At 71.4% G+C, this 57,671-nt stretch carries 40 protein-coding genes and 1 tRNA gene (2 of these 41 running past the window's edge); 25 read left to right on the top strand and 16 right to left on the bottom strand.

The window, feature by feature from the left end:
- Positions 1-995, top strand: the 3' portion of a protein-coding gene (locus ACQP09_RS15370) for a hypothetical protein (RefSeq protein ID WP_433406607.1). Its footprint begins 352 nt before the window's first position; 995 of the gene's 1,347 nt are visible here — the last part of the coding sequence; its start codon lies beyond the left edge, outside the window; it ends in the stop codon at positions 993-995.
- A 65-nt stretch (positions 996-1,060) separates the two neighbouring features.
- Here ACQP09_RS15370 and ACQP09_RS15365 read toward each other — a convergent pair whose 3' ends face one another.
- Positions 1,061-2,056 (bottom strand): ATP-binding protein, encoded by a 996-nt coding sequence (locus ACQP09_RS15365; RefSeq protein WP_433399736.1) that lies wholly within the window; start codon positions 2,054-2,056, stop codon positions 1,061-1,063.
- Positions 2,057-2,158: 102 nt separating this feature from the next.
- Between ACQP09_RS15365 and ACQP09_RS15360 the strand changes: the two genes are divergently transcribed.
- A complete protein-coding gene (locus tag ACQP09_RS15360; RefSeq protein WP_433399733.1) occupies positions 2,159-2,983 on the top strand; it encodes an oxidoreductase in 825 nt (274 codons plus the stop codon).
- A 558-nt stretch (positions 2,984-3,541) separates the two neighbouring features.
- On the opposite strand, the gene ACQP09_RS15355 is transcribed toward ACQP09_RS15360, so the two are convergent.
- Positions 3,542-4,387, bottom strand: a complete 846-nt coding sequence (locus ACQP09_RS15355; protein ID WP_432151415.1) for an HAD family hydrolase — start codon at positions 4,385-4,387, stop codon at positions 3,542-3,544.
- Positions 4,388-4,890: 503 nt separating this feature from the next.
- On the opposite strand from ACQP09_RS15355, the gene ssd reads away from it, so the two are divergent.
- The 7 genes from ssd (at position 4,891) to ACQP09_RS15320 (ending at position 10,343) form a co-directional block, all read left to right on the top strand.
- Positions 4,891-6,030 carry a septum site-determining protein Ssd gene (gene ssd / locus ACQP09_RS15350; protein WP_433399730.1) on the top strand — a complete coding sequence of 380 codons (1,140 nt, stop codon included), beginning with the start codon at positions 4,891-4,893 and terminating at the stop codon, positions 6,028-6,030.
- On the top strand, positions 6,027-7,175 hold the full coding sequence (locus tag ACQP09_RS15345) for a TadA family conjugal transfer-associated ATPase (protein WP_433399727.1): 1,149 nt from the start codon (positions 6,027-6,029) through the stop codon (positions 7,173-7,175). Before ssd ends, ACQP09_RS15345 begins: the two co-directional genes overlap by 4 nt.
- Positions 7,172-8,086: a type II secretion system F family protein gene (locus ACQP09_RS15340; RefSeq protein ID WP_433399724.1), complete on the top strand. Its 915-nt coding sequence runs from the start codon at positions 7,172-7,174 to the stop codon at positions 8,084-8,086. The genes ACQP09_RS15345 and ACQP09_RS15340 overlap by 4 nt, the downstream gene beginning before the upstream one ends.
- Entirely contained in the window at positions 8,083-8,973 is an 891-nt protein-coding gene (locus ACQP09_RS15335) for a type II secretion system F family protein (RefSeq protein ID WP_433399721.1), read from the top strand. Before ACQP09_RS15340 ends, ACQP09_RS15335 begins: the two co-directional genes overlap by 4 nt.
- 164 nt (positions 8,974-9,137) lie before the next feature.
- On the top strand, positions 9,138-9,308 hold the full coding sequence (locus ACQP09_RS15330) for a DUF4244 domain-containing protein (protein WP_433406605.1): 171 nt from the start codon (positions 9,138-9,140) through the stop codon (positions 9,306-9,308).
- On the top strand, positions 9,295-9,723 hold the full coding sequence (locus ACQP09_RS15325; RefSeq protein ID WP_433399718.1) for a TadE family type IV pilus minor pilin: 429 nt from the start codon (positions 9,295-9,297) through the stop codon (positions 9,721-9,723). Before ACQP09_RS15330 ends, ACQP09_RS15325 begins: the two co-directional genes overlap by 14 nt.
- Positions 9,720-10,343: an Rv3654c family TadE-like protein gene (locus ACQP09_RS15320; RefSeq protein WP_433399715.1), complete on the top strand. Its 624-nt coding sequence runs from the start codon at positions 9,720-9,722 to the stop codon at positions 10,341-10,343. The genes ACQP09_RS15325 and ACQP09_RS15320 overlap by 4 nt, the downstream gene beginning before the upstream one ends.
- A 432-nt stretch (positions 10,344-10,775) precedes the next feature.
- On the opposite strand, the gene ACQP09_RS15315 is transcribed toward ACQP09_RS15320, so the two are convergent.
- Complete coding sequence (locus ACQP09_RS15315; protein ID WP_433399712.1) at positions 10,776-11,207, bottom strand: DUF3515 family protein; 432 nt, start codon at positions 11,205-11,207, stop codon at positions 10,776-10,778.
- Positions 11,208-11,542: 335 nt separating this feature from the next.
- Positions 11,543-14,041, bottom strand: coding sequence for a DEAD/DEAH box helicase (locus ACQP09_RS15310; protein ID WP_433399709.1), 2,499 nt, complete (start codon positions 14,039-14,041; stop codon positions 11,543-11,545).
- A 79-nt stretch (positions 14,042-14,120) separates the two neighbouring features.
- On the opposite strand from ACQP09_RS15310, the gene bldG reads away from it, so the two are divergent.
- From bldG to ACQP09_RS15235, 15 genes are all read left to right on the top strand, one after another.
- The gene (gene bldG, locus ACQP09_RS15305; RefSeq protein ID WP_093690221.1) at positions 14,121-14,462 is read left to right on the top strand and encodes an anti-sigma factor antagonist BldG; all 342 of its coding nucleotides are present in this window, start codon (positions 14,121-14,123) and stop codon (positions 14,460-14,462) included.
- A gap of 235 nt (positions 14,463-14,697) precedes the next feature.
- Positions 14,698-15,159 (top strand): ATP-binding protein, encoded by a 462-nt coding sequence (locus ACQP09_RS15300; protein ID WP_433399704.1) that lies wholly within the window; start codon positions 14,698-14,700, stop codon positions 15,157-15,159.
- Between the two features lie 571 nt (positions 15,160-15,730).
- Positions 15,731-18,184: a sodium-translocating pyrophosphatase gene (locus ACQP09_RS15295; protein WP_404062226.1), complete on the top strand. Its 2,454-nt coding sequence runs from the start codon at positions 15,731-15,733 to the stop codon at positions 18,182-18,184.
- Between the two features lie 334 nt (positions 18,185-18,518).
- Positions 18,519-19,157 carry a small secreted protein gene (locus ACQP09_RS15290; RefSeq protein WP_433399700.1) on the top strand — a complete coding sequence of 213 codons (639 nt, stop codon included), beginning with the start codon at positions 18,519-18,521 and terminating at the stop codon, positions 19,155-19,157.
- A gap of 208 nt (positions 19,158-19,365) precedes the next feature.
- Positions 19,366-20,910, top strand: a complete 1,545-nt coding sequence (locus ACQP09_RS15285; RefSeq protein WP_433399698.1) for a DUF7059 domain-containing protein — start codon at positions 19,366-19,368, stop codon at positions 20,908-20,910.
- A 7-nt stretch (positions 20,911-20,917) separates the two neighbouring features.
- Positions 20,918-21,928, top strand: a complete 1,011-nt coding sequence (locus ACQP09_RS15280; RefSeq protein WP_433399695.1) for a helix-turn-helix domain-containing protein — start codon at positions 20,918-20,920, stop codon at positions 21,926-21,928.
- A gap of 144 nt (positions 21,929-22,072) precedes the next feature.
- Positions 22,073-23,173, top strand: coding sequence for an ATP-binding cassette domain-containing protein (locus ACQP09_RS15275; RefSeq protein ID WP_433399692.1), 1,101 nt, complete (start codon positions 22,073-22,075; stop codon positions 23,171-23,173).
- Positions 23,170-23,991 carry an ABC transporter permease gene (locus ACQP09_RS15270; RefSeq protein WP_433399689.1) on the top strand — a complete coding sequence of 274 codons (822 nt, stop codon included), beginning with the start codon at positions 23,170-23,172 and terminating at the stop codon, positions 23,989-23,991. The genes ACQP09_RS15275 and ACQP09_RS15270 overlap by 4 nt, the downstream gene beginning before the upstream one ends.
- 17 nt (positions 23,992-24,008) lie before the next feature.
- Positions 24,009-24,818, top strand: a complete 810-nt coding sequence (locus ACQP09_RS15265; RefSeq protein ID WP_433399686.1) for an ABC transporter permease — start codon at positions 24,009-24,011, stop codon at positions 24,816-24,818.
- A gap of 134 nt (positions 24,819-24,952) precedes the next feature.
- Entirely contained in the window at positions 24,953-25,150 is a 198-nt protein-coding gene (locus ACQP09_RS15260; RefSeq protein ID WP_356755658.1) for a hypothetical protein, read from the top strand.
- 281 nt (positions 25,151-25,431) lie between these two features.
- Positions 25,432-28,329: a type I DNA topoisomerase gene (gene topA, locus ACQP09_RS15255; protein ID WP_433399683.1), complete on the top strand. Its 2,898-nt coding sequence runs from the start codon at positions 25,432-25,434 to the stop codon at positions 28,327-28,329.
- A gap of 322 nt (positions 28,330-28,651) precedes the next feature.
- A complete protein-coding gene (gene tmk / locus ACQP09_RS15250) occupies positions 28,652-31,894 on the top strand; it encodes a dTMP kinase (protein ID WP_433399680.1) in 3,243 nt (1,080 codons plus the stop codon).
- Positions 31,895-32,016: 122 nt separating this feature from the next.
- Entirely contained in the window at positions 32,017-33,231 is a 1,215-nt protein-coding gene (locus tag ACQP09_RS15245; RefSeq protein ID WP_433399677.1) for a DNA polymerase III subunit delta', read from the top strand.
- A 79-nt stretch (positions 33,232-33,310) separates the two neighbouring features.
- Complete coding sequence (locus ACQP09_RS15240; RefSeq protein WP_433399674.1) at positions 33,311-34,843, top strand: alpha/beta hydrolase; 1,533 nt, start codon at positions 33,311-33,313, stop codon at positions 34,841-34,843.
- Between the two features lie 118 nt (positions 34,844-34,961).
- Positions 34,962-35,035 (top strand) — tRNA-Thr (locus ACQP09_RS15235).
- A 218-nt stretch (positions 35,036-35,253) separates the two neighbouring features.
- On the opposite strand, the gene ACQP09_RS15230 is transcribed toward ACQP09_RS15235, so the two are convergent.
- From ACQP09_RS15230 to ACQP09_RS15200, 7 genes are all read right to left on the bottom strand, one after another.
- Positions 35,254-35,868, bottom strand: a complete 615-nt coding sequence (locus ACQP09_RS15230; RefSeq protein WP_433399671.1) for a TOPRIM nucleotidyl transferase/hydrolase domain-containing protein — start codon at positions 35,866-35,868, stop codon at positions 35,254-35,256.
- Positions 35,861-37,720 (bottom strand): amino acid adenylation domain-containing protein, encoded by a 1,860-nt coding sequence (locus ACQP09_RS15225; RefSeq protein WP_433399669.1) that lies wholly within the window; start codon positions 37,718-37,720, stop codon positions 35,861-35,863. The genes ACQP09_RS15230 and ACQP09_RS15225 overlap by 8 nt, the downstream gene beginning before the upstream one ends.
- Positions 37,720-39,138, bottom strand: coding sequence for a lysine N(6)-hydroxylase/L-ornithine N(5)-oxygenase family protein (locus ACQP09_RS15220; RefSeq protein WP_433399666.1), 1,419 nt, complete (start codon positions 39,136-39,138; stop codon positions 37,720-37,722). Before ACQP09_RS15220 ends, ACQP09_RS15225 begins: the two co-directional genes overlap by 1 nt.
- Positions 39,139-39,156: 18 nt before the next feature.
- Positions 39,157-40,023: a hypothetical protein gene (locus ACQP09_RS15215; RefSeq protein ID WP_433399663.1), complete on the bottom strand. Its 867-nt coding sequence runs from the start codon at positions 40,021-40,023 to the stop codon at positions 39,157-39,159.
- A gap of 67 nt (positions 40,024-40,090) precedes the next feature.
- Positions 40,091-41,389: a trans-sulfuration enzyme family protein gene (locus tag ACQP09_RS15210; RefSeq protein ID WP_433399660.1), complete on the bottom strand. Its 1,299-nt coding sequence runs from the start codon at positions 41,387-41,389 to the stop codon at positions 40,091-40,093.
- A 175-nt stretch (positions 41,390-41,564) separates the two neighbouring features.
- Positions 41,565-43,280 carry a DUF885 domain-containing protein gene (locus tag ACQP09_RS15205; RefSeq protein WP_433399657.1) on the bottom strand — a complete coding sequence of 572 codons (1,716 nt, stop codon included), beginning with the start codon at positions 43,278-43,280 and terminating at the stop codon, positions 41,565-41,567.
- Between the two features lie 250 nt (positions 43,281-43,530).
- The gene (locus ACQP09_RS15200) at positions 43,531-44,553 is read right to left on the bottom strand and encodes an ornithine cyclodeaminase (protein WP_433399654.1); all 1,023 of its coding nucleotides are present in this window, start codon (positions 44,551-44,553) and stop codon (positions 43,531-43,533) included.
- Positions 44,554-44,632: 79 nt separating this feature from the next.
- On the opposite strand from ACQP09_RS15200, the gene ACQP09_RS15195 reads away from it, so the two are divergent.
- On the top strand, positions 44,633-45,415 hold the full coding sequence (locus tag ACQP09_RS15195) for a thioesterase II family protein (protein ID WP_433399651.1): 783 nt from the start codon (positions 44,633-44,635) through the stop codon (positions 45,413-45,415).
- Positions 45,416-45,470: 55 nt separating this feature from the next.
- Here the strand turns inward: ACQP09_RS15195 and ACQP09_RS15190 are convergent, their stop codons facing one another.
- The 5 genes in view from ACQP09_RS15190 to ACQP09_RS15170 are tightly spaced (at most 59 nt apart) and all read right to left on the bottom strand, a layout consistent with a single transcriptional unit that may run on beyond the window.
- Complete coding sequence (locus tag ACQP09_RS15190) at positions 45,471-47,717, bottom strand: penicillin acylase family protein (RefSeq protein ID WP_433399648.1); 2,247 nt, start codon at positions 47,715-47,717, stop codon at positions 45,471-45,473.
- A 59-nt stretch (positions 47,718-47,776) separates the two neighbouring features.
- Entirely contained in the window at positions 47,777-54,133 is a 6,357-nt protein-coding gene (locus tag ACQP09_RS15185; protein WP_433399645.1) for an amino acid adenylation domain-containing protein, read from the bottom strand.
- Entirely contained in the window at positions 54,130-54,393 is a 264-nt protein-coding gene (locus tag ACQP09_RS15180; RefSeq protein ID WP_433399642.1) for a phosphopantetheine-binding protein, read from the bottom strand. The genes ACQP09_RS15185 and ACQP09_RS15180 overlap by 4 nt, the downstream gene beginning before the upstream one ends.
- 5 nt (positions 54,394-54,398) lie before the next feature.
- Positions 54,399-57,458 carry an amino acid adenylation domain-containing protein gene (locus tag ACQP09_RS15175; protein WP_433399639.1) on the bottom strand — a complete coding sequence of 1,020 codons (3,060 nt, stop codon included), beginning with the start codon at positions 57,456-57,458 and terminating at the stop codon, positions 54,399-54,401.
- A 2-nt stretch (positions 57,459-57,460) separates the two neighbouring features.
- Positions 57,461-57,671, bottom strand: partial view of an amino acid adenylation domain-containing protein gene (locus ACQP09_RS15170; protein WP_433399636.1) — the end only. It continues 6,152 nt past the right edge of the window; only the last 211 of its 6,363 coding nucleotides appear in the window; the start codon falls outside the window, past its right edge; it ends in the stop codon at positions 57,461-57,463.

The raw sequence follows: 57,671 nt of genomic DNA, 5'->3' as shown, positions 1-57,671 counted from the left end.
AGAAGTACAACGCCACCATGACGTACTTCCTCAGCGGTGTGTATCTCCTGCCTGAGGAGAAACGATCCCTCTACGCTCCGCCGCAGCACTCCGCGGGCCGCTCGGACATCGGCTTCAACGACACCGAGGGCATCCGCGACACCCTCGCCGAGGTGCGCGCCGCCTGGAAGGACGGCAACGAGATCGGCACCCACTTCAACGGCCACTTCTGCGGCCCGGACCGCGGTGTGGGCACCTGGTCCGTCGAGGACTGGAAGAGCGAGATCAGCCAGGCGAAAGCTTTCGTCAAGAACTGGAAGACCAACGCGCCGGAGCTGAAGGGCGAGGCCCCGCTCCCCTTCGACTACGACCAGGAGCTGATCGGCGCCCGCACCCCCTGCCTGGAAGGGCAGAAGAACATGGTCGCCGCAGCCCGTGACATGGGCTTCCGCTACGACTCCAGCGGCGTCGGCAACCAGGTCTGGCCCAAGAAGAAGGACGGCGTCTGGGACATTCCGCTCCAGCTCGTCCCGATGCCCGGCCGCGCCTTCGAGACGCTCTCGATGGACTACAACTTCATGGTCAACCAGTCCGGTACGAAGACCCAGGGCGACCCGTCCCAGCACGAGTACTGGGGCAACCAGATGCGCGACGGCCTGCTCCAGGCCTTCGACCGCTCGTACGACGGCAACCGGGCGCCGCTGATCATCGGCAACCACTTCGAGTCCTGGAACGGCGGCACCTACATGCGCGCCATCGAGGAGACCATCGCGAAGGTGTGCACCAAGGAGGAGGTCCGCTGCGTCTCCTTCCGGCAGCTCGCGGACTGGCTGGACGCGCAGGACCCGCAGACGCTGGCCAAGCTCACCACGCTCGGCGTCGGCGAGGCGCCCAAGGGGGGCTGGAAGACCTACCTCGGCGCCCAGGCCGCCGCCGCCCCGAAGGCCGAGAAGGGCAGGGCCGGCTCCGAGGCCGGCTCCGAGGGCGGAGAGCCGGCGCCCCGGAACGCGGGCTAGCGGCCCCCCTTCCCGTCACCCCGTTCGTAGGCGGTCGGGGTGACGGGAAGAAGTGGCGCGGCGGGTCAGGAGGGTGCCGGGACGCCCGCTCCCGCCACCCGCTCACCGAGGACGAAGGAGGGGTCGACCTGGGCTGCCAGGTCGGCGCCCGTCTTCTCGTTGCCCCAGCTCTCCGCGTTCTTCAGGTGGAAGTGCACCATCTGCCGGGTGTAGCGCTCCCAGTCGCGCAGCTCGTGCGAGTCCTCGGCGGCGTCCTGGAGGGCCTGCAGCGCCATCCGGTTGTCCGCCTCCAGCAGCTCGAACCGGGACGGCCGACCCTTCTCCATGGACCGCACCCAGTCGGAGTGGCCGACTCCGATCAACAGGTCGTCGCCGACCTCCGCGCGCAGGAAGTCCAGGTCGTCCGGGCCCTGCACCTTGTTGCCGACGACCTTCAACGCGACGCCGAAGTCCCGCGCGTACTCCTTGTACTGGCGGTACACCGACACCCCCTTGCGGGTCGGCTCCGCGACCAGGAACGTCATGTCGAACCGCGTGAACATCCCCGAGGCGAACGAGTCCGACCCCGCCGTCATGTCCACCACCACGTACTCGTCCGGGCCGTCGACGAGATGGTTCAGGCAGAGCTCCACGGCCCCGACCTTGGAGTGGTAGCAGGCCACCCCGAGGTCGGACTCCGTGAACGGGCCGGTCGCCATCAGCCGGATGTCCCCGTCGTCGAGCCGGACCGTACGCGCACAGGCGTCGAAGATCGGGTTGTCCTCGCAGACCCGCAGCAGCTGTGAGCCCTCGCCGGGCGGAGTCGTCTTGATCATCGTCTCGGCGGAGGCGATACGGGGGTTGGTGCCGCGCAGGTAGTCCTTGATGAGGGGGAGGTGCGCACCCATGGCGGGCAACGCGGCGGCCTCCGCCTCGTCGAGGCCGAGCGCGGCCCCCAGGTGCTGGTTGATGTCGGCGTCGACGGCGACGACATGGGCTTCATTGGCGGCGAGGTGGCGGATGAAGAGCGAGGACAGCGTGGTCTTACCGCTGCCGCCCTTCCCGACGAAAGCGATCTTCATGTTCACCTAGGGTAGTGGGTCGATCGCGCTGCGCTGTCGATGTTCGTGAAGCTGGCCACGTGAGGGCGGTTCGGGTGTAGGGGGCGCGTAGCCTCGCTCCTTATGAGTACGACTGCCTCAGACCCGCTCGCCACGCTCGGTTCCCTGCCCGGAGTGCCCGACGCGGTGGACTCCGTACGCAAGGCCGTCGACCGGGTCTACGGTCACCGCGTCATGCGCCGCCGCAGCAACGAGGTCACGGCCGAGGCCGCACTGCGAGGCTCCCGGGGGTCGGCGGCGCTCGCCGGTGCCGACTGGAACCTGGAGGAGGTGCGCCGGCGCACCGACTTCAGCGGTGAGGACGAGGCGCGCACGGTCGGAGCCGCGCTGCGGCTCACCGCGGAGGCCGGGCAACTGCTCTCCATCTGGCGGCAGTCGCCACTGCGGGTGTTGGCCCGGCTGCACCTGGTGGCGGCCGGCGGGGCCGCGTCCGACGACGAGGTCGGCCGCCCGCGGCTGGCCGGGGAGTCCGTCGACGAGCCGCTGATCGAGGCGCCGCTTCCCGGTGCCGACGAGGTGGCCGGACGGCTCGAAGGGCTCTCGCAGTTGATCATCGCGGGCTCCGCCGCCCCGGCCCTGGTGACGGCCGCGGTCGTCCACGGCGAACTGCTGGCCCTACGCCCCTTCGGCTCGCACAACGGCCTGGTGGCCCGGACCGCCGAGCGCATCGTGCTGATCGGCAGCGGCCTGGACCCGAAGTCCATCTGCCCGGCCGAGGTCGGCCATGCGGAACAGGGGCGGGCGGCGTACGTCGCGGCGTTCGAGGGCTACACGACGGGCACCCCGGAAGGCGTGGCCGCGTGGATCGCGCACTGCGGGCGCTCGGTCGAGCTGGGAGTCCGCGAGTCGACGGCGGTCTGCGAGGCGCTTCAGCGCGGCGCGGCGTAGACGGCGCCCGGAGGGCTTGCGCCGGCGCGCACGTCCGGTACGCGGCGGGCGTGAACCGGTCCGGGGAAGGGTTGCGGCGGTACCGGAACGCGGTACCGCCGCTGGCACGTCCGCCCAGTTACCAAGCGTCCTCGTAAGTTGCCCATCAGGTCGGGTGCTTTGCCCGTCACCTGGTGCGGCTGGCCCGTAATCGACGGGTCGACGTCGCGTGGGTGCTCGGCTTTCGTGCGCGGTCCGTGGGGCCGTCACTGCGTTACAGGTCATCCTCACGGATGTCCTTGGTCTCGCGGGCCGTTGAATCCTTTGTACTCCAGGACAGTGGGAAGGGAAACCCCTGGGTCCACTTCTTTACTTTTATGCTCAATCAAGGGCGAATCGGGCGGTGGTGGCGTCCGAGGGGCGATGGCCGCGCCCCTCGGACGTGTACCGCCGCCTCGGCCTCGTGGGCCGCCCGCAGTCCTCGGGTCCTCTCGGCCCGCCTCGGCCTCGCAGACGGGCCTGCGGGTCTGGGTGGGCCGCCTGTAGGCCTCGCGGCACGTCTCGTCCTCGCGGACCGCCTCAGCCGGGCAGCGCCGAGGCGGCGGTACGCCGACGGCTGGCGTACCAGACGAGCCCCGCCGTGACGGCTGCGGCTCCGACCGCCGCGGCGGCCACCAGGGCCGGGCGTGGCGGCATGGAGAAGTCGGGGAGCCGCTGCTTCAGCCGGACCGGGCGGTTGAAGACGAGAATCGGCCACTCGCGAAGGGTCGCTTCGCGGCGCAGCGCGCGGTCCGGGTTGACCGCGTGCGGGTGGCCGACCGCTTCCAGCATCGGTACGTCGGTCGCCGAGTCGCTGTAGGCGTAGCAGCGCGAAAGGTCGTACCCCTCCGAGACCGCGAGCGCCCTCACCGCCTCGGCCTTGGTCGGCCCGTAGGCGTAGTACTCGATCTCTCCGGTGAAGCAGCCGTCGTCGCCGACGACCATGCGCGTGGCGACGACACGGTCGGCGCCCAGCAGTTCGCCGATCGGTTCGACGACCTCCGCGCCGGAGGTCGAGACGATGACCACGTCGCGGCCGGCCGTGTGGTGTTCCTCGATGAGGGTGGCCGCCTCGTCGTAGATGATCGGGTCGATCAGGTCGTGCAGGGTCTCGGCGACGATCTCCTTGACCTGCTGGACGTTCCATCCTTTGCAGAGGGCTGAGAGGTAGGCACGCATCTTCTCCATCTGCTCGTGATCGGCGCCCCCGGCCAGGAACACGAACTGTGTGTACGCGGTGCGCAGTACGGCGCGGCGGTTGATCAGTCCGCCTTGGTAGAAGGACTTGCTGAAGGTCAGCGTCGAAGACTTCGCAATGACCGTCTTGTCCAGGTCAAAGAAGGCTGCTGTGCGCGGCGAGAAGCAGTTTTCCACAACGCTGAGCATAGGGGGCCGCCATTCGGCGTAAAGTCCGGTGCGTGGGTTTGCCTGAGAAGGCCCTCGGGTACACCATGGAAGTCACGGATCGTTCGCGACCGTGCTAACCCCGGTCCGGCTCCTCCCCCCCCGAGTCGGCCGTGGGGACGACCCCCGCTCTCCCCCCCGGCGGGGGTCGTCGCATGTCCGGATGCATTTCTGACGCCCGGGCCCAGTGCTCCCCTCCCTTCCGGACCCTGTCGGGCCCGCTCATGTGCGGCGTCGGCGCGAGCTTCGCCTCGTCACAGTGTGTAGCAAAAAGGCTGCGCTCCGGAAGTCGCTGGTTCGGGTGACGGAGTTATTCACAACGCCGAAGTTGTCCACAGTTTTCGAGCAAGATCCACATGTTTTTTCGTGGTGCTGCACGTTGATTCCTCCCGCGAAGTCCGCGGGTACCGGAATCGCGCATCTCGGAAACGCTCCGAGACCGTCGCGAACCGCACCGAAGGGGCAGTGAGAAGGGGGCGGAGATCATGGCTGGATCCCTCATGCGAGAAGGGCTGACGGTCGCCGAAGGGCGACGCGGCGGACCGCTGATCGTGACGGAGGACATGGAGCTGCTCGATGACCTGCTGCGGCTCTGCGCCGCGGCCGGGGCGGAGCCGGAGGTCCATCACGGGCCGCCCGGGCGCCGGGGCGGCTGGGAGCGGGCACCGATGGTCCTGGTCGGCGACGACGCGGCCGCACGGTGTCGCGGTGCCGCCCGCAGACGGGGGGTGATGCTGGTCGGGCGGGACCAGGACGACCCGGACGTCTGGCGTCGGGCGGTCGAGATCGGGGCCGAATACGTGCTCCGGCTGCCGGATTCGGAGGGCTGGCTCGTCGACCAGATCGCCAATGCCGCCGAAGGCGTCGGCAGGCCGGCGCTCACCGTCGGGGTGATGGGTGGACGGGGCGGCTCCGGCGCATCGACGCTGGCCTGCGCCCTCGCCGTCAGCGCGGCCAGGTCGGGCCGGCGGACGATGCTGATCGACGCGGACCCCTTGGGCGGAGGCATCGACGTCCTGCTGGGCGGGGAGCGGGCCGAAGGAATGCGGTGGCCGGATTTCGCCCACTCGAAGGGCCGCCTCGGTGGGGGCGCCCTGGAGGACTCACTGCCCGCGCTCCACGGACTGCGGGTGCTGAGCTGGGGCCGTGACGACGAGGTGGCCATCGCGCCGCAGGCCGTGCGGGCGGTCCTGGCCGCCGCGCGCCGGCTCGGCGGTGTGGTGGTCGTCGATCTGCCGCGCCGGGTGGACGAGGGTGTCGCGGAAGCCCTGGCCCAGCTCGACCTGGGCCTGCTCGTGGTGCCGGGCGAGCTGCGGGCGGTCGCGGCGGCCAAGCGCGTGGCCTCCACGGTTCGCATGGTGCTCGACGACGTACGGGTGGTGGCTCGGGGACCATATGCGGCAGGTCTGGACGAGCGCTGGGTCGCCCAGGCCATCGGTCTGCCGCTCGTCGGTGAACTGCCCCTGGAGTCCGGTCTGCCGGCCGCTCAGGACGCCGGAATGCCGCCGGGCGCCGACGCCCGCGGCCCGCTCGCGCGCTTCTGCGCGGAGTTCTGGGAGCAGGCGGCGGCAGCGGCGGGAGAGCCCGGTTCCGCCGGAGCTCCGGCCGGGGGAGGCGCACCATGACCGACGCCTTGCTCGATGCCGTACGCCAACGGCTGGCGCGCAGTGGTGACGCGCCCACACCTGCGGGAGTTGCGGCCGCTCTCCGGGCCCAGGGGCGGCTGCTGGGCGATGCGGAGGTGCTCGGGGCAGCGGCCGAGCTGCGCGGCGAACTCGTCGGGACCGGCGTGCTGGAGCCGCTGCTCGCCGACCCCGAGGTGACCGACGTGCTGGTGTCCGCGCCCGACCGGGTGTGGGTGGACCGGGGCGGCGGACTCCAGCTGACGGCGATCACCTTCCCGGACGCCGCGGCGGTCCGGCGGCTGGCTCAGCGGCTCGCCGCCGTCGCGGGCAGGCGGCTGGACGACGCCCGGCCGTGGGTCGACGCGCGGCTGCCGGACGGGACGCGGATGCATGCCGTGCTGCCTCCGGTCTCCGTCGGCTCGACCTGCCTCTCCCTGCGGGTGGTGCGCCCGAGGGCCTTCTCCCTGGCCGAGTTGGTGGAGGCCGGGACCGTGCCACCGGGAGGTGACCGGATTCTGCGGGCCATGGTGGAGGCCCGGCTCTCCTACCTGATCAGCGGAGGAACCGGGGCGGGCAAGACGACCCTCCTGGCCAGCCTGCTCGGCGCCGTCGGTGCGGACGAACGGATCGTGCTCGCCGAGGACTCCGCCGAACTGCGCCCCGACCACCCGCATGTGGTGCGCCTGGAGTCCCGTCCCGCCAACCAGGAGGGCGCGGGCCGCGTGACCCTGCGCGATCTGGTGCGCCAGGCGCTGCGGATGCGCCCCGACCGGCTGGTGGTGGGAGAGGTCAGAGGGGTCGAAGTGACAGAGCTGCTGGCCGCTTTGAACACCGGACACGAAGGAGGCTGCGGAACGGTCCACGCGAACGCCGCCGAGCACGTGCCCGCCCGTCTGGAGGCGCTCGGCACCGCCGCCGGCCTGGACCGGACCGCGCTGCACAGCCAGTTGGCGGCCGCGCTCTCGGTGGTCGTCCATCTCGTACGGGACCGGGCGGGCCGGCGTCGGATCGCCGACGTGCACGTGCTGGAACGGGACGCGTCCGGCCTGGTGTTCACGGTGCCCGCTCTGAGCTGGGGCGCCGACGGGTTCGTCCCGGAGCGGGGCTGGGCGCGGCTGGAGTCGCTGATCGGGGGCGCGCTGTGACGGCGGGTACCGCAGGCTACGCGGCTCATGCGGCGGTGCTCTGCGCGGGTGCGGCGGTGTGGCTGGTCGCGATGCGGGAGCCCGGGGCCCGACGGGCGCGGGTCCTGTTCGTGGACGGGCCGGCGGACCGGTGGCGGGCGTGGCGATCGTGGCCGCCTCTGCTGCAGGCCCGGGAGCTGATCGTGGAGCGGCGCGAGTGGTGGTGCGTTCCGGTGGCGGTGCTGCTGGCCGTGCTCGGCGCGTCGGTGTTGCCGCTGCTGGCCGGAGCTGTGGCGGTGCCGTTGGTACGGCGGTGGGTGCGCGGTCGTGCCCGGCGACGGCAGCGTGAGCGGGCGGCGGACTCGGTGGCGGCGCTGTGTGCGGCCGTGGTCGGAGAGCTGCGGGCCGGACAGGAGCCGGGCCAGGCGCTGGTGGCCGGGTTGCGGGAGTGGGCGGCGGACGGGGGGCCGCGGGTGAGGGGCGGGCCGGGCGGTGGGGCGTGGCTCGGGGAGGCGGAGGCCGCTGTGCTGGCGGCCGCGCGCTTCGGGGGCGATGTGCCCGGGGCGTTGCGGCAGGCGGCGGGCGGGCCGGGGCTGGAGGGCCTGTCCGGGATGGCCGCGTGCTGGCAGGTGGCGGTGGACGGCGGGGCCGGCCTGGTGGCGGGCCTGGACCGCCTGGAGACGGCGTTGCGGGCCGACCGGCGCAGGCGGGAGGAGTTGCGGGCTCAGTTGGCGGGAGCCTGGTCGACCGTCGTGGTCCTGGCGTTGCTGCCGGTGGCGGGTCTGGGGCTGGGCGCCGCGCTGGGAGCCGATCCGCTGCGGGTGCTGCTCCATACGCCGGGCGGGCTGGTCTGCCTGGTGGTCGGTGGATTGCTGGAAGCGGCCGGGCTCTTCTGGGCCTGCCGGATCGTGCGGGGAGGGGAGGCGCCGTGAGCGTAACGGGAGAAGTTCTCCACAGCCTGGGGATGCTGGCGGCGCTGTCGGGCGCGGCGGTGCAGCTGGCACTCGCCGGGGCCTCGGCCCGCCGGGGACGGGTGGTGCGGGGCCGGGGCGCACTGCTGCTGAAGGTCGCGCCGGCCGTGGGTAGCTGCTGGTGGCGTTGGGCGGCTGCCATACGGGTCGGGGCGGGCGGTGACGTCGGGGCGAGCGGCGGTGTCGGGCCCGGGGGCGGTGTCCGTACAGACAGCGGTGCCGGTGTCGACAGAGCTGGTGGGGTCCTGCGGTGGGCGGCTCCTGCGGGGGCGTGGCTGACAGGGTGGGTGCTGGTCGGTGGGCTGGTGGGGACTGCCGTCGGGGCGGCAGCGGCGTACGGGACGTGGCGCTGGCAGCGTTCCCGGCCCCGATCCGGGCCGGGCGAGTCACGTGAGGAGCGGGCCGCGATCGACGGGCAGCTCCCACTGGCCGCCGATCTGCTGGCGGCGTGCGTCGCCGTCGGTGCCGGGCCCCGCGAGGCGGCGGAGGCGGTCGGCGAGTCCATCGGCGGCCCGGTGGGCGACCGGCTGGCCCGTGCCGCTGCCGAGATCCGCCTCGGCGGAGAGCCTGCCGAGGCGTGGGGGCGGCTCGGGGAGATACCGGGTGCCGGACCGCTGGCCCGCTGTCTGCATCGGGCCGGATCGACCGGGGCCCCGGCGGCGGAGCCGGTCTCCAGGCTGGCCGATGCGATGCGCGCCGAGCAGGCCGGAGCGGCTGTGGCACGCGCCCAGCGGGCCGGCGTCCTGATCACCGCGCCGGTCGGACTGTGTTTCCTCCCCGCCTTCCTGGCGGTCGGGGTGGCCCCGGTGATCATCGGCCTGGCCGGCGGACTGCTGACCACGGGTTAGACCAGGCCGTTTCTTCCACACACATGGGCGTTCCGTGCGGACGCCTGCTCGATATCGATCGATGCCCATCGGGGGACGAGATGAATAAGAAGTTCGAGGAACGAACCGAACGTGCGGGACGAGCGGTTGCCGCGCTTTGCCGCGCCCGGCGGTCGACGTGGGTGATGCGCAGGCTGAGCCGGTCGTCCGACCGAGGGATGACCACGTCCGAGTACGCGGTGGGCACCATCGCCGCGTGCGCCTTCGCCGCGGTGCTCTACAAGGTGGTCAACAGCGGGCCGGTGATGTCGGCGCTGCAGTCCATGATCGAGGGCGCGCTCGATGCGCAGTTCTGAGGCCGGGACCGGGCGCCGGACCAGAGGCTCTGAAGCCGGGAACGGGCGCCGGAGCACGTATCGGCTTCGGGACCGTGGGGCGGTCACGGCGGAGGCGGCCGTGATGATTCCGGTGCTGGTGGCCTTCGTCATGGTGCTGCTCTGGGCGTTGGTGGCTGCCTCGGCTCAGATCCGGTGCGTGGACGCGGCACGGGCGGGGGCCAGGGCCGCGGCCCGTTCGGAGCCGGAGGCGGCGGTCCTGACGGCCGCGCGTGACGCCGCGCCTCGCGGGTCTCGGGTCGCGGTGGGCAGGGCCGGGGAGTTGTGGCGCGTCACGGTGGAGACGCCGGCTCCGGGCCCTGCGGCGCTGGCCCTGATGCTGCGCGCCGAGGCGGTTGCCCTGGCCGAGGACACGGTGGGAGGTGCTGTGCCATGAAGGTGACGGGCCCCGATGGCCACAGGCGTTGGGCGGGCTACGGGGCGGAGGCCTGGGACCGGCTCCGGACGTGGGCCCGGCGCGGGCGGCCGGGCAGGGGGCGGCTCGGGACGTGGGTCCGGCGCGGGCAACCGGGCAGCGGGAGGTCTCGGGGAGCGGACCGAGGGGTGGCGACGGTGTGGGTGGCTGTCACCACGGCGGCCCTGTGCGCGGTGTTCGCCCTCTTGCTGGAGCTGGGGCAGGCGGTGACCGCACGTCATCGGGCGGGCAGCGCGGCGGATTTGGCGGCACTGGCGGCCGCGGACCGGGCGCTGGAGGGACCGGAGGCCGCGTGCGAGGTGGCCCGGAGGGTGGCCTCGGCGCAGGGTGCGGTGCTCGTCCGTTGTGCCGTGCACGGGGAGATCGCCGATGTGGTCGCCCGGTCGAGCCTCGGTCGCTACGCGCCGACGGTCAGGGCCCGGGCCGCCCCTCCGACGGTCCGGTCGCCGGCCGGGCGGCCGGGCGATTCGGCCACGGGCAATCGTCCGGCGCCAGTCGGCCGGCCTGTATGGGGCATGGGGGATTACTCAAGGGCGATAGGGAGAGGACTGGTTGGGCGGAAAACGTTCCTTCGGGAATAGCCCGGAAGTGTCCGTCCGAAAGGGCAATGCGGTGCGTGCGGAGCGGCCTTGGGCGCACTGAATCGGCTGTGCCGATGTCAGAGACGGGCGGTGTGGTGGAATCCGATCTCTGCCGTCACCGGGCCACGGGGGTCTGCTGGAGGGAGGGGGACCAGGGAGGGCCGGAGTGACCCCATGGTCCGAGGTGGTGGAGACGCCTTGGGGGCCTGCTGCCGTATGGCGGCGCGGCTTGCGCCGGTTCCGTACCAGGGGCGGGCGCAGGACCGGCCGGTCGGTGCCGCCTTACGGTCGGTGCTCCCAGGGCGAGTCGGTCGATCTTGCGCCCGAGTAGGCCGAGCCGAACTCGTTCCCGAGCAGGCTGAACCCGTTCCCGAGTGAGCCGAACTCACCCGCCGGGAAGGCTGGACGCACCCCCGGGGCGGCGGGATCTCTCTATGACCGGATGCACGGTGAGGTCTGCGCTATCGGCGTGATGAGGGCCGAGAGTTCGACGAGGATCTCGTCGGGTGCCTTGGAGGAGTTGGTGACGATGACCTCGGTGGCCGCGGTGCGGCCGTAGGTGATGATCACCTTCTTGTTGTCACTGGATCGCGTGGTGTCGATGACCCAGTCGACGCCGTCGGCCGCGAAGCAGGGGTCCGCGGTGGGCCCGATGTCGGTGACACCGCAGCGCAGGACGATGTTGCTGTCACCCCAGAGCGCGACGCCGGCCAGCTCGGTGTCGTGCTTGGGGTGCCCTGCCAGCTTGCCGGGAGCGTTCTCCGCGATGCGTCCGCAGTGGGCGTTGTCGGCCTGGGCGCCCGGCCGGACGTTGTAGTGCGGCTCCTTGGACACGACGAAGATCAGCACAGCGGCGACGGCCACGACTGCCGCCGCCAGAGGGAGGGTTGTGCGTTTACCAGGCATGGTCAGCAGTCGTCTTCCCGCTCCGGGAGAGGTGGTCGTGCGACACGCTATGGCATGGGGTCAGGCGCTCTGAATGCGGGTCACTCCTCTGCCCTTTGAGGCTGCATTCTTATGGGAACCTCCCCAAGAGCTCTGGTGCGGGGTGGAGTTCATCTCTGGGTTCGAGCGCTCAGCCTTTTTGTTTTTCATGGGGGAGGACTTCGATGCGCCGATCTCCAACAGATCGGCGGGTAAAGCCATTGCCGGCCTGACCTGCGCCGCCATGCCACCGGCCCGCGCTGTCGCCCTGGCCGTCAGGTCCCGGACCCGTCCTCCGCAAGGGGTGGCTCCGTCGGCGGTGGGTCCGATGGCGCTCCCTTGAGGAGTTCGGTGAGGAGGCGTACGGCACCGCGTTTGTGCAGGGGCTCGTTGCCGTTGCCGCATTTGGGGGACTGGATGCAGGAGGGGCAGCCCGCCTCGCACTCGCAGGAGGCGATGGCTTCGCGGGTCGCCGTCAGCCACGTACGAGCGGTGTGGAAGGCGCGCTCCGCGAATCCGGCGCCGCCCGGGTGGCCGTCGTAGACGAAGACCGTCGGCAGCAGGGTGTCCGGGTGCAGCGGTATCGAGACGCCGCCGATGTCCCAGCGGTCGCAGGTGGCGAAGAGCGGGAGCAGGCCGATCGACGCGTGTTCGGCCGCGTGGAGGGCGCCGCCGAGGATCTCCGGGTTGATCCGGGCGGCATCGAGCTGGTCCTCGGTGACCGTCCACCAGACGGCGCGGGTGCGCAGGGTGCGGGGAGGCAGGTCGAGCTTGGTCTCGCCGAGGACCTCGCCGGTCATCAGTTTGCGGCGGAGGAAGGAGACGACCTGGTTGGTGACCTCGACGGAGCCGTAGCAGAGCCGCCCCTGCCCCCACGGGATCTCGGTGTCGGTCTCCAGGACGGAGATGGCCGTGGTGTCGCGGGCGACGGTCGAGTACGGCGGGTCGGCCTGCTCGACCAGGGCGACGGAGTCCTCCAGGTCCAGCTTCCGGACCAGGTGCGTGCGGCCCTGGTGGAGGTGGACGGCGCCCTCGTGGACGGCGGTGTGGGCGGCGGCCGCGTCGACCGTGCCCAGCAGGCGCCCGGTGGACTCCTCGACGATCTGGACGGGGCGCCCGCCACCGCCCCGGATGTCGGCGAGGTCGGCGGCCCGTTCGCGGCGGGTCCAGTGCCAGCCCGACGCCCGCCTGCGCAGCAGCTTCGCGGCCTCCAGCTGCGGCAGCAGCTCGGGCACGGCGGGGCCGAAGAGCGCGATGTCGGGCTCGGTGAGCGGCAGTTCGGCGGCGGCCGCGCACAGGTGGGGGGCCAGGACGTAGGGGTTGTCCGGGTCCAGCACGGTCGACTCCACGGGCTGCCGGAACAGCGCCTCCGGGTGGTGCACCAGATAGGTGTCCAGCGGGTCGTCCCGGGCGACGAGCACGGCCAGGGCGCCCTGCCCCGAACGGCCGGCGCGGCCCGCCTGCTGCCAGAGAGAGGCCCGGGTGCCCGGATAGCCGCAGATGACGACGGCATCGAGACCGGAGACGTCGATGCCGAGTTCGAGGGCGGTGGTGGCCGCCAGTCCGAGGAGTTCACCGGAGTGCAGCGCGCGCTCCAGGGCTCGGCGCTCTTCCGGGAGGTAGCCGCCGCGGTAGGCGGCGACCCGCTGCGGCAGTGAACGGTCCACCTCCGCGAGGCGCTCTTTCGCGATGACCGAGATCAGTTCGGCGCCGCGCCGGGAGCGTACGAAGGCGACCGAGCGGACGCCCTGGACGGTCAGGTCGGTGAGCAGGTCGGCGGTCTCGGCCGTCGCGGTACGGCGTACGGGTGCGCCCTTCTCGCCGTGCAGGTCGGTCAGCGGGGGCTCCCAGAGGGCGAAGACCAGCTCGCCGCGCGGTGAGGCGTCGTCGGACACCTCCGCGACCGGCAGACCCGTCAGCCGCCCGGCGGCGACCGAGGGGTCGGCGGCGGTGGCGGAGGCGAGGAGGAAGACCGGGTTCGCCCCGTAGCGGGCGCAGAGGCGGCGCAGCCGGCGCAGGACCTGGGCGACGTGGGAGCCGAAGACGCCCCGGTACGTGTGGCACTCGTCGATCACGACGAAGCGCAGCGCGCGCAGGAAGGAGGACCAGCGCGGGTGGGACGGCAGGATTCCGCGGTGCAGCATGTCGGGGTTGGTCAGGACGTAGTTCGCGTACTGCCGCACCCATTCGCGTTCCTCGACCGGGGTGTCGCCGTCGTAGACCGCAGGCCGGATCGCGTTGCCGAGGGGAGCCGCCAGGCCCTTCACCGAGCGCCGCTGGTCGGCGGCCAGAGCCTTGGTGGGCGCTAGGTACAGGGCGGTCGCCCCGCGGCCGTTGGGGGCCTCGGAGCCCTCCAGCAGGGTGCTGAGGACCGGGGCGAGGTACGCGAGCGACTTGCCCGACGCCGTACCGGTGGCGATCACGACCGATTCGCCGTCCAGCGCGTGCTCCGCGGCGGCCGCCTGGTGGTCCCACGGATGGTCGATTCCGGCTTTTTCGATCGCCGAGATCACTTCTGGCCGGATGCGATCCGGCCAGATGGCATGGGTTCCCGATCTAGGGGGCAGGTGCTCCGTATGAGTGATGCGCGCGGCCCGGCCCGCCCCTGTGGCGAGCCGGTCGAGGATCATGCTGGGAGGGGGGCGCGTGTCCCCACTCTCGGGTGGTCGTCCGGGACGGTGATTCTTGGCCATCGGCACCGAGTGTGTCACTGGCGTGACGGACAATGGTCCCAAGGCGTCGTGCATGGCTGCTGGTAAGTGATTGAATGCCATCGCGGCTGGCGATCCGTCCCCTGGCCTCCGTCGGGGAGACCGAGGGGCGACCGCTCGATAGCAAGGTGCTGGAGGATCCGTGGACCTGTCCCTGTCGACTCGCAATGTTGGCGACCGTACGGTTGTCGAGGTCGGTGGCGAGATTGATGTGTATACCGCGCCCAAGCTGCGCGAGCAGTTGGTCGAGTTGGTGAATGACGGCAGCTACCACCTGGTTGTCGACATGGAAGGTGTCGACTTCCTCGACTCCACCGGCCTCGGCGTGCTCGTGGGCGGCTTGAAGCGTGTCCGGGCCCATGAGGGCTCGTTGCGCCTGGTCTGCAACCAGGAACGTATTCTCAAGATCTTCCGGATCACGGGCCTGACCAAGGTGTTCCCGATTCACACCACGGTCGACGAGGCTGTCGCCGCCACCGACTGAGGTCGGCTTCCCGACCGGCCCGCGGGCCGGTCGTCAGGCAGTGGACGGACCGGCAGCGGCAGCGACCGGGCCGCGACGGGCGGACGGTCGGCCTTCGGGTCGGCTGTCGGTTCCGTCGATCCCGCGGATCTGCGGATCCGTGGATCCTGTCGGCCTCCGGAGGAGGAGAGCAGGGGTGCCGGGCTTCAGGCCCGGAACCTCTGACGCGTACGCCCGAACGTTCCAGGGGGATCGCATGGCCACCGTTGAACTCCGCTTCAGTGCCCAGCCTGAACATGTCAGGACGGCCCGCCTGGTGGCGGCCGCCGTGGCGCGCCGGGCCGGCGTCGACGAGGCGGTGCTCGACGAGGTCAGGCTCGCCGTCGGCGAGGCCTGCAGCCGTGCTGTGGGACTGCACCGCAGCCATGGCATCACCGAGCCGGTCAGCGTGGTGCTGACCGAGGAGGAGAAGGCGTTCTCCATCGAGGTCGGGGACGGCGTACCCGATCCAGGCAGCGAGCCTGCCGCGCCCGGAGCGCGCGGCGGCGCGTCCGGAGGGCCGGACGAGCCCGAGAGCGATGGGAGCGACAGCGGCGAGGACGAGATGGGTCTCGCGGTCATCAGCGGCCTCGTCGACGAGGTGGAGGTCCGGTCCGGTGCGAACGGCGGGACCATCCGCATGAGCTGGCCGACAGCCCTCGCCGGGGTACGCCCCTGAGGCGCGGTCGGCGCGTAGGGCGCGAGGTGCGCGAGTCGCGAGGCAGGCCGGCCGGGCTGCCTCGTACGGCGTAAGTCCGCGCTGTCGGTACGTGTGAGTCCCCACCCCGCCCCCGTACGGCACAGGCTTCAGGGGCCCCGTCCCGTACGGCACAGGCCCCGGGCCCCGCTTCGTCCCGTACACGCCCCGGGCCCCGCTCCATCCCGTACGGCACAGACCCCTGGGCCCCGCTCCGTCCCGTACGACGCGAGGGCACTCTGTCCCGTGCGGCGTGAGTCCAAGGCGTACGTACGCCCGCCGCGTGCCTGTCGGCGCCGCCTTTCCGGGCCCGGGTCCTGTCGTGCTGAGCAGGGCCTTTTCTCTGTGGCCTTGTGCTGCCTTCCCGCGCGGTTTCCCCCGGTAATGCGTCGGCGTAATGCGCCTGTCCCGTTACTGCGTTCGGGGAAAATTCTCCGGTGATCTTTCGGCGTTGGGGGGAGAGCGATCAATTCTCTTCCGGACCACTGTTTTGATCCCGTTCCGCTCCCTACAATCCGTCCACGTCTTGAGCGCTGAGCGTCAAGGAGGACGTATGGCGGAGTTCTTCACCACCCCAATGGCTGCACCGGCCGCATCGGCTGCACCGACGCAGGAATCCGCACTTTCCGACGGGCCCGCTTCCCTCGCGGCGGCGGTCCTCACCGACGACAACCGGCTGATCGTCATCATCGTGGCGGTCGTCGCCGTCGCCGCGCTCGTCGTCGCCAGGCTGCTGGTACGGCAGGTGCTGGCGGCCGGCGAGGGCACCGAGCGTATGAAGGAGATCGCCGCGGCGGTCCAGGAGGGCGCCAACGCCTATCTGGCCCGGCAGCTGCGGACGGTCGGCGTGTTCGCCGTGATCGTGTTCTTCCTGTTGCTGGTGTTGCCGGCCGACAACTGGTCGCAACGCGCAGGGCGTTCGCTCTTCTTCCTGGTCGGTGCGCTTTTCTCGGCGGCGACCGGATACATCGGTATGCGACTCGCCGTACGGAGCAATGTGCGCGTGGCCGCCGCCGCGCGTGAGGCGACTCCGGGAGAAGGCGAACCGGAAAAGGATCTCACCGCCGTTTCGCACCGGGCGACGAAAATCGCCTTCCGTACCGGTGGTGTGGTCGGAATGATCACGGTCGGGCTCGGACTGCTCGGCGCCTCCTGTGTGGTGCTCGTCTACGCGGCCGACGCGCCCAAGGTGCTGGAGGGCTTCGGCCTCGGCGCGGCGCTGATCGCCATGTTCATGAGGGTCGGCGGCGGGATCTTCACCAAGGCCGCCGATGTGGGCGCCGACCTCGTCGGCAAGGTGGAACAAGGCATTCCGGAGGACGACCCGCGCAACGCCGCCACCATCGCCGACAACGTGGGCGACAACGTCGGTGACTGCGCGGGCATGGCCGCCGACCTCTTCGAGTCGTACGCCGTGACGCTCGTCGCCGCCCTCATCCTCGGCATGGCCGCCTTCGGCGACTCCGGCCTGGCCTTCCCGCTGATGGTCCCGGCGATCGGTGTGGTCACCGCGATGATCGGGATCTTCGCCGTCGCTCCCCGCCGCGCCGACCGCAGCGGGATGACCGCGATCAACCGGGGGTTCTTCATCTCCGCGGTCGTCTCGCTCGTCCTGGTGGCCGTGGCCGCCTTCGCCTACCTGCCGTCCTCGTACGCCGAGCTGACCGGGGTCACCGACGAGGCGATCACCGCGCACGGCGGCGACCCGCGCGTCTTCGCCCTGGTCGCCGTGGCCATCGGTATCGTGCTGGCCGCGCTGATCCAGCAGCTCACCGGCTACTTCACCGAGACCGAGCGCCGTCCCGTCCAGGACATCGGGAAGTCCTCGCTGACCGGCCCGGCGACCGTGGTGCTGGCCGGAATCTCCATCGGCCTGGAGTCGGCCGTCTACACCGCGCTGCTGATCGGCCTCGGCGTCTACGGGGCGTTCCTGCTGGGCGGTACGTCGATCATGCTGGCCCTCTTCGCGGTGGCGCTCGCCGGGACCGGGCTGCTCACCACCGTCGGGGTCATCGTGGCCATGGACACCTTCGGGCCGGTCTCCGACAACGCCCAGGGCATCGCCGAGATGTCCGGGGACGTCACCGGGGCCGGCGCCCAGGTGCTCACCGACCTGGACGCCGTCGGCAACACGACCAAGGCCATCACCAAGGGCATCGCCATCGCCACCGCCGTCCTCGCGGCGGCCGCGCTCTTCGGTTCGTACCGCGACGCCATCGCCACGGCGGTCGCCGACGTGGGCGCCGGCGCGGGGGATCTCGGGCTGAGCCTGGACATCTCGCAGCCCAACAACCTCGTCGGCCTGGTCCTCGGCGCGGCGGTCGTCTTCCTCTTCTCCGGGCTCGCCATCAACGCGGTCTCCCGGTCCGCCGGAGCCGTGGTCCACGAGGTGCGGCGGCAGTTCCGCGAGCACCCCGGGATCATGAACTACACGGAGAAGCCGGAGTACGGCCGGGTCGTCGACATCTGCACCAAGGACGCCCTCCGCGAGCTGGCCACACCCGGCCTCCTCGCCGTCCTGGCGCCGATCGCGGTCGGGTTCACCCTCGGCGTCGGCGCGCTCGGCTCGTACCTCGCGGGCGCCATCGCCACCGGCACCCTGATGGCCGTCTTCCTCGCCAACTCCGGCGGCGCCTGGGACAACGCCAAGAAGCTCGTCGAGGACGGGCACTACGGCGGCAAGGGCAGCGACTCGCATGCCGCGACCGTGATCGGCGACACGGTCGGCGATCCGTTCAAGGACACGGCGGGCCCGGCGATCAACCCGCTCCTGAAGGTGATGAACCTGGTCGCGCTGCTCATCGCCCCGGCGGTGGTGCAGTTCAGCTACGGGCCGGACGCCAACCCCTGGATCCGGGCACTGGTGGCGGTCTTCGCCATCGCGGTCATCGTCGGCGCGGTGTACGTCTCCAAGCGGCGCGGCATCGCCGTCGGCGACGACGACAGCGGTGCGCCGGGCGGCGGCGGTCCGTCGCTGCCGTCACCGGACCCCGCAGCGGCTCCTTAGGGAGTGTCCGGCGGCTAGGGGCGTGTCGTCCGGCGGATCAGGGCCGGGGCACACCCTGGAGCCGCGCTCCCAGGTGACCTGCCGTCACTCTGCGGGCGGGCGGTGCGCGTTGGCGTACCGCCCGCCCGTGCCCCTGTACGGGAGCCGGTGATCCGATCCCGTCGTTCCGGTGAGTGACCGTACGGGTGTCGGAATCTCCTGCCGAGTGGCATCTCCCTCACTTCTCTTGGTGCAAATGGCTTCAAAAGGGTGCACATCGGATGCCCGGCACCCGGATGGAGCCCTCTTGGCGTGTAAGTTCCGGGGCCGAGAGCCTTGGAAGGGACCCAAACCGGTGAACAAGAAGCTTGCAGCCGCACTGTCCGGCGGTGCGGTACTCGTACTGACGCTGTCGGGCTGCAGCGATGACAGCGACGACAAGGTGAACGACTGGGCCAAGAACGTCTGCGACCAGTTCCAGCCCCAGCTGCAGAAGATCACCAACGCCAACGCCTCCATCCAGCAGCAGACCTCGGACAACAGCAAGCCCGTCGATGTCCAGAAGGCCGACTCGCTTGCCTTCCAGCAGATCTCCGACGCGTACAAGGCGCTGGGCAAGGCCGTGGAATCGGCCGGTCCGCCGCCGGTCGACGACGGCGAGACCATGCAGAAGGACGCCGTGAAGGAGCTCGACGAGGCCTCCGCGGCCTACGCGGCCTTGAAGACCAAGGTCGACGCCATCGAGACCAAGGACCAGGCGAAGTTCGCCGACGGTCTCAAGGACATCGCCGTCGAGCTGGACAAGATCAGCAAGAACGGTGACCAGGCGCTGAAGAAGCTGGAGTCCGGTGAGGTCGGCTCCGCGATGTCGAAGCAGAAGGGCTGCCAGAAGCTGAAGGCTTCGACCGGGCCGGCCAGCCCCGGCGGCTCCGAGGCGCCGGACGCGGCCGCGGTGACGCCCTCCGCGTCGGCTTCGGAGGAGAAGAAGGCGTAGCCCTTTCCGTACGGCGGCTTCGCGAGAACGGTCTCCGTAGCTCCGCCGGAATGGCCTCGGCGGCTTCGCCGGAATGGCCTCGGTGGCTTCGCGAGAACGGTCTCGGCGGCCTCGGTGGATCGCGGGAACGGCCTCGGCCGGGCGGCCCGGACACTCGGTGAGTGTCCGGGCCGCTGCCGTTGTCAGTGGGACCGGCCACAATGGTCGGGTGAGTGAGACCAGCCTTCCCGCACCCGACCACACCGCCGGCCTCCGCGAGGCGCTGCTCGCCGCGGCCTTCACCGCCGACGGCCTCCTCGACCGGCTCGGCGCGGCAGCCTACGCCGCGCTGGCCCGCAGCGAGACCGTGCCCGCCCTGCGCGCCACCCGGGGCGTGTCGCCGCTCGACACGCTGGTGCGGCTGTTCCTGCTCCAGCGGCCCGTCCCCGAGGAGCAGGCCCGCGCGGCCCTGCCGCTGGAGGAGTGCGTGCGGGACGGCTGGGTGAGTGCCGAGGACGGCCAGGTCCGCGCCACCGTCGACGTGCGGCCGTACGGCGGTCCGGACGGCGAGGACTGGTTCATCGTCTCCGACCTCGGCTGCGCGGTCGGCGGCGCGGGCGGGATCGGCTCGCGCGAGGAGGGCGTCGTCCTCGGCGTCGGCGGGGCCTCCACCACCCTCGCCTCCATCACTGTGCGTACGCCGGTCGCCTCGGCCCTCGACCTCGGTACGGGCTCCGGCATCCAGGCGCTGCACGCCGCCCAGCACGCCACCCGGGTCACCGCCACGGACCTCAACCCCCGCGCCCTGGAGTTCACCCGGCTCACCCTCGCGCTCTCCGGCGCCGCCCCCGCCGACCTCCGCGAGGGCTCCCTCTTCGAGCCGGTCGGTACGGAGACCTTCGACCTGATCGTCTCCAACCCGCCCTTCGTCATCTCGCCCGGCGCCCGCCTCACCTACCGGGACGGCGGCATGGGCGGCGACGACCTCTGCCGCACCCTGGTCCAGCAGGCGGGCAACCATCTGAACGAAGGCGGATACGCCCAGTTCCTCGCCAACTGGCAGCACGTGGACGGCGAGGAGTGGCAGGATCGGCTGCGCTCCTGGGTGCCCGCCGGGTGCGACGCCTGGATCGTGCAGCGCGAGGTCCAGGACGTCACGCAGTACGCCGAGCTGTGGCTGCGCGACAGCGGCGACCACCGCAGCGACCCGGCCGCGTACGCCGAGCGGTACGAGGCGTGGCTCGACGAGTTCGAGGCGCGCGGCACCACCTCCGTCGGCTTCGGCTGGATCACGCTGCGCCGCTCCGCCGCCGCGGCCGCCGGGAACCCGTCGGTCGTCGTCGAGGAGTGGCCGCACGCCGTGCAGCAGCCGCTGGGCCGGGCCGTCGAGGAGCACTTCGCCCGCCAGGACTATCTGCGCGACCAGGACGACGCCGCGCTGCTCGCCGGGCACTTCACGCTCGCCGCCGAGGTCGTGCAGGAGCAGGTGGGCCTGCCCGGTGCGGAGGATCCCGAGCATGTGGTGCTGCGCCAGCACCGCGGGATGATGCGGGCGACCAAGGTGGACGCGGTGGCCGCCGGGTTCGCCGGGGTGTGCGACGGGTCGCTGCCCGCCGGGCGGATCCTGGACGCCATCGCGCAGCTGATGGCGGAGGACCCGGTGCTTCTGCGCGACCGCACCCCGCAGGCGATCCGGCTGCTGGTCGAGGAGGGCTTCTTGGAGCCGGTGCCGGGGGCCGTTGCGGGGACTGTTCCGGGGGAGGGGCTCGGGTGAGCGCGGCGTGATCCGGATCGAGCTGGACGAGGCCTCGCTCGGGGCCACCTGGATCGCCGTCAGCCCGCTGTGGGACGCGTTCTGCAGCATGCATCTGGCGCTGCCGCACCGCACGCCCTCGTGGCCGTACGAGGAGTGGGTCGGCCGGGCCCGCGAGGTCCTGCGGGACGACGAGCGGACCTGGCCGCTGCGGCTGCTGACCCACGGGCCGCACGGCTTTCCGGACTTCCTGCTGCCCCGGCCGGTCGGGGCCTCGTCCGTCGACGCCGAGCTGGACATCGTCCGGGCCACCGAGGCCGACGTCGTACGGGCGGGTGTGCGGGAGCACTACGCGGGGATGGAGGACCACCCGTTCGTCCGGCCGTACATGGACGATCCCGAGGCCGCCTGCGCCGCGCTCGCCGATGCGTACGCGGCGTACTGGGAAGGCGCGCTGGAGCGGCACTGGCCCACCATGCGCCGGCTCGTCGAGGACGAGGTGCTCGTGCGGGCCCGGACCTTCGCGACCGAAGGCGTCGACGCGCTCTTCGCCGGGCTGGAGTCGCGGGCCAGCTGGAAGCCTCCGGTGCTGGAGCTGACCAAGCACATCGAGGCCGACTACCGGGCCGGTGAGCGGCGGCTGCTGCTGATCCCGCTCGTCTTCGCCGAGGGCTGCCGGCTCTACTCCACCGACGACCCCGAGGTCCTCGCCGTCTCCTTCCAGGCCCGAGGCGCGGCCGCCCTCCGCGACCGGCCCGCCGAGCCGGGCGCGGAGACCGGCGACCGCCTCGGGCTGCTGCTCGGGCGGGGCCGCGCCTCGGTCTTGCGCCAGCTCGGCGGCCCGCTCACCACCGCAGGTTTGGCCGACCGGCTCGGCCTCGCCCCGAGCACCGTCTCCGAGCACCTCTCGGTGCTCGCTGACGCCGGTGTGGTGACCCGGCACCGGGTCGGCCGCAGCGTCTATTACCAGCTCACGGACACCGGCCGCTCGCTGCTCGCGCTGCTCGCCGGTGAGGACGTGCTGCGCGCGGTGTCCTGACCCGAAGCGGGTACCGGGGGACGATGTCCTGGCCCGAAGGGGATACCGGGGGACGATGTCCTGACCTGAAGCGGGTGCCGGGGGACGATTCGGGAGCGCCCGAATCGATGGCCCGGCGCGGCCCGCGCTCCTAGCGTCACCGCCATGCCTGTCACCGAAGCCCCGCCCGCCATCGAAGCGTTCGGCCTCCGCCGTACCTACACCACCCGCACCGGATTCCTGCGGCCGCGCACCACCGAGACCGAGGCCGTGCGCGGAATCGACCTCCAGGTGGCGCGCGGCGAACTCTTCGGCCTGCTCGGGCCCAACGGCGCGGGCAAGACCACCACCATCAAGATGCTCAACACCCTCCTCCTGCCCACCTCCGGCACCGCCCGCGTGCTCGGCCACGACGTGGCGCGCGAACCCGTCGCCGTACGACGCCGGATCGGGTACGTCTTCGGCGGCGACCGGGGCCTGTACGACCGGCTCACCGCGCTCGACAACCTCCGCTACTTCGCCGAGCTCCACGGCGTCGAACCGCGCGACCAACGGCGCCGGATCGCCGAACTCCTGGAGCTGGTCGGCCTGCTCGGCCGGGAGAAGGAGCGGGTGGAGGGCTACTCGCGCGGTATGCGGCAGCGCCTCCACATCGCCCGCGGCCTGCTCCACCGGCCCGACGTCCTCTTCCTCGACGAGCCCTCCATCGGCGTCGACCCGGTCGCTGCCCGCGATCTGCGCCGTACGGTGGCCGACCTCCGGGCCGACGGCACCACCGTGCTCCTCACCACCCACTACATGGCCGAGGCCGACGAACTGTGCGACCGGATCGCGGTGATCGCGGGCGGCACGATCCGGGCGCTCGGCACTCCCGGCCACCTCAAGTCCCGGGTCCAGGAACGCGACATCCTGGAGATCGAGGCGTACGGAGCCGGCGCCGATCACCTCGACCGGATCCGCGCACTGCCCGGTGTCCGGGGCGCGGCGGCCGAGGAGCGCGGCTCCCTCCAGACCCTCACCGTGCAGGCGGACCGGGGCACGGACCTGCACGCGCCGGTACTCGCCGCGCTGAGCGGGATCCGGATCGGACGGGTCGTCACGCGTGAACCGACCCTGGAGGACGCGTACATCGCGATCGTGGAGGAGGCGGACGCGGACGTTCCCACCGATGAGCACACGCCCGCCACCGCCGACGATCCCACGTCCACTGCCGCCGACGAGCCCGCCCTCGCCGAAGCATCCGTCCGAGAGGCGGCCTCGGCATGAGAACGGAAACCCGGATAGCCCGGATGCCTTCCGCCGCCCGCGTGGTGCGGCTGACCTTCGTCGGCATGCGGACCCATGTCTCGTACATGAGCCGCTCACCGCTCGAAATCACCTTCGCCGTGCTGGTCCCGCTCGTCCATGCCACCCTCGCCGTCCACCTGTTCCGCGCCGCCGACGACCCGGACCGGCTGCTCACCGCCGCCGTCGGGGCGGGGCTGATGGGGATCTGGTCGTCGGTGCTGTTCGGTTCGGGCGGGGCCGTGCAGAACCAGCGCTGGCTCGGCACGCTGGAGGCCCTGGTCGCCTCGCCTGCTCCGCTCGCCCTGGTGCTGCTGCCGATCACGCTCGCCACGGCCGTCATCGGCACGTACGCGATGGGCGCGACCGTCCTGTGGGGTGCGCTCCTCTTCGACGTACCGCTCGACTTCGCGCATCCGCTGCTCTTCCTGGCCGCCGTCCCCGTCTGCGTGTTGTCGCTGGGGATGATGGGGCTGCTGCTGGCCGCCACGTTCGTCCTGCTGCGCAACGCCAACGCGCTCGCCAACCCGCTGGACGCGCCGGTGTGGCTGCTCTCCGGGATGCTCGTCCCGGTCACCGTGCTGCCGGAGTGGACGCTTCCGGTCTCCTGGGCGCTGCCGACCACCTGGGGCTCGCGGGCCGTGCACGCGGCGACCTCCGGCGTGACGGACCGGGCCGAGGTACTGGTGCCGATGGCCGCAGCCCTTGCCCTCGGCGCGCTGTACGCGCTGCTCGCCGTGCTCGTCCTCGGGCGGGTCGAACGCCGTGCCCGCGCCGCCGCCACCCTCTCGCTCGCCTGATGACCAGGAGCCGCCGCATGCCCGCCACACCCACAGCCCCGGCCGCCCTCAGCACCCTGCGCCTGGTCGTCGTCGGCGGAGCCATCTCGTACCGCGCGCTGTTCAACTGGACGACGCCGCCCATGTTCATCGGCACGCTGCTGGTCGGTCCGCTGCTCCAGCTCCTCTTCTTCGTCTTCCTCGGGCGGGAGCTCCAGGTGGCCGACGATCACTTCTACCTGCTGGGCAACGCGGTGCTCGCCTCCTCCACCGCCTGCGTCTACGGCGGCACGATGGCGATCTCCAACGAACGCCGCTACGGCACCCTCGGAGCTGTCCTCCTCAGCCCCCGCCACCGGACTCCGCTCTGGATCGGCCGAGCCCTTCCCTATGTCCTCAACGGCCTCCTGATCAGCGCCTTCACCCTCACCGCTGCCTCCCTCCTGCTCGGTCTGCGGATTCCGCTCGCGGCTCTGCCGGGGCTCGCCGTGGTGCTGGCGACGGCCGCCGCCGGATGCTCGGCGTTCGGGCTGGCGCTCGGCGCGCTCGGGCTCCGCTTCCGTGACGTGTTCCTGATCTCCAACGTGGCCGGATCCGTACTGCTCCTGCTCACCGGCGCCAATGTGCCGCGCGCGGCACTGCCCGACTGGATGCGGGCGGCCGGCGACGCGCTGCCGCTGACCCACGCCATGGAGGCCGCCCGCGCGCTGGCCGCGGGCGGCGGTCTCGACCGTGCGCTGCTCGGCGCGGAGCTGCTCGTCGGCGCCGGGTACGCGCTGCTCGCCGTGGCGCTGCTGGCCGTCTTCGAGCGGGGCAGCCGCCGCCGGGCGACCCTTGACGTCATGTGACGAGATCGGTACTCCCGGTGGGCGCGCGCTGTTCACCCGGGGTTCGTGTCGGCGACGCCCCGGGCTGGCAGCCTCCCCGTGACCGAGCGGTACGAGCATGAGCGAGCGGTACGAACAGGGTCGAGGGGTACGACATGGAGAGCGTCGCAGCAGTCTTCGCCGGTACGGCCTTCACGCTGTTCGGCGCCGCGCTCCTCGTCTGGACCGGGGCGCGCGCCCTGCACCGCGCGCCGGTGCTGCACGGTGTGAGCCCCGTCGCCTCCACCGCACTCACGACACTTTTCGGCGTAGTTTTCCTGGTCCTCGGCGTGTGGTGCTTCACCCTCGTCTGACCCTCGCTCCCGCCGGGGCCGCGCCCGGGTCGGAGGGCTGCCGGCCGGGCACCGCGACCACCTCCGGATATCCGTACGTCAGGGCTTCGCGCGGCGCGGACCCGACGGTCCGGGCGGCAGGAATGGCGGAAGTCGGGTTACCGTTCGAGTGGCCGTTGCGGGCTTTTGCCGTTTGACACGGGGGCGGGTTGTACCGTCACACTCCGCAGCGACAGCACCGCGGGAAGCGTCACGACGCTGCCCGGATGCCCATCGAGTGTCGACCGGAGAGAAGAGCGAAGTTGTCCCCGACCAGCGAGACCGCACAGGGCGGCCGCCGACTCGTCATCGTCGAGTCGCCTGCCAAGGCGAAGACGATCAAGGGCTATCTCGGCCCCGGATACGTCGTCGAGGCGAGCGTCGGGCACATCCGCGACCTCCCGAACGGCGCGGCCGAGGTCCCGGACGAGTACACCGGCGAGGTACGCCGCCTCGGCGTGGACGTCGAGAACGACTTCCAGCCCATCTACGTGGTCAACGCCGACAAGAAGGCCCAGGTCAGGAAGCTCAAGCAGCTGCTGGCCGAGTCCGACGAACTCTTCCTCGCCACCGATGAGGACCGCGAGGGCGAAGCCATCGCGTGGCACCTCCAGGAAGTCCTGCGGCCCAAGGTCCCGGTCCACCGGATGGTCTTCCACGAGATCACCAAGGACGCGATCCGCGCCGCCGTCGCCAACCCGCGCGAGCTGAACCAGCGCATGGTCGACGCCCAGGAGACCCGCCGTATCCTCGACCGCCTCTACGGATACGAGGTCTCGCCGGTCCTGTGGAAGAAGGTCATGCCGAAGCTGTCGGCGGGCCGCGTCCAGTCCGTCGCCACCCGCCTCGTCGTCGAGCGGGAGCGCGAGCGCATCGCCTTCCGCTCCGCCGAGTACTGGGACCTGACCGGAAAGTTCGCCACCGGCCGTACCGGTGACGCCTCCGACCCCTCGACCCTCACCGCCCGCCTCAGCGCGGTCGACGGCCGCCGTATCGCCCAGGGCCGCGACTTCGGCCCGGACGGTCAGCTCAAGGCCGGCTCCGCCCAGACGCTCCACCTGGACGAGGCGAACGCCCGTGCGCTCGCCGCCGCGCTCACCGACTCCTCCTTCTCGGTCCGGTCCGTCGAGTCGAAGCCGTACCGACGCTCCCCGTACGCCCCGTTCCGTACGACGACCCTCCAGCAGGAGGCGAGCCGCAAGCTGGGCTTCGGCGCGAAGGCGACCATGCAGGTGGCGCAGAAGCTGTACGAGAACGGCTTCATCACCTATATGCGTACGGACTCCACGACCCTCTCGGACACCGCGGTCGCCGCGGCCCGGGCCCAGGTCACGCAGTTGTACGGCGCGAACTACCTGCCCGACAAGCCGCGTACGTACGCCGGCAAGGTCAAGAACGCGCAGGAGGCGCACGAGGCGATCCGCCCCTCCGGCGACCGCTTCCGCACGCCCGCCGAGACCGGCCTCACCGGCGACCAGTTCCGGCTCTACGAGCTGATCTGGAAGCGGACCGTCGCCTCCCAGATGAAGGACGCGACCGGCAACTCGGTCACCGTCAAGATCGGCGGCCGCGCGAGCGACGGCCGGGACGCCGAGTTCTCCGCCTCCGGCAAGACGATCACCTTCCACGGCTTCATGAAGGCGTACGTCGAAGGCGCCGACGACCCGAACGCCGAGCTGGACGACCGCGAGCGCCGGCTGCCGCAGGTCGCCGAGGGCGACGCGCTGTCCGCCGAGGAGATCACGGTCGACGGCCACGCCACCAAGCCGCCGGCCCGCTACACCGAGGCCTCGCTGGTCAAGGAGCTGGAAGAGCGCGAGATCGGCCGCCCCTCCACGTACGCCTCGATCATCGGGACCATCCTGGATCGCGGTTACGTCTTCAAGAAGGGCACCGCGCTCGTCCCGTCCTTCCTCTCCTTCGCCGTGGTCAACCTGCTGGAGAAGCACTTCGGCCGGCTCGTCGACTACGACTTCACCGCCCGCATGGAGGACGACCTCGACCGCATCGCGCGCGGCGAGGCCCAGTCCGTGCCGTGGCTGAAGCGCTTCTACTTCGGAACGACCGGTTCCGGTGACGACCCGGCCGGTGCGGGCTCCGCCTCCGACGCGGGCAACGGCGACGGCGACCACCTCGGTGGCCTGAAAGAGCTGGTCACCGACCTCGGCGCGATCGACGCCCGGGAGATCTCCTCCTTCCCGGTCGGCAACGACATCAAGCTCCGCGTCGGCCGCTACGGCCCGTACATCGAGCGGGGCGAGAAGGACGCCGAGGGCCACCAGCGCGCCGACGTGCCGGAGGACCTGGCGCCCGACGAGCTGACGGTCGAGCTGGCGGAGGAGCTGCTGGCCAAGCCGAGCGGCGACTTCGAGCTGGGTACGGACCCGGTCAGCGGCAACCAGATCATCGCCAAGGACGGCCGCTACGGCCCGTACGTCACCGAAGTGCTGCCCGAGGGGACGCCGAAGACCGGCAAGAACGCGGTGAAGCCGCGGACCGCCTCGCTCTTCAAGACCATGTCCCTGGACACGGTCACGCTCGCCGACGCCCTCAAGCTGATGTCGCTGCCGCGCGTCGTCGGTACGGACGCCGAGGGCGTGGAGATCACCGCGCAGAACGGCCGGTACGGCCCGTATCTGAAGAAGGGCACCGACTCCCGGTCGCTCACCTCCGAGGACCAGCTCTTCGACATCACCCTCGAAGAGGCGCTCGCGATCTACGCCCAGCCCAAGCAGCGCGGCCGGGCCGCCGCCAAGCCGCCGCTGAAGGAGCTGGGCACCGACCCGGTGAGCGGCGCGCCGGTCGTGGTGAAGGACGGCCGCTTCGGCGCGTACGTCACCGACGGCGAGACCAACGCCACCCTGCGGACCGGCGACAGCGTCGAGGAGATCACGCCCGAGCGCGGCTACGAGCTGCTCGCCGAGAAGCGCGCCAAGGGACCCGCCAAGAAGAAGACGGCGAAGAAGGCCCCGGCGAAGAAGACGACGGCCAAGAAGACGGCCGCCAAGAAGACGACGGCCACCAAGACCGCCGCGGCCACCAAGAAGACCGCTGCGAAGAAGACGACGACCACCAAGAAGGCGACGGCCGCCAAGAAGACGGCGACGGCGAAGAAGACGGCTTCCGCGTCTGCTTCCTCGGCCTCCTCCTCTGAGGACTGACCTCCTCGGTGATGTCATCCAGCTGCCCGGCACCTGCCCTGTGGAGGTGCCGGGCAGCGCTGCGTCAAGGGCACGCGCCTTATAGAGGTGTCGGACGGCGGTGCGTCGAGGACACGCGCCTTATAGAGGTGTCGGACGGCGGTGCGTCAAGGGCACGCGCCTTATAGAGGTGTCGGACGGCGGTGCGTCGAGGACACGCGCCTTATAGAGGTGCCGGACAGCGGTGCGTCAAGGGCCCGTGAGCGAGTCGGCCGGAAATCATCCGCGGCCATATGTTCGGACGGGCCGACGGTCACCGCACCGCTGCCGATAGGCTGGGCGGATGACGCGAGCCGAGCAGCCAACGGTCGTGAGCCCCACCTCCGACACACTTGCCGCAGACTCACGCGAGCGCGCCGTACGGGCCCTGTTGCGTGTTCCCCCGCTGAAGCGGTTGTGGAGCGCCCAGCTCGTCGGCGGTATCGGCGATGCACTCGCCCTTCTCGTGCTGGTGCTGTTGTCGCTGCAAGCAGCGGTCCTGGAGGGCTCATTCGGGGCCGGATACCGCGGGGCGGCCTTCGCCGTCGCCGCCGTGTTCGGTGCCCGCATCCTGTCCACCGTGCTCTTCGGAGCCGTACTCCTGGGGCCTTTGACGTCGCTCACCGCGCCCGGCGGAAAACTCGACCGGCGATGGCTGATGATCGGGACGGACGCGCTGCGGCTCGCCCTGCTGATCATCGCCCCGCTGTGGATCGACTGGGTGCCGGACAAGGCGCCCATGATGATCCTCATCACCGTCTTCGTGACCGGCGCCGCCGAGCGCCTGTGGTCGGTGGCCAAGGAGAGCGCCGCCCCGGCGCTGCTGCCGGCCCCGCCGATCGAGGGCGCCGCCGTCCGTCCGCTTCCCGACCATCTCGACGCCCTGCGCAGGCTGTCGCTCCGTACGAACTTCCTCGCCGTCCCCGCCGCCGCGGTGGTCCTGCTGGCCGCCACGCTGATCGGCAACCTCCTCGGCACCGGCCTGGAGTGGTTCTCCTTCCACCAGGCGGCGCTGGCTTCGTACATGGCGGCCGGTCTGTTCTCGGCATCCATCTCGATCCTGTACTTCCTCGAACTGCCCGGTACCCAGACCCCCCGGCCGCGCTCGCCCCTGGAAGGCCTGCGCCGCCCCACCACCGGCAGCGGCCCCGACAAGGGCCGCACCGGCGCGCTTCCGCTGACCGTCGCCGTCTGCGCGGCCGTCGCCGGAGCGATCGCCGCGGCCGCCGCCGTATCGGTCCTGCACGCCTACGACCTGGGCGGCGGACCCGCCACGTACGCGCTGCTGATCCTCGCGCTGACCGGTGGTACCGCCCTCGGTATCCGTACGGCGCAGAAGGTGCTGCCCGCTCTCTCGCGGCGCCGCCTGCTCGCGCTGGCCACCGCCGTCACGGGCCTCGCGCTGCTGGCACTCGGCCTGGTGCCGGACACGGCGACCGGGCTCGGGATCGCGCTGATCGCCGGTTACGCGGCCGGGGTCGCCGCCAACATCGGGCACGCGATCATCGACCAGGAGACCGAGGCGGCCCGGCAGGCCCGGACCACCGAGCACCTCCAGGCGCTCGTCCGGGTGCTCGTCGCGCTCGGCGCGGTCGCGGGCCCGCTGCTCGCCGCCGCGATCGGGCAGCACCGGCTGGCCTCCGCCTCCGGTGACTTCGTCTTCGCCCACGGCGGTGCGGCCTTCACGCTGATGCTGATCGGCGCGCTGCTGCTGCCGCTGGCCGCGATCGTGGTCGCGAAGACCGACGACCGGGCGGGCGTACCGCTCCGCCGCGACCTGCGCGAGGCGCTGCGCGGCGGCGACCCGGCGGTCGCCCCGGCGGCCACCGGCTTCTTCCTCGCGCTGGAGGGCGGCGACGGAGCGGGCAAGTCCACCCAGGTCGAGGCGCTCGCCGACTGGATCCGCTCCAAGGGCCACGAGGTCGTCGTGACCCGCGAGCCCGGGGCCACACCGGTCGGCAAGCGGCTGCGGTCGATCCTGCTGGACGTCTCCTCCGCCGGCCTCTCCAACCGCGCCGAGGCGCTGCTGTACGCGGCCGACCGCGCCGAGCACGTCGACTCCGTGGTCCGCCCGGCGCTGGAGCGCGGTGCGATCGTCATCTCGGACCGGTACATCGACTCGTCCGTCGCCTACCAGGGCGCGGGCCGCGACCTGGCGCCGACCGAGATCGCCCGGATCTCGCGGTGGGCGACGAGTGGCCTCGTACCGCATCTGACGGTGCTGCTGGACGTCGACCCGCAGACCGCGCGGGAGCGGTTCACGGAGGCGCCGGACCGGCTGGAGTCGGAGCCGGCGGAGTTCCACGAGCGCGTACGGTCCGGTTTCCTGACCCTGGCCGCCGCCGACCCGACGCGCTACCTGGTGGTGGACGCCGGGCAGGAGCCCGAGGCGATCACCACGGTCGTACGTCACCGGCTCGACCGGCTCCTTCCGCTCTCCGAGGCCGAGATCGAGGCCATCGAGGAGGCCCGGCGCAAGGCCGAGGAGGAGGCGCGGCGCAAGGCGGAGGAAGAGGCCGCCCGCAAGGCCGAGGAGGAGCGCCTGGAGAAGGAGCGCCAGGAGCAGCTCGCCCGGCTGCGCGCCGAGGAGGAGGAGCGCAAGCAGCGCGAACTGGAGGAGGCCCGCCGCCGCGAGGCCGAGCGCCAGGCGGAGGAGGCCCGGCAGCGCGCCGAGGAGGCCCGCCACCGCGCCGAGGAGGACCGCCGCCGGCTGGAGGCCGAGGAGCGGGCCCGCGAGGCCGAGCAGGAACGCCTCCGCAAGCAGGCCGAGGAGGAGGCGCGGCTGCGCAAGGAGGCCGAGGCGCTCCGGCTGGAGAAGCAGCGGAAGGCGGAGGAGGCGCTGGTACGGGCCGAGGAGGCGCGGCGGAGGGCTGAGGCCGAGGCGGCTGCCCGTTCGGAGGCGGCTCGGGCGGAGGCAGCTCGCGCGGAGGCTGAGCGGGCTTCGCGTGACTCCCGGTCCGAGGCGTCCTCGCGGTCGGAGGGGCACGGGCCGACCGTTCCGGAGAACGAGCTGACGGTGCCCACGCCGATCGTGAACCCGAACGAGATCACGCAGCCGGTGCCGGCGGCGCGGCCGGAGGGACCGGGTTCCGGTTCCGCTTCGGGTTCGGGGTCTTCCGGGGATGACGAGACGGCGATGCTGCCGCGGATCACGGACGAGCGGCCTGGGCGTGACGCCCCTCGTGACGCGCAGGGGGCCCGGGGCGCTGGGAAGGCCCGCGACGCCCGGGCCGCCGACGAGACGGCTGTGCTGCCGCCCGTACGCGGTGATCAGCCCTCCGACCGGGTGCCGAAGGGCTACTTCCGGGACGAGGGCCCGGCGACCCCGCCGGCTGAGAGCGAGAACGAGCGCACCCGGGAGCTGCCGCAGGTCGAGGACCCAGGGGCGGCGGGCCAGGCCGACGACTCCCGCGCTCGCCGCAAGCGCCCGCGTCCGGACTGGGCCGAGGAGACCCCGCTGGACGACCTGCCGACGCTGGCGGACGAGCTGCTCGGCGGGCACGACGACGAGGAGCCGAGGGGCCGGGGACGCCGGCCGCGCGGCTGATCCGTACGTGTTCCCAAGTCCGGCCCGTCCGCCCGTGAGGGGTGGGCGGGCCGGACTTGTCAGTGGCGTCCCCCACAATGGAATCCGACGAGGGAATCGCGCGACAGGAAGGGCGGGGACCGGTGACCGTATGGGACGACCTGGTCGGGCAGGACCGGGTGAGGGAGCAGCTCGCCGCCGCCGCCAGGGACGCCGACGCGCTGGTCACGGCGGTCTCCGACGGTAGGCCGGACGAAGCCGAGGCGCAGGGCTCGAAGATGACCCACGCCTGGCTGTTCACCGGACCGCCGGGTTCCGGACGGTCCACCGCCGCCCGGGCCTTCGCCGCCGCGCTCCAGTGCACGAGCCCGGACCGGGCGCTGGGCGGAGAGCCCGGCTGCGGGTTCTGCGACGGCTGCCACACGAGCCTGATCGGTACGCACGCCGACGTCCAGGTGATCCGTACGGACCTGCTCTCCATCGGGGTGAAGGAGACCCGCGACCTGGTCCGCCGCGCCCAGCTCTCCCCGGCGGTCGGCCGGTGGCAGGTCATCGTGATGGAGGACGCCGACCGGCTGACCGAGGGCGCGGGCAACGTGCTGCTGAAGGCGGTCGAGGAGCCCGCGCCGCGCACGGTGTGGATGCTGTGCGCGCCTTCGCTCGAAGACGTGCTGCCCACGATCCGTTCCCGCTGCCGCCACCTCACTCTCGGCACGCCGCCGGTGGAGACCGTGGCGGACGTCCTGATCCGCCGCGACGGGGTCGATCCGGACCGGGCGCACGCCGCGGCGCGGGCCACCCAGGGGCACATCGGCCGCGCGCGCCGCCTGGCCACGGACGAGCGGGCGCGGGCGCGGCGGGCGGCGGTGCTGAAGGTTCCGTTGCGGGTCGCGGATGTCGGCGGCTGCCTCAAGGCGGCCCAGGAGCTGATCGACACGGCCACCGACGACGCCAAGCAGATGGCGGAGGAGGTGGACGCCAAGGAGACCGAGGACCTCAAGGCGGCGCTCGGCGGAGTGGCGGGCGGCCGGATGCCGCGCGGCACGGCGGGGGCGATGAAGGAGCTGGAGGACAAGCAGAAGCGCCGCAAGACGCGGACGCAGCGCGACAGCCTGGACCTGGCGCTCACCGAGCTCACCGGCTTCTACCGCGATGTGCTGGCGCTCCAGCTCGGTTCGCGGATCGCCATCGCCAATGTGGACGTGCAGGACTCGCTGGACCGGATCGCGGAGTCGTCGACGCCGGCGCAGACGCTGCGCAGGATCGAGGCGGTGATCGCGTGCCGGCAGGCGATGGACCGGAATGTGGCGCCGCTGCTGGCGGTGGAGGCGATGACGGTGTCGCTGAGAGCGGGCTGAGGGTTCTCCCGGACCGGCCTCCTTCACCCGATTGAGCAGGGAATCGGACGACTCGTCACCCGCCGGATACGCTCCCAGGATGGATACCAGGCGCCTGCTCCGCACCTTCGCCATCGGGATCGGCACAGCCGGTCTGCTCATCTCCGGCTGCAGCGGCGGCGGCTCGTCGCCGAACGCCTCCGCCACCGGCACAGCGGCCCCGGCCGGTCTGGACGCGTACTACGGGCAGAAGCTGAGCTGGCGCGACTGCGGGGTGGAGGGGTTCGAGTGCGCGACGATGAAGGCGCCGAGGGACTACGACAAGCCGGATGACGGCGACATCGACCTCGCGGTCTCCCGTAAGAAGGCCACCGGCCCCGGCGAGCGGATCGGCTCGCTCCTGGTGAACCCGGGCGGCCCCGGCGGCTCCGCGATCGGCTATCTCCAGGGGTACGCGGCACTCGGCTACCCGGCCCCGGTGCGCGCCCGCTACGACATGGTGGCCATCGACCCGCGCGGCGTGGCCCGCAGCGAACCGGTCGACTGCCTGACGGGCAAGGAGATGGACGCCTACACCCAGGTCGACCAGACACCGGACGACGAGGCGGAGGTCCGAAAGCTCACCGCCGCCTTCGAGAAGTTCGCTGCGGGCTGCGAGAAGCGGAGCGGCGAGATCCTCCCGTACGTCTCCACCGTCGACACGGCCCGCGACATGGACGTGCTGCGCGCCCTGCTCGGCGACGAGAAGCTCCACTACGTCGGTGCCTCGTACGGGACGTTCCTGGGCGCCACGTACGCGGACCTCTTCCCGGACCGGGCCGGCCGCCTGGTCCTGGACGGCGCGATGGACCCGTCCCTCAAGGCGATCGACATGAACCGCGACCAGACGGCGGGCTTCGAGGGGGCGTTCCAGTCCTTCGCCGCGGACTGCGTCAAGCAGCCGGACTGCCCGCTGGGCACGACGTCCACGGCGGACGCGGCGACGAACCTGAAGCAGCTCTTCCAGGACCTGGACGCCAAGCCGATCCCGAGCGGTGACGAGGACCGCAAGCTCGGCGAGTCCCTGGCGACGACCGGGGTGATCGCGGCGATGTACGACGAGGCGGCCTGGCCCCAGCTCCGCGAGGCGCTGACGGGCGCCCAGCGCAGCGACGGCTCCGGCCTCCTCTCCCTGGCGGACAGCTACTACGAGCGCGGCCCGGACGGAAAGTACGCGAACCTGATGTTCGCCAACGCCGCCGTGAACTGCCTCGACCTCCCGCCCGCCTTCGACGGCCCCGACGCGGTGGAGAAGGCGGTCCCGGACTTCGAGAAGGCCTCCCCGGTCTTCGGCCGGGGCTTCGCCTGGGCCTCCCTGAACTGCGCGTACTGGCCCACCAAGCCCACCGGCACCCCCCACCGCACCGAGGCGAAGGGCGCCGCCCCGATCGCCGTGGTCGGCACCACCCGCGACCCGGCCACCCCGTACAAGTGGTCCGAGGCGCTGGCCGCCCAGCTCGACTCCGGCACCCTGCTCACCTACGACGGCGACGGCCACACGGCGTACGGCCGCGGCAGCGACTGCATCGACACGGCGATCAACACGTACCTCCTGGACGGCACCCCGCCCACCAACGCCAAGAAGTGCACCTGACCACCCCCGACCCGCTCTGACCAGGCAAAACGCCTCCGGGGGTGCCGTGTACGGAGCACCCCCGGAAACTGTGTAGACTTGGCCCCGCTGCTGATCGCACCATAGTGCGACAGGGCGTGCCGCCTTAGCTCAGTTGGCCAGAGCAACGCACTCGTAATGCGTAGGTCTCGGGTTCGAATCCCGAAGGCGGCTCACTGAAGGCCCAGGACAGATAGCCTCTGACCTGGGCCTTTGTGCTTTCCTGATCGATTCGCGGAGATGGTGCGACCCACTCAGGGCACCATGATCGCCCCCGGTGGACAACCGGTGGACAGGCGTGCAGCTCTTGCGAGGCATGTGAGAACGGTTGCGGGCAGGCGGGGTGGCCGACTCGTACGCGAGTCGGCCACCCCGCCTTCGCCGGCCCAAGGTCAGAGGAAATCGAGCAGGTCCCTCAGTGGCGGCGGTACGGATTCGTGCGGGAGGGCATCGACCAGCACCTTGCCGTAGTGAATCTTGCGTCCCTTCTTGGTCCCGATGAACCGCCGCAACTGCTGCTCCGGGCTGCGGTCCCGCTGAGCGGGCTGGGACTGAAAGGTTCGCAAGGGGCGCAGGTCGCCATTTTGCCGGACGAGTTCCGTCACCCGTTCCACGCCGAGGGCGCGGATGAGCTCGTCCTCCAGGTCCACATCGCACACGAAGAATTCCGGCGGCAGTCCGGCCCGCACCCAGTTGCGGGCGTAGTAGTCGCGTTCCCTCGCGTCGCACAGACCCGTCAGCCGCAGGTCAAGACCGCCCGGGCCGAGGAGGTCGATGAAGCGGCCCACGTTCATCGCTCCGCCCATCGGAAGGACGCAGACCTCCTGCGCGGTCAGGTCCAGGCCGTAGCCGGCCGCCAGTGCCTCGACCGCGGCGGCATCGCTCGGTCCTTCGAGCAGCACCGCCGTCTCGACGGGCAGCAGCGCGGCGAGCTCCTGCGCCGGGTCACCGGAGCCGCCCCACGCCCAGGAGATGACCGCGTCCCGGAAGGACTTCATGTCAGCCAAGAGATGCTTCCATCCGCACGGACGATGACCACCGGGGTTCTGCCGAGGACGGCCGGGTGGCCTCCTCGCCGGAGGCCGGCGCACCGGCGGTGTGACGCTCTATCAGCTCCGCCAGTCCGGACACGGTGGCGTCCTCGAAGAACTCGGCCGCCGGTAGATCCACGTGCAGCACGGTCCGGATATGGGCGAGGAGGTCCATCCCCAGCAGCGAGTTGCCACCCAGTTCGAAGAATTCGTCGTCGGCGCCGACCTCCTGGAGGGCGAGCGCGTCGGCCAGCAGGTCCGCCAGCAGGGCCTCGGTGGGGGTGCGCGGTGTCACGTAGGGCGTGCCCACGGTCCGCGGCAGGTGTGCAGGGGCCGGCAGGGCGCGCCGGTCCGTTTTGGAGCCCAGCGTCAGAGGGAACTCGTCCATGACGACGATGACGGACGGGTGCATGTACCGGGGCAGCTTGTGGTGCAGGGCCAGGCGCAGTTTCGGCACCAGCCCTTCGGCGGGACCATTCGGTACGACGTACGCCACCAAGACCTTCCGGCCGGGCATGACGTCGTCCCGGGCCAGTACGACGGCCTCCTTGAGACTCGGCAGGCCGGACAGGGCCGCCGAGACCTCGCCGGGCTCGATCCGGTAGCCGTCGACCTTCACCTGGTCATCTGTCCGGCCGCGGAACTCCAGGGCGCCGTGGGCGTTGAGCCGGACCAGGTCGCCGATGCTGTACATCCGGTCGCCGGGGACGAACGGGTCGGGAACGAACCGCTCGGCGGTGAGAGCCGGACGGCCCACGTAACCGCGCGCCACGCCACTGCCGCCGGTGTACAGCAGACCCCACTCGCCCTCGGGGACGTGCTCCAGATTCTCGTCCAGGACGTACAAGCGGGTGTCGGTCACCGCGCGTCCGATGGGAACACTGTCACCGATCCGATCGGTGATGACATGGCAGGAGGTGAAACAGGTGTCCTCGGTGGGGCCGTAGCCGTTGACGATCAGCAGCTCCGGGTAGGCCTGGCGCAGTGTGTTCATGTGCAGAGGGGACAGCGGTTCCCCGCCGCCGAGCATCTGGCGCAGCCCCGCCATGCTGTCGAGATGGTCGTCGACCAGGCGGTGGAAGAGGCCGGTGGTCAGCCACAGAGTGGTGATCCCCTCCTCCTCCAGGAACGCGGCCAGTTCGTGCATTGCCACCGTACCCGGCGGATAGACGACCAGCTTGGCGCCGTTGAGCAGCGACCCCCAGATCTCGAAGGCGGAGGGGTCGAAGCGCAGTGAGCAGAACTGCAGGAAGGTCTCGTCCGCGGTCAGCGAGGCGTAGTCGCCGTCCTGTACCAGGCGGACCACGCCGCTGTGCCGTACGCCCACGCCCTTGGGCAGGCCCGTCGAGCCGGAGGTGTAGCAGACGTAGGCGAGATTGTCGGGGCCGGTTCCCGGCGCTATGGGCCCCGGGACGGGGGCTGTCTCCCACTCGCGGTCGAGGTTGATCACGGTGCCGTCGATCTCGGGCACCCGGTCGCTCAGCCGGTCGTGGGTGAGCAGGACGCGGGCCTGCGCCTGATCGAGCATGTAGCGGAACCGCTCGGGGGGTTCGTTCTGGTGTACAGGCAGGTAGGCGCCGCCCGCCTTCAGGATGCCGACGAGCGCGATGATCATCTCGAACGAGCGTTCCACGAACAGGCCGACCACGCTCTCCGTGCCGACGCCGAGCCCGCGCAGGTGCCGGGCCAGCAGGTCGGCCCGGCGGTCGAGCTCCGCATAGCTCATGTCGACGCCGTCGAAGCGCAGGGCGGTTGCCTCGGGGCGGACGCGCACCTGTTCGTCGAACAGATCGGTGATGGTTGCGTTCCGCCAGTCGTCGATCGTCATCAGATTCCCACCTTGTCGAACGTCGCTTCGAACTGCCGCTCCGGGGGAGGGGTGAGATCGAAGACCTCGGATTCCAGTCTGTTCGCGCCCGCACGCGGTGCCGGAGCTGTCGAACCCGCCTTTTTCAGGCCGCTCAGGATCGTCGCGGCACGCAGTGACAGCAGACTGAACGAGCCTGCGTCGCCGATTCCATGACTCGACTCGCACAGCCCGTTGAGGAAAAGCGGTGGTGTGCCGTCGGTGCGGGATCGCAACCGGTAGTCCGGTTCGACGACCAGGTACCCGTCTTCATCGACCTGGAACCGGTCGATCACACCGGACAGCAGAGCTGGATGCGCTTCCTGGTGCCGACCCGGTCCGAGGTCGCGGAACCCGGTCGCGAGGATCACCAGGTCCACGTGGTCCGTCGACACGTCCTTGGTGTGGACCTCCTCCACCTCCAGGCGTACACCCGTCCCGTCCGGTTCGGCGGCCCGGACCTCGCTGTTGCCGCGGACGAAGACCCGCTGGTCGCCGTCCAGGCGCTGCTCGTACATCAGTGCGTAGAGGTGGTGCAGGACATCGGCGTCGGTCGACGAGTAGTTGGTGGGGCGCATGTACGCGTCGAGCTCGTTCTTGCTCGCCCGGTCCGCTCGGTAGTAGTAGTCGGTGAACGAGGGGAAGAAACCCTCTTCGCTGAACGGACTGGTGTCCTTGAGCCGCAGTCCGAATTTCCGTACGTAGTTGACGATTCTCGCCTGAGGGAAGCGGCGGGCGAGATCGAGGACGATCTCGACGGCGCTCTGGCTGCCGCCGACGACGGCGATCGACCGTGGGGCGTTGTCGCCCAGCTCTCGCACGGTGGGCAGATACCGGGTGAGGTGGCACACCCGGGGCGTCTGGAGACCGGCGAACGGTGCGGGGACGAACGGCGTACGGCCGGTGCCCACCACCAGCGACCTGGCCCGGTGCTGCGATCCGTCCGCGCAGGTCACCACGTACTCGGGGGTGCCATCGACCTCGGCCACGTCGATGTCCGTCGCCCGGGCCCCGAACGCGACCTGCGGCCGGAACTGCCGGGTGGCCCAGTCGATGTACTGCGCGTACTCCTTGCGCAGCGGGAACTCCAGGGGCAGGTTCAGGTGCTCGATGAGCCGGCCCTGTTCGAAGAGGAAGTTGAGGAAGCTGTAGCGACTGCGTGGGTTGCGCATGGTCACGAGGTCACGGTTGGGGTGGTTCTGCATGTTGGAGCCGTCCAGCAGCAGCCCTCCCTGCCACACGGGATCGGACGCGGCCTCCAGGAAGAAGGCGTCTGTCTGCGGCAGGTCCTCCTGCAGCGCGATGGCGAGCGACAGGTTCGCGGGTCCGAACCCGACGCCGAGCACATCCACGGCTTCGGAGGCCGGCGCGGTCGCCCGGACGTTGAATCGGTCAGTCATGCGGCACCTCGGCTTACGTCATCGCGCGTCAGCATTGTTCTTCCGTTCCGCAGGCCGTCCGGCGATCAGCGCCGGGTCCTCCCGCATCTCCTCGTACCAGTACCGCCATTTCGTCACGTCGTCGGCGAGGCCGGCGGCGGCGATGGCCGCTTCCTCCTGCTCCCAGCGGACCTCGCTCCGAGGCTGGATCCCACTGCTGCCCAGGACCTTGCGGTAGAAGGGGTCGTCTCCCTTGCGGGCATCGCTCATCAGCGCGCCCACCTCGGGCGAGACCAGTTGCAGGCCCGGCCGGGGGGACCAGTTCTCCAGTCCGTCGACCGGCGGCAGTCCGACCGCCGCAAGCAGGGCTGCCGTGACCCCGGCCGGATCGGTCCGCAGGTCGTCGGAGTCGACGAGTACGTACGGGATGTCCCGCGCCCGGCACAGCTCCAGCTGCTCCCGCAGCGACTGCCACCCGCTCTCGAAGGCCGGGAAGGTCTCCGCGCCGTTGAGCTGTCGCACGATGCGCAGCCGGGAGGTGGTCGACAGCCGGGGGTCGCAGATCACGAAGACCGGCGGAGCTGTGGTGAGCCCGACGAGCTGTGCGAACTGGGCGTCGCTGAGCTGGAAGCTCATGTCCTTGATCAACAGGCCGCCGCCGTGTGGCACATCGGCCAGCGGGACCTGGAGGCCCGACTCGACGACCATGGGGTTGGCCAGGATGCTTTCGACCGATTCCGGACCCTGATCACCCCAGTAGCAAGCCTCGAAAGGCTCGTGGCAGTGGTGCGTGACCGAGGGGTGCTGCCACAGCAGTCGCGCCACGGCGGTCGACCCGGTGCGTGGCGGCGAAATCAGCGCCAGACGGGTCTTGTACACATGGGTCAACACGGTTTCCAGTTCCACTGTCTCCTCCTGCTAACTCAGCTCGGCAAGGCCGAAGGCACGGATTCCATCGGAGGTTCCACAGATCTCACCGCGCCCGAAGCGCCTGGTCGAGGTCCCCGACGATGTCGTCCAGATGCTCGATTCCGATACTCAGTCTGATCATGTCCGGCGGTACCGGGACCCGTGCGGGGTCGGCGTCCGCGGCCTGTTTGTGCGTGGTGGCCCCGGGAATCGTGGCCGTGCTCTTGACCTGACCGAGGTTGTTCGCCCGCCAGATCAGCCCGAGACGGTCCATCACCTCGTGTGCGGCCCGGACACCGCCGGCCGGGCGGAAACAGAGGAGGAAGCCGAACCGGTTCTCCGCCTCGCCCCCGGTCGCCTCGCTGTCGACCAGCCGCATGTCCCGCTTGGCGATGTGGTGCGAGCGGTGGCTCTCCAGCCCCGGGTAGAAGACCTCGACGACGTCGGCGTGTGCCTCTAGGTGGCGGGCCACTTCGAGCGCGGTGCGGGACATGGCATCCACCCGGCCTCGCAGTTCCCGGATGTCGGCGAGGATCGTCCAGGCGTTGAACGGGCTGATGACCGCGCCCATGTCCCGCAGGGGGCCACGGTGCAGATATCCGGCGTAGTCGGCCGACAGCTCGGCGGGCTGACCGCGCAGACCCAGATGGTGCCGGGCGATCACCGCGCCGCCCATGCTCCGGCCACTGGCGCCGGCCGCTTTGGTGAGCGAGTGCACCACGACGTCCGCGCCGAGAGCCAGCGGGCGCAGGAGCGCGGGCGTCGCGAGGGTCGCGTCGATGATGAGCGGGATCCCGGCCTCCCGGGCCAGCGCCGACAGCGCGGGGATGTCCACGAGCTGCACCGTCGGGTTCGACGGGACCTCCGCGTAGAGGAACCGGGTGTCGGCGTCGATGTGGCGGGCCCAGTCATCGACCGACAGCGGATCACCGACCCAGCGCACGTCGACGCCGCGCTCCTGCCCGTACCGCTTGTCGAAGACCATGGTCGTGGAGCCGTAACACTGCGGCGATGCCACAAAGTTGGGCTTGTCCCCAGCGGCCGTGGACAGCAGCGGCATCGTGGCGAGGGTGATCGCGCCCATTCCGGTCGCGGTGAGCGTGGCGCTCACCGCAGCGTCGACCCCGTATCCCTCCAGGGCGGCCACGGTGTGTTCCAGGAGGCGGACCGTCGGGTTTCCCCGCCGCGTGTAGACCCAGCCGTCGCCGTCCTCCGCGGTGGCGGCGAGCATCGCTTCCATCGACGGGAAGCTCTGCGCGGTCGCCAGATGGGCGGGCTCGCTCAGTGCACCGAGGTGGTGGGCCGACTCCGTGTGGTCGTAGGCCCCGCTGATGGCCAGGGTGGTGAATCGGGCGCCTGTCACAGCAGCAACCTTCCTTCCGCCTCCATCGGCCCCTTGCTCACAGGTGTTTCCTTTCCGTCCCGGTGGTGCTGTGGACTGGTGGTCTGCGGTGGTACCGGACGGCCGAGGGCGGGACACAAGCCGCTGCCGCCGGACGGGATGAGCCAGGGTCTTCGCCCGGATCAGACGAAAGACCCTAGAGCCGGGCCAGTTCGTCCCGGAGGTCATCGAGACCGAGCGGGCCGAGCGACAGTGCGGCTGTGTGCCAGGCCTTCAGGTCCAGTCGCTCGCCGCGCTCCGCATGGGCCGCTCCGGCTGCTGCCCGGCCGTCGAGCCAGGCCTTCTCCCCCAGCTTGTAGGAGATGGCCTGGCCGGGCAGGCCGAGGTAGCGGCCGATCTCGCTGTCGACGAACTCGGCGGACTGTCCGCTGTGGGCGGCGAGGAACTCCTTCGCGAACCCGGGAGTCCAGCTCTGCCCCGCGGCGACCGGGGCGTCCTGCGGGATGTCGAGGGACAGGTGCACGCCGATGTCGACCAGGATCCGCACGGCCCGCAGCATCTGCCAGTCGAGGAAGCCGAGACGCTCGCCGGGGGTGCGCAGGTGACCCAGCTCGTCCATCAGCCGCTCCGCGTACATCGCCCAGCCCTCGGTGCAGGCGTCGATGGAGGCGAGGGCCGACTGGTACGTCGACAGCCGGGCCCCGAGGTGCCGCCACTGGGCGAGTTGCAGGTGATGGCCCGGCACGCCTTCGTGGTACCAGACGCTGCGCAGGCTCCACAGAGGGAACCGCGTGCGCCCCTGAGTGGGCAGCCAGGTACGGCCGGGGCGCGAGAAGTCCACGCTCGGCGGGGTGTAGTACGCCGCCGAGCCCGTGCCCGTCGGCGCGATCGCGGCTTCCACCACCCGTACCGGCGGCGCAATGTCGAAGTACGTGCCGTCGAGCTCGTCGATCGCCTCGTCCATCCAGCCCTGCAGCCGCGACCGGACCGATTCCACCCCGTCCACGGCCTCACCGTGGAGATCGAGGTGGCGCATCGCCTCGCGGGCCGTGGCCCCGGGCAGCACGGACTCGGCTTCGGCGCGCGTCTCGGCCCGAATCCTGCGGTACTCCTCCCACGCCCAGGCGTAGGTCTCCCGCAGGTCGAGTTCGGCGCCCGTCCAGAACCGCGCCCAGGTGCGGTACCGGTCGGCGCCCACGCCGTCGGGCTGGACCTCGGCCCTGGGCAGGTAGTCGGCGCGGAGCCAGTCCCGCAGCCCGGCCAGCGCCGCGACGGCCTGACCTGCCGATGTGTCGAGTTCGGCGCGCAGGGCCGACGGTACATCGGCGCCCGCGCAGAAGCCGGCGTACCAGCCGCGACCGTCGCTGTCGCGGATCCAGGCGTCGAGCTGGTCGGCGATGACACGGACCTGTCGTGGCGCCGCGACGAAGGTGTTCTTCTCCAGCCCGAGGGTCAGGGACTCCCGGAAGCCCTCGAGCATCGGGGAGACGAGACCTGTTCGGCGCGCGACCGCCGACCAGTCGTCCGCGGTCCTCGTCGGCATCAGCTGGAAGATGTCCTGCGCGCGTTGCTGGAGACCGAAGACGTTGACCACCTCACGCAGGTACTCGTCGTCGGCACTGATGGCCAGCTCGGCCTCCAGACGCTCGCGCAGCAGTCGCCCGCACCGTCGCTCCAAGGGCGGGAGAGCGCCGGCCGTGGCCTGCTCGGCCCGGTCCAGGTCGAGGAGGGTCGCGCGGAACACGTCGTCCATCCGGGCACGGCCTTCCGGCGAGAGGTCCGGCATCTCGTCCTGGCCTTCCGGCACCCCCAAGTAGGTGGCAATGCCCGGCTCGACCCGGGCGAGCGCCGTGACGTAGCCATCCGCCACATCGCGCACCGCACGGGAGTCGGCAGACATGTCGTCGTCCACGTGTTTTCACCTCACCCTGAGTCGATCGGTCATTGGCTCTGTCCGGGGGCACCGCGATACGCCATCGACCACGCAGCGGAGTTCGGAACGCGGTGCACCGCACCGCCGGGAACAGACTGGCCCGACCGGATCGACCGGTCAATGAAGGGCTGCTTGAACGCCGACGTCACCGAACACTCCTGGCCCAGAGGACAACTCGCTGTGGAATCAGCGTGCTTGGCCATGGTGGGCGGGGACGCGGCAAAGGCGGTCAGCGGGGCAGGAACACTCCGGCGCCCTCGTCGCGGGCGAGGGAGTGGACGGAGGCCGCGAGGGCCACGTCGTGGACGCCCATGCCGAACGGGTTGATCACCGTCCGGTCCGTGGAGGTGATCGGGCGTGCGTAGGTGCCGGACAGGAGCGTGGCAAGTTCCGCGTCGACCTGGCGGGCACCGGCAGCCCGCGTGCCCGGGCCGGTGACGCGACCGGACGCGGCCAGGCGTCCCAGGAGGCGGGTGTCGTCCTCGCTGACGAGGCGCCAGTCGTCGACGAACAGGTGCTCGGCCCCGAGGAGCACGTCCTCGGCGGCGTCGTCGAGGGAGACGTTGAGGAAGACGGAGCCCTCAGGCAGCCAGGCCAGCGGTACGTACGAGGTCGTGGTGGTCGTGGAGGCCAGGGTGACCGGGGCCGAACGGACCGCCGATTCAGGGTCGGCGGCGATCTCGACCTCGATCTCCGGCAGCGATTCGCGGAGGGCGTCGGCGAACGACCGGCACCGGGACGGCGACAGATCATAGACACTCACCGACTTCACCGCGCCGTGAGCCGCGAGCAGACCCAGGTGCGTACGGGCCTGGATGCCGCACCCCAGCAGGGCCACCCGGTCAATGGTGGGCAGGGGGCGGACCGCTCGCAGTGCGGCGACGGAGACCGCCGCGGTGCGCAAGGCGCTGATGTGCGCGCCCTCCATGATGCAGACCGGTTCGGCCGTTTCCCCGTCGTACAGGAGGATCAGGCCGGCGGCGCGCGGCAGGCCCCGGTCCGGATTGCCCAGACTGGCGTTGATGATCTTGCATCCGTACGCGCCGTCGTGCCAGGCGGGCAGGACGAGGCTGCGGGCCGCGGCTCCGTCGGGCCCGGTCCAGCGCAACGCCGCCTCGGGCGTCACTCCGGACCGGTTCGCACGCACACCGAGGAACGCCTCCTCGACCGCTTCGAGCGGGTCGAACTTCGCGCACAACGACTTGACGGTCGCACCGTCGAGGTACCGCAGCGGACTGGGCACGGCTTTCATTTACTACGTCCTTTCGCGTTACGGAACACTGGGAACACGTCGCTTGAGGGGCTCGGGCGGCTCCTCTACGGTCGCCCGCATGAAAACTCAGCAGCTTCGTCCCAAGAGGCCTCCGCGCTGGCTCCTGCGGACTCCGGACCCGGACGCGCCGGCCCGTCTCTTCCTGTTCCCCTACTCGGGGTGCGGTGCCTCGATGTACCAGGCGTGGCCGCGGCGCATCGGTGCGATCGACGTCTGCCTGATCCAGCCGCCTGCCCGCCAGAATCGGATCGCGGAGCCGCACTACGGCACGTACGAGAACATGGCGCGGGACCTCGTTGAGTACCTCCGGCCTCACCTGGACCGGCCCTTCGCGTTCTTCGGGCACTGTGGGGGAGCGCTCCCCGGTGTCGAGGTGACCCGGCAGCTCGCTGCGGCTGGGCTCCCGCTGCCCGAACGGGTCTTCGTCTCGGGCCAGGTGGCACCCCATGACGGACCGTTCAGCCGGCTCTTCGATCTCGGCCGCGACGGGCTGCGCACCGAGCTCGGCCACATCATCACCGCTCTCGGTGGTGAGCCGAGCGGACCGCTCGTCGAGATGGGCTTGGAGGTCCTCGCGAACGACCTGGAGGCGAACCGGCAGTATTCCCCCGGCCGCATCACCGTTCCCTCGGGAGTCACCGCGATCGGCTGGTCGGAGGACACCGAGATCCCCACGAAGCTCATGGGCGGCTGGCCGGACGTCTCGGCCGACTGCCGGTCCGTCGAGCTGAACGGTGACCACTTCGCGTTCCTTTCGGCCCCCGAGGCACTGCTCGCCGAGATCCGGCGTGACCTCGGCACGGTGACCGGGGCCCCGGCGGAGCGGGAACAGGTGGTCTGACGGTCCGGGCGGCGCGTGCTTCGCGCCGCCCTCGTCCTTTTCCTGACCGTGCACATCAGCGGTCCGCCGGCGGCCGAAGGACGTGGCCGCAGCCGGTCCGGCGGGAGCGCGGCTGCAGCGGGGCCGCCAGGCTCGCCCACCGTGCGTGACGGTCCGCGTAGTGGCGGCTCAGCGGATGTCCCGACTGGCCGGCGGGCAGCTCGGCGGTGACGAGGTCGTCCACCGTGACCACGACCCTGCCCGCCGCGCCGAACCCTGGGACGGCGGTGCGCACGGTGTGCAACATCCCGGCCTGTGCGCGCGGGCGGATGCCGAGCATGGTGTCGGCCCACGGCGCCAGCGAGGTCAGCGGGTGCTTGAAGCCGACCCTGTTCAGGCGGCTCCATCTCTCCGGTCGGTCCTGCAGCGCCGACCTCACGCAGTCGGCCACGAAGCCGTCCACGTCGGTGGTCCCGGCGGGCAGCAGCGCGCGGTCGCGGGCCCCGAGGATGGCGAGCAGCGGCCGGTCGTAGTCCCGGAACGGGAAGCGGAACGAGGGCTCGTGCTCGCGGCAGACGGCGACGTACGGGCTGAGGACCCGCCGGGCCAGGATGTCGCGCAGTCGGACGAGGACGCCGAAGGCGCGAGAGCCGGTCCCGGCGGTGCCGTCCCACTCCTGGAGCAGGGACCGGACGGGGTCGCCGGGCTCCAGGGACGAAACCGCGAGATCACGGTAGGGCAGGTACAGATCGGCCGCGATGTCGTGCTGCAGCGCGTGCATGCCGGCCGCGTCATGCCGCTCGCTCGTGCCGAGGACATGGCGGATGCGGCGCGCCCTGTGCCCCGGGTCCAGGTCGAGCCCGATCCGGAACTCGTCCTCGGGCAGAGCGCCGTCGTTCGCCGAGACGAGGATTCCATCGGCGGGATCGATGATCCGAGGACGTTCCGGTCCGGTGAGGTGGCCGTCGGCCGGTTCTGTGCGTGGGGTGCTGGCCGGACGGCGGGGCAGCAGTCCCGTCGCCAGATGCGCCTTCCGTTTCCGGTCCGTGACGAGGACGTTGAGCGCGACGCCGTGGGCGTCGTCGAGGATTGCGACGGCCCCGATGACGTCCTTGGCATGGGCGAGCCGCTGGAACCGCAGGTCGGCGGCGCGTGGGTCGTGCCCCGTCCAGCGGACGGCGACCTTCTCGCCGCACAGCGAGGCGCGCGAGACCGGCATCGTGCCGACGGTGGTGACCTCCACGGTCGCCGGCCCGCGGCCGCGGATGCGGATCTCCTCCGTCCTCGTGCGCAGGTCCTCCTCCTCGGCGGGGACGAGGTCGAGAACATCGGCCGTGAGGTTCGTGACGCCCCAGGCGATCCGTCCGTTGGTGCCGGAAAGCACCACCGGCAGGCCAGGGCTGGCCAGGCCGCGCAATCGGGTGCCGGGCCAGGCGAGGTCGACCTCGTAGAGGACGTTCGGGATGCCGAAGGCCAGGTGCAGGTCGTTGGCGAGCAGCGGTTCGTCCCCGGAGACGGTCCAGCAGTTGGAGCCGGGGACGGCGTTGTCCAGAGCGACGAGGTCCAGAGCGTCCGCCTCGCCGCGATGGCGCGTCAGGTCGGCGGGCAGGGCCGCGGTACCACTGCCGGGCAGGAAGAAATCGGCGATGGGTTGCGGTAGCGCACGCCGCATGACCGCCTCCGCTCGCTTGGCCTCCTCGTTCCAGGACAGCGAGTGCGACAGGACGAGCGAGGTGAGCACGCTGTCCTCCACCCGCCACGGCTGAGGCCGGTACGACAGGAACCGGCACTCGAACGGGGTTTCGTGCGCGTAGGCGGCGTTGACGCCGTCGGCGAACGCCGTCAGGAGCTCTCGTTCCGGCTCGGCGAGTTGTTCGGTCGCGGTCCGGGCGGCACCGATGAGCCCGAGGCGGCGGTAGACCGTGTCCAGCGGCAGCGCGGTCCTGCCCCACACCTCCGAGAGTCGTCCGCCGCCGGTGCGACGTACGAGGTCCAGCTGGAAACCGCGGTCACGGCCCATCGTGTAGCCGAGGGCGCGGACCGCGTCGTGATAGTTCTGCGCGCTGATCCGGGTGACGCCGTCGCCGCCGCACTCGGCCTGCACCGGTGCGGTCAGCGTGGGCACCTCGATGTCACCGGGACAGCGCGGTGCCGAGTCCTTCAGGGAGCGCAGCAACCGTCGCTCAACTGCGACCCGGCCGCAGTTGCGGCGCAGGTACTCGGTGATGCCGGCCGCGCACGCGGTGAGTACGGCCGCCGACGCCCAGGGCCACGGGAGCAGCAACGCCGCGAGCAGCACGGTGGTCGAGCCCGCCGCGCCCACCGCCCGGACTGTCGGAAGCAGTCCCAGGCGGCGCAGGCTCGGACGGTGAACCGAGCAGGTCACGGGGTCTCCAGAAGGGCGTCGGCGGTGGTCCGCACGGCGGTCGTGATGGCCTCCAGGAGCTCGGCGGCCACCTCTTTCGACGTGCTCGCGGGCCTGAAACGCAGCTCGAACACCAACGTGTCACCGGCGGGTACGAGTCCGAGTACGAAGTCGGACTCGGTGGCCACGACCTGGGCGCCCAGCACGTCACGGTCGGGTGCGTACGGCGTGAAGACGAGGCCGTCGTCAGGGGTGACGGTGGCGACCTCCTCCTGTCCGACGAGCACCGCTTCGAACACCGGGCCCCCGCCCGGATACCGGTCCCGCAGCCCGGCGAGCATCTCTTCGAACGGCAGTTCCTGGTGGTCGAAGGCGTCGACGCAGACCTCACGGGCCTGCCTGGCGACCGCGACCGGACCGGTGTCGTCCAGCCGCATGCGCAGGACGACCGTGTTGGTGAGGAGCCCGACGATCTCTTCCGTGCCCGGCTCGACGCGGTTGGCGAGCATGGTGGCGATACGGATGTCGTCCTGGCCGCTCCATGCCCGCAGCGTCGTCGCGTACGCGCCGAGCACGAGCATGAAATCGGTCATGCCGTGCTTGCGGGCCGCGGCGCGCACCGTGGCGACGTCGTCGTCCAGGAGCGTCGCCCTGGTCACCGCCGATCGCAGCCGCTGCACGAACGACGCCTGCGTGTTCACCTCGGCGAAGCGGCTGCCGGGGCCGTCGGCGAGCGCGGGGAACGGTGGCTTGAGCCGTTCCAGCCAGAACTCCCTTTGCCGCGCCCCCTCTTCCGTGGCGAGCCAGTCGGCCCGGTCCTTGGCGAGCGAGCCGCTGCCACGGGGGACTGGCCGGTGCGCGGGTACACCGTCGGCGGCGATCTCGCGGTAGATCTGCGCGGCTTCGGACAGCAGCATCGAGAGTGAACGGCCGTCACACACGATGTGGTGGACGTTCAGGAAGACGACGTGCCGGTTGTCGCCGAGCCGGTGCACAGTGGCACGCAGGAGTGGCGCCCGGTCCAGCGGCAGTGCCTCCCGGGCGGCGGCCGCCATGTGCTGCTCGCAGCGACGGGCCGGGTGCTCGTCGGCCGAGTGGTCCTCGATGCCGAGCTTGACCGTGATGTGTGGTTCGACCACCTGTACGGGGCCGTCACTGGTGTCCTCGAACCTGATACGCAGCGCCTCATGACGGGTCGCCAGTTCGGTGAGGGTCCGCTCCAGGAGGGCGATGTCGAGTGGGCCGTCGGCGTGCAGTGCGCCCGCCATGGCGAACAGCCCGACTCCGGGCAGTTGACGGGACACGTCCCACATCTGGCGCTGAGCACGGGAGAGCGGGTAACGGGCCGCCGGCTCCGCGACGGCAGGCGCCGTGGCCTGCGTTACCGATGCGGTGCGGCCTTCCAGAGTGTTCGCCAGGCCCGTGACCGTGGGTTCCGCCATGAAGGCGCGCATCGACAGAGCTCCGTGACGGGCCCGGAGCCGGCTGACCACCTGCATCGCGGTGAGCGAGTCACCGCCCGCATCGAAGAACGGCGTCCTTGCGTCGATGTCCGTGATGCCCAGGACCTCGGTCCAGACCTCGCGGATGCCGGCCTCCAGGGCTGCGCGGGCGGGTTCGGGTAGCGCTGCCGGCGTGGGGGCCGAGCCCGAAGCCACTGCCGGGACCTGACGCACAGGTGGCGCGGTGTCCTCCTGAAGGGCCCCGGTGGTGTCGGAGGCCGGGTCGGACGCCAGAAGTCGGGCCAGGTCGACGATGCCGGGCAGCGGAGTCTCGCGGACGGACCGCTCGGCGCCCTCGACGATCGCGGCCAGGGCCCTGCGGTGCACCTCGGCCGCGAGCACCATCGTGCTCTCCGGCAGCGCCGCCGCGTCGTACTCCATCAACAGCCGTAGCTCGTGGGTGCGTACGTCGACGGTGTAGGCCGAGCTGTACGTGTAGTGCGTGGACTCCAGTTCCTGTACGTCCAGCAGTTCCAGGCCGCCGGCCCCGACCATTCGGCGGGTGTCGTGGTAGTCCGTGAAGTTGAAGCCGGAGTCGAACAGCGGCGCCGCGCCGTGCCCGGCCTGGATGGCCGCGTTCGGGTACCAGCGGTGCCGCATCATCTCCTGTTCCTCTTCATGGAAGCGCACCGCCAGCTCCGCCCATGACCGCTCGCCCAGCGAGATCCGCAGGGGCAGCTGGTTGAGGAAGAGGCCGAGAACGCGGTCGGCGTCGGAGTCCTCGGGCCGGCACGCGAACACCATGCTGGTGCTCACCTCGTCGGAGCCGGTCAGCCAGGAGACGACCCGCAGGTGCGCGGCGCACAGCAGTGCCTTCACCGGCACGCCCAGCTCGGCGGCGACGGCGCGCAGGGCATCGACTCGGCCCGACAGGTTCACATGGAACTGCCGCATCATGGGCGCGCCCGATCGCTCCGGCGCGATCAGCCGGGCCGGTCCCGCGGTGCGTCCGGCCCAGAACTTCTGGTGCTCCTCGTCGACGAGCGCCGCCCGTTCCAGGGCCACGTAGTCGCCGAAGGTGGTGCGCGGGCCCGGCCTGGGCGTCGCCGTGCCCGTGTCCAGCAGTTCGAGGTACCGGGTGTGCAGGTCCTCGAAGAAGACGTTCACCGACCAGCCGTCGAGGATGGTGTGGCTATGGGTGAAGATCAGCTGGTAGTCGGTCGCGGACGTGGTCAGCGCCACGAGACGGAACGGGCCCGGCCGGGACAGGTCGAAGTCCTCGGCGGTCTCACGCGCCACGACCTCCCGGATCCGTTCCTCCTGGCCGTCGGTGTCGAGTCCGGTCAGGTCCTCGAACGTGACCGGCACCTCGACACCGGTGTGCACCCGCTGCACCGGCCCCAGCTCGCCAGCGAGGTCGAAGCTGGTGCGCAGCGCCGGATGAGCGTCGGTGACGGCCTGCGCGGCCGCCCTGAAGGCGACCGGGTCCAGCACGCCGCGTACCCGGTAGCTCAGCATGATGTGGTAGACGCGGGCGTCCGGCGCCATCTCCTGGTGGTAGACCATCCCGGACTGCAGAGCGGTCATCGGGTAGGCGTCGACGACGTCCGGGGGGAAGACGGCACCCTGCGGCAGCCCCGAGAACGGCTCGCGGTCGACCCGGCCCTCCCCGGCGTCGCCCACCCGCGACACGAGGGCGGCGACCGTCGGTGCGCCGTACACGTCCCGGACGGTCAGGCCAAGACCTCGATCCTTGGCGAGGCCCACCACACGGATCGCCCGCATGGAGTCACCGCCGGCGTCGAAGAAGTCGGTGTCGGTTCCGACGGACGGGTCCGTGAGCACCTCGCGGAACACATCGAGCAGCAGAGCCTCATGCGGACCAGCCGGGGCGGCGTTACTCCTTCCCGTCGGCGCATGCCCGGACGTCGTAGGGTCGGCCACCGCGGCGGCCACGGCCCGTCGGTCGAGCTTGCCGTTGTTGGTGAGGGGAAGCTCGTCGACCGCCACTACGGTGCGCGGAACCATGTAGCGGGGCAGCACACCGCGCACCGCGCTGAGCAGCTCCGCGGGTTCGGGCGTTACGCCGGCTTCGGGGACGACGACGGCCACGAGGTGCGCGCCGCTGTCGTCCGTGGCCACCGAGGCACCGGCCGCGGCGACCCCGGGGCGGGCCGAGAGCGCCGCCTCGATCTCGGCGAGCTCCACCCGGAAGCCGTTGACCTGCACCTGCTGGTCGCGGCGGCCGAGGTAGGCCAGGGTGGTCCCGTTGCGCCGGGCGAGGTCGCCCGAGCGGTACATGCGGGCGCCGGGAACATCGCTGAAGGGGTCCGGCAGGAACCGCAGAGCGGTCTCCCGCGGCCTGCCGAGGTAGCCGTTGCTGACCTGCGGGCCGCCTACATGGATCTCTCCGACGCAGCGGTCGGCGACCGGAACGCCGTCGTCGTTCAGCACGTGCAGCGCCGTACCGGGCAGCGGTGCACCGATCTCGGACTCGGCGGTCCGGGTGTCCCCGGGCCGCAGCCGGTGCCACGACGCGTGCACCGTCGTCTCGGTGATCCCGTACATGTTGACGAGCTCGGTGCGGTGCCCGACCTCCGCGTACCAGCGTTCGACCAGCTGCCGGTCCAGCGCCTCGCCCGCGAACAGCACGTACCGCATGTGCCGGGTGGAGTCGGGCCGCGCGGCGAGCGCGGGCAGCATGACGGTCAGCGCGGACGGGGTCTGGCTGAGCACGGTCACCCGCTCGCGGGCGCACAGTTCGGCGAACTCCTCCGGCTCCCATGTCGTCAGCCGCGGTACCACGACGAGCCTGCCGCCGAGCACGAGGCAGCCGAACATCTCGTACATCGATACGTCGAACGAGCAGGCGTGGAAGAGGGTCCACACGTCGTCGGGGCCGAGGCCGTAGCCGTCGGCGGTCGCGTCGAGCAGGCTCAGCACGTTGTGGTGGGTGACCTGCACGCCCTTGGGCCGGCCGGTGGAGCCGGAGGTGTAGATCACGTAGGCGGTGGTGTGCGCGGGCACGTGGACGAGCGGTGCCTTCACCGGGGCGTTCACGAGTTCGGTGAGGGCAGCCCGTTCCCCGGGCACCTCGGCCTCGTCGGTGATGGTGAGGCAGGCGCCCGAGTCGGTGAGGACGTCGGTCACGCGCGCCGACGGCCAGGCCTCGTGCAGCACCAGGCTCGCCCCGCCCGAGGCCATCACGCCGATGATGGCCACGACGAGATCCAGGCTGCGCGGCAGGGAGACGGCCACGACGTCCCCGGCACCGATCCCGCGAGCACGCAGGGCCCCCGCGGTCGCTTCGATCCGCGCCCACAGCTGCGCGTAGGTGAGGGTGCCCTCGGGCGCGGTGACGGCGACCGCGTCCGGGTGCTCACGGGCTGTCGCGGCCAGGCGGCCGGTGAGCGACTCGTCGACGCGCGGCAGCCGACCTGGGGCGGCGACCGTGCCCGGCGCCGCGACCCCGAAGGCTCCGGCGGCGAGCGACGCGACCGGGGCGACCGGGTCGGCACCGGCAGCCGTCAGTACGGCGAGTACGGTGCCGGCGATGGCCTCGACGTCCGCGTCGGCCACGGCCCGGCGGTCCGCCTCGACGTGCAGGACGAGGGTCTCGCCCTCGTCGCGGACCAGGAAGTTCAGGCCGTACTTGGCGCCGAGCTGAGCCACCTCGACATGCTCGACCGCTAGTCCGGGGAAGCGGGGCTTGGGCAGTGTGGTGCCGAGGTCGGTGACGATGACGTTGAACGCCGACCGGGCGGCAGGGACGTCCTCGGGCACGGGCGCGTGGCGGACGGCGCCGAGGACCGCCGAACGGGTCCGGCGCACCAGCTCGGTGAAGGGGCCGGGGCCGACGTCCAGCCGGACCGGCACCGTGTCCAGCAGCAGACCGACCACTCGTTCCAGACCGGGGCGGTCGCGGCGGGAGACGGGCATGCCGACCACCAGGTCCTCGCGTCCGGTGTACCGGGACAGTGAGACCGCGACCGCGGTGGATACCACGGTGAAGACGCCGGCGCGAGCCTGCCCGGCGATCCGCCGGACGGCGGCGGTGGTATCGGCGGGGACGACCACGCGGTGGGCGTGGCCGCGCTCGGCGCCGACGCCGTCGCGTGGCGGGGGCAGCGGGAGCGCGCTCAGCGACGCGTCGTCGAACGTCTCCCGCCAGTACCGGCGCGAGACGGCGAGATCGGCGTGAGCGACCCGGTCTGCCTCCCAGCGGGCGTAGTCGATCACGGCTACGTCATCGCCCGGGTAAGGCGGCCGTCGCCCCTCGACCCGGCTGCCGTAGCAGCGGGCGAGGTCGTCCAGGAGCGGGCCGAACGACGTGCCGTCGGCGATCACATGGTGGAGCACGAAGAAGAAGACGTGGTCCTCCGGAGCGAGCTGGAACAGATGCATCCGCACCGGCGGCGTCGGGTCCAGAGGCAGCGGCAGGTCGGTGAGGCGCGCACACTCGGCCAGGCAGGAGGCTGGATCGGCGCCCTCGGTCACGGTCAGCGGGGGCTCGACCGACGGCAGGACCAGCTGCCGCGGCTCGCCGTCGGTCACCGGGAAGACGGTGCGCAGCGACGGGTGCCGCTCGTGCAGGTCCCGCAGCGCCAGGACGAACGCGTCCCGGTCGAGCGCCCCGCGCAGGCGCAGGGCCCCGCACAGGTTGTAGGTGCCGTCCTCGGCGAAGTACGAGGTGGCCCACAGCGAGCGCTGGGCGGCCGTCAGCGGACCGCTGTCCCCGCCGGGGGCCGGGGGCCACGCCAGCCCCTCGCGCCGGCCGACGAGGCCGAGGAGGTCCTCACGGTGCAGCTTCATCTCCGCCAGCAGCTCGGTCGGCAGTTCCTCGCCCCGGTTGCGGTAGCGGAGCCGGCCGTCAGCGAGGTTCAGCGCCACGCCGAGGTCGTCCAGGCGGCTCAGCACCTCCCGTGCACTCACAGCTCCCCCTCGAAGACCAGCTCGGCGGCCGGCCGGCCGGCGCGCAGGCGATCCAACTCGGCGGCGACTTCCTCGACCGTGCCCAGCTCGAAGAAGTCCTCCAGCGCCAGCTCGACACCGGTCACCTCGGTGAGCCGGTAGAGCAACTGCACCGCCAGCATCGAGTGGCCACCCAGTTCGAAGAAGTCCTGGTCGGCGGCTATCTCGTCCACTTCGAGGAACTCGCGCCAGACCTCGGCAACCTGATTCTGCGTCGACACCTTCATCACCTTTCGCCGAAAGTCAGTACCGCGTCGGGGTCGGCCGCGCCGGCGCGCAGCACCTCGGCCACCGCCTGCGCCCAGCCTGCGACCGTCGCGGAGTCGAGAGTCTCCGGCCAGAACAGGACCTCCAGCCGCAGCCGGTCGGTCTCGCCGGACACGTCGATCATCAAATCCAGGTCCATCACGGGGTCGGCCAGTTCGCGCGGCTCGACCCGGAGGTCTCCGATCCGCAGCCCGGTGCGCCACGCGCTCTGATGCGTGACCTTCACCTGGAACAGCGGGAACCGGCCCGGCCGGCGCGGTGGGGCCACCGCCGCGACCAGCTTGTGGAAGGGGAGTCGGTCGTGCTCCTGTGCGCCGAGCACCTGCCGCCTGGCCAGGTCGAGCAGGTCGCCGAAGGACGGTGCATCGCCGGGTGCGAGCCGGATCGGCAGCTGATTCACGAACGTGCCGATCAGCTCCTCGCTGCCGGGCCACGAGCGGTTGACCGAGTCGATGCCGAGCACCAGATCGGTGGTCGCGGTCGCATCGCGCAGCACGACGTACGAGGCGGCGAGCACCGCCATGAACGGGGTCGCGCCGTGGGCCCGGGCGGTCTCGGCGAGGGCCTTGGTCTCGTCCGACGTGAGGAGGGTGACCACCTGGTCGGTCTCGAAAGCCGGCCTGGCCGGCCGGGGCCGGTCGAGCGGCAGATCGATCGCGGGCGGTGCGCCTGCCAGCTCCCCGGTCCAGTACCGCGTGCACTCCTCGGCGTCGGGGCCTTCCAGCCACGCACGTTCGGCGGCCACGTACTGGGAGAACGTGGCGCGCGGCGGGGTCACCCCGGTGTCGCCCGCGAGCGCCCGCTCGTAGTGCTCGGCCACGTCGCGCTTGAGCACCTCCAGGGACCAGCCGTCGGCGACCAAGTGGTGCAGGGCGATCGAGAGCACGTGGTGGTGGTCGGTGATCCGCTCCAACCGGGCCTGGGCCAGGGGTGGTTCGAGGGTGCGTGCGGAGATCTCGAACTCCTCCGAACCGGCTTCCTCCAGAGGGAGCTCGGCCTCGGGCCACAGGACGGCCTTCGGGACACCGCGCTCCTGGGTGAAGGCGGTGCGCAGCGGCTCGTGCCGGGCGACGACCGCCGCCAGCGCGTGCCGCAGCGCGTCCTTGTCGAGCGTCCCGTGCAGGTCGAGGGAGAGGATCAACAGGTTGGGCGCCTTTCGGCGGTGCAACTGTTCGAAGAACCACAGCCGCTCCTGCCCGGACGACAGGACCCCCACCGCACACGGTTCCTCACCGATGGCCAGGGGTTCCGCGGCCTCGACGGCGGCGAGGAGGCCCCGGGGGGTCGGCCGGGACAGGAACGCGCGCAAGGAGGTGCCCGCCGCGCCGAACTGCGCGCGGGCGCGGGCGACCAGGGTCATCGCGAGGAGCGAGTCGCCGCCCGCGGTGAAGAAGTCGTCGTCCGGGCCGACCGCGGCCACGCCGAGCGCCTCGCCGACCAGCTTGCGTACCGAGTCCAGGGCGGAGGCCGTGGTGGGGTCCGTCGAGGTGTCCTTGGCGCACCGGGCCTCCAGGGCTCGGTGGTCGATCTTCCCCGAGGTGTTGACCGGCAGCTGGTCGACCACGGTCACCTCGTGCGGGACGAGGTAGTGCGGCGCGCCTGCGCGCACGGCGGCGGCCACGTCGGCCGGCGCGTCGAGAGTCACGAAGGCCCGCAGCCTACCGCCGGCGAACACACAGGCGGCGGACCCGACCCCCGGAATCCTCAGCAGCTCGGCCTCCACGTCACCCAACTCGACCCGGTGGCCACGGACCTTGACCTGACGGTCACGGCGGCCATGGAAGTCGATGGTGCCGTCGGCCGCCCGGCTGACCCGGTCGGCGGTGCGGTACAACCGCGCGCCGGGCGTGCCGGACAGGTCGTCCGGCACGAAGGTCCGCGCGGTGCGCACCGGGTCACCGATGTAGCCGCGTCCCACGCCGGCGCCGCCGACGAGCAGTTCGCCCTCGTGGCCGGCCGGTACCTCGCGTCCCTGCGCGTTCACCACGTACAGGCGGGTGTTGAGCACCTCCCGGCCGATCGACGGCCAGGGCCGGGCAGCGCTCTCGGCCGCGGTCACCCTGTGATGGGTGACGTCGTCGGAGCACTCGGTCGGGCCGTAGGCGTTGACGATCGGGATGTCCGGGCAGTGCTCGTACCAGCGCTGGGCGACCGCCCCGGGGAGAGCCTCCCCGGTGGCGACCAGATACCGCAGCGATGACAGCCCGGCCCGTAGCTCGTCGTCGAGTTGCGCGGTGAGCACGGCGAGGAACGACGGGACGATCTCCAGTACGGTCACCCCGTGCCGGCGGACCCACGCCACCAGGTCGCCGGGCTCGGAGATGTTGCGGGGGAGGGCCACCGCGGTCCGGGCGCCGATGCTGAGCGCGATGAGGGTCTGCCACACCGAGATGTCGAAGGAGAGCGGTGCGGTGAGGCCGATGACGTCGGTGGTGCCGAGGTCCAGGTCCGCGGTCTTGGCCGCCATGTGGTTGTCCATGCCACCGTCGGCGACCATCGCACCCTTGGGCAGGCCGGTGGATCCGGACGTGAAGATCACGTAGGCCAGACCGTCGCGCGGTCGGTCCGGCGTCGTCTCCTGTGCAGCCTCCCGGTCCAGCTCTCCCAGCTCCTGGGCGGCGACGAGCACGCTCGGCTCCGGGGCGAGTCCTGCCACGACCTCGGCGGCGAACTCCTCGTGCCCCGGCTCGACGAGCAGGGCCCGCACCTCGGCATCCGCACACATCCGGCGGGCGCGCCACACCGGCACGCTCGGCTCAACCGGGACGAAGGCCGCGCCGGCGAGCAGCACACCGAGCACCATGGCGACGTATAGAGGGCCACGGCCTGCGACCAGAGCCACCACTGTCTCCCGGTCCGCGCCGGCCGCCCGCAGCGCCGCGGCGTGCCGGCGGGCCATGGCGTCCAGTTCCGCGTACCCCTGGGTGACGCCGTCCGCGACCACGGCGGGTGCCTCGGGGTGCTTCCGCCGCCACGAGGAGAACCGGCTCAACAGAGGGCTCGCGATTGGCTCGTTCATGATCAGGCCCTCTCCACCAGGTCGCTCACGGGGAGCAGTTCGGCCAGGGACGCCGCGTCGGCGCCGACCAGCGCGCGCACCGTGGCGTGCAGTCGGCGGGCCAGGTCCGCGATCCCCGCCGCGTCGAACCGTCCGGTCCGGTAGCGGAGGCTCAGCCGATAGCCGCCGTCCTGCTCTTCGATGTCGATCAGCAGTGGATAGGGGGCTGCGGCG

It is taken from the genome of Streptomyces sp. CA-146814 (assembly GCF_050942385.1).
GTDB lineage: Bacteria > Actinomycetota > Actinomycetes > Streptomycetales > Streptomycetaceae > Streptomyces.
The sequence above is the reverse complement of the archived record's forward strand: the minus strand, read 5'-3'. Positions and strand labels throughout refer to the sequence as shown.

What these genes read in the sequence shown, in the direction of transcription:
- ACQP09_RS15355 (WP_432151415.1), bottom strand. Translation starts at nt 4,387, where the DNA reads ATGCTCAGCGTTGTGGAAAACTGCTTCTCGCCGCGCACAGCAGCCTTC.
- tmk (WP_433399680.1), top strand. Translation starts at nt 28,652, where the DNA reads ATGACGCGAGCCGAGCAGCCAACGGTCGTGAGCCCCACCTCCGACACA.
- ACQP09_RS15265 (WP_433399686.1), top strand. Translation starts at nt 24,009, where the DNA reads ATGCCCGCCACACCCACAGCCCCGGCCGCCCTCAGCACCCTGCGCCTG.
- ACQP09_RS15300 (WP_433399704.1), top strand. Translation starts at nt 14,698, where the DNA reads ATGGCCACCGTTGAACTCCGCTTCAGTGCCCAGCCTGAACATGTCAGG.
- ACQP09_RS15195 (WP_433399651.1), top strand. Translation starts at nt 44,633, where the DNA reads ATGAAAACTCAGCAGCTTCGTCCCAAGAGGCCTCCGCGCTGGCTCCTG.
- ACQP09_RS15175 (WP_433399639.1), bottom strand. Translation starts at nt 57,458, where the DNA reads ATGAACGAGCCAATCGCGAGCCCTCTGTTGAGCCGGTTCTCCTCGTGG.
- ACQP09_RS15225 (WP_433399669.1), bottom strand. Translation starts at nt 37,720, where the DNA reads ATGACGATCGACGACTGGCGGAACGCAACCATCACCGATCTGTTCGAC.
- ACQP09_RS15275 (WP_433399692.1), top strand. Translation starts at nt 22,073, where the DNA reads ATGCCTGTCACCGAAGCCCCGCCCGCCATCGAAGCGTTCGGCCTCCGC.
- ACQP09_RS15330 (WP_433406605.1), top strand. Translation starts at nt 9,138, where the DNA reads ATGCGCAGGCTGAGCCGGTCGTCCGACCGAGGGATGACCACGTCCGAG.
- ACQP09_RS15200 (WP_433399654.1), bottom strand. Translation starts at nt 44,553, where the DNA reads ATGAAAGCCGTGCCCAGTCCGCTGCGGTACCTCGACGGTGCGACCGTC.
- ACQP09_RS15270 (WP_433399689.1), top strand. Translation starts at nt 23,170, where the DNA reads ATGAGAACGGAAACCCGGATAGCCCGGATGCCTTCCGCCGCCCGCGTG.
- ACQP09_RS15360 (WP_433399733.1), top strand. Translation starts at nt 2,159, where the DNA reads ATGAGTACGACTGCCTCAGACCCGCTCGCCACGCTCGGTTCCCTGCCC.
- ACQP09_RS15345 (WP_433399727.1), top strand. Translation starts at nt 6,027, where the DNA reads ATGACCGACGCCTTGCTCGATGCCGTACGCCAACGGCTGGCGCGCAGT.
- ACQP09_RS15260 (WP_356755658.1), top strand. Translation starts at nt 24,953, where the DNA reads ATGGAGAGCGTCGCAGCAGTCTTCGCCGGTACGGCCTTCACGCTGTTC.
- ACQP09_RS15220 (WP_433399666.1), bottom strand. Translation starts at nt 39,138, where the DNA reads ATGACTGACCGATTCAACGTCCGGGCGACCGCGCCGGCCTCCGAAGCC.
- ACQP09_RS15295 (WP_404062226.1), top strand. Translation starts at nt 15,731, where the DNA reads ATGGCGGAGTTCTTCACCACCCCAATGGCTGCACCGGCCGCATCGGCT.
- ssd (WP_433399730.1), top strand. Translation starts at nt 4,891, where the DNA reads ATGGCTGGATCCCTCATGCGAGAAGGGCTGACGGTCGCCGAAGGGCGA.
- ACQP09_RS15240 (WP_433399674.1), top strand. Translation starts at nt 33,311, where the DNA reads ATGGATACCAGGCGCCTGCTCCGCACCTTCGCCATCGGGATCGGCACA.
- ACQP09_RS15310 (WP_433399709.1), bottom strand. Translation starts at nt 14,041, where the DNA reads ATGGCATTCAATCACTTACCAGCAGCCATGCACGACGCCTTGGGACCA.
- ACQP09_RS15365 (WP_433399736.1), bottom strand. Translation starts at nt 2,056, where the DNA reads ATGAAGATCGCTTTCGTCGGGAAGGGCGGCAGCGGTAAGACCACGCTG.
- ACQP09_RS15320 (WP_433399715.1), top strand. Translation starts at nt 9,720, where the DNA reads ATGAAGGTGACGGGCCCCGATGGCCACAGGCGTTGGGCGGGCTACGGG.
- ACQP09_RS15325 (WP_433399718.1), top strand. Translation starts at nt 9,295, where the DNA reads ATGCGCAGTTCTGAGGCCGGGACCGGGCGCCGGACCAGAGGCTCTGAA.